Annotated in this window: 53 protein-coding genes and 1 pseudogene (1 of these 54 only partly in view); 15 read left to right on the top strand and 39 right to left on the bottom strand. The window is 66.6% G+C overall.

Annotation, left to right across the window (positions count from 1 at the left end; translation table 11 throughout):
* The 18 genes and pseudogenes from VL129_RS16525 to rpsB all read right to left on the bottom strand — a co-directional run.
* Positions 1–134, bottom strand: a pseudogene (locus VL129_RS16525) (transposase); the annotation flags it as partial.
* An 83-nt stretch (positions 135–217) separates the two neighbouring features.
* Positions 218–589 (bottom strand): hypothetical protein, encoded by a 372-nt coding sequence (locus VL129_RS16530; RefSeq protein WP_325414659.1) that lies wholly within the window; start codon positions 587–589, stop codon positions 218–220.
* 694 nt (positions 590–1,283) lie between these two features.
* Positions 1,284–2,537: an XAC2610-related protein gene (locus VL129_RS16535; protein ID WP_325414661.1), complete on the bottom strand. Its 1,254-nt coding sequence runs from the start codon at positions 2,535–2,537 to the stop codon at positions 1,284–1,286.
* Positions 2,538–2,561: 24 nt separating this feature from the next.
* A complete protein-coding gene (rnhB, locus tag VL129_RS16540; RefSeq protein ID WP_325414663.1) occupies positions 2,562–3,185 on the bottom strand; it encodes a ribonuclease HII in 624 nt (207 codons plus the stop codon).
* A gap of 2 nt (positions 3,186–3,187) precedes the next feature.
* Positions 3,188–4,321, bottom strand: a complete 1,134-nt coding sequence (gene lpxB / locus VL129_RS16545) for a lipid-A-disaccharide synthase (protein ID WP_325414665.1) — start codon at positions 4,319–4,321, stop codon at positions 3,188–3,190.
* 4 nt (positions 4,322–4,325) lie between these two features.
* Positions 4,326–5,102, bottom strand: coding sequence for an acyl-ACP--UDP-N-acetylglucosamine O-acyltransferase (gene lpxA, locus VL129_RS16550; RefSeq protein ID WP_325414667.1), 777 nt, complete (start codon positions 5,100–5,102; stop codon positions 4,326–4,328).
* Positions 5,099–5,539 carry a 3-hydroxyacyl-ACP dehydratase FabZ gene (gene fabZ, locus VL129_RS16555; protein ID WP_027589212.1) on the bottom strand — a complete coding sequence of 147 codons (441 nt, stop codon included), beginning with the start codon at positions 5,537–5,539 and terminating at the stop codon, positions 5,099–5,101. The genes lpxA and fabZ overlap by 4 nt, the downstream gene beginning before the upstream one ends.
* A gap of 43 nt (positions 5,540–5,582) precedes the next feature.
* Complete coding sequence (gene lpxD, locus VL129_RS16560) at positions 5,583–6,641, bottom strand: UDP-3-O-(3-hydroxymyristoyl)glucosamine N-acyltransferase (protein WP_325414670.1); 1,059 nt, start codon at positions 6,639–6,641, stop codon at positions 5,583–5,585.
* Positions 6,642–6,644: 3 nt separating this feature from the next.
* The gene (locus VL129_RS16565; RefSeq protein ID WP_325414672.1) at positions 6,645–7,148 is read right to left on the bottom strand and encodes an OmpH/Skp family outer membrane protein; all 504 of its coding nucleotides are present in this window, start codon (positions 7,146–7,148) and stop codon (positions 6,645–6,647) included.
* 23 nt (positions 7,149–7,171) lie between these two features.
* The gene (gene bamA, locus VL129_RS16570; RefSeq protein WP_325414674.1) at positions 7,172–9,532 is read right to left on the bottom strand and encodes an outer membrane protein assembly factor BamA; all 2,361 of its coding nucleotides are present in this window, start codon (positions 9,530–9,532) and stop codon (positions 7,172–7,174) included.
* 53 nt (positions 9,533–9,585) lie between these two features.
* Complete coding sequence (rseP, locus tag VL129_RS16575; protein ID WP_325414676.1) at positions 9,586–10,938, bottom strand: sigma E protease regulator RseP; 1,353 nt, start codon at positions 10,936–10,938, stop codon at positions 9,586–9,588.
* A gap of 66 nt (positions 10,939–11,004) precedes the next feature.
* A complete protein-coding gene (gene ispC / locus VL129_RS16580) occupies positions 11,005–12,192 on the bottom strand; it encodes a 1-deoxy-D-xylulose-5-phosphate reductoisomerase (protein WP_325414678.1) in 1,188 nt (395 codons plus the stop codon).
* Positions 12,189–13,004: a phosphatidate cytidylyltransferase gene (locus VL129_RS16585; RefSeq protein WP_325414680.1), complete on the bottom strand. Its 816-nt coding sequence runs from the start codon at positions 13,002–13,004 to the stop codon at positions 12,189–12,191. The genes ispC and VL129_RS16585 overlap by 4 nt, the downstream gene beginning before the upstream one ends.
* Complete coding sequence (gene uppS, locus VL129_RS16590) at positions 12,998–13,753, bottom strand: polyprenyl diphosphate synthase (RefSeq protein ID WP_325414682.1); 756 nt, start codon at positions 13,751–13,753, stop codon at positions 12,998–13,000. Before uppS ends, VL129_RS16585 begins: the two co-directional genes overlap by 7 nt.
* Positions 13,754–13,770: 17 nt before the next feature.
* The gene (gene frr / locus VL129_RS16595) at positions 13,771–14,328 is read right to left on the bottom strand and encodes a ribosome recycling factor (RefSeq protein WP_325414684.1); all 558 of its coding nucleotides are present in this window, start codon (positions 14,326–14,328) and stop codon (positions 13,771–13,773) included.
* Positions 14,325–15,065, bottom strand: coding sequence for a UMP kinase (pyrH, locus tag VL129_RS16600; protein ID WP_325414686.1), 741 nt, complete (start codon positions 15,063–15,065; stop codon positions 14,325–14,327). Before pyrH ends, frr begins: the two co-directional genes overlap by 4 nt.
* A 174-nt stretch (positions 15,066–15,239) precedes the next feature.
* Complete coding sequence (gene tsf / locus VL129_RS16605) at positions 15,240–16,109, bottom strand: translation elongation factor Ts (protein WP_325414688.1); 870 nt, start codon at positions 16,107–16,109, stop codon at positions 15,240–15,242.
* 128 nt (positions 16,110–16,237) lie between these two features.
* Complete coding sequence (gene rpsB, locus VL129_RS16610) at positions 16,238–16,975, bottom strand: 30S ribosomal protein S2 (RefSeq protein WP_325414690.1); 738 nt, start codon at positions 16,973–16,975, stop codon at positions 16,238–16,240.
* Positions 16,976–17,269: 294 nt separating this feature from the next.
* Here rpsB and map point away from each other — a divergent pair, with 294 nt between their 5' ends.
* The 7 genes from map (at position 17,270) to VL129_RS16645 (ending at position 25,257) form a co-directional block, all read left to right on the top strand.
* A complete protein-coding gene (gene map, locus VL129_RS16615) occupies positions 17,270–18,052 on the top strand; it encodes a type I methionyl aminopeptidase (RefSeq protein ID WP_325414691.1) in 783 nt (260 codons plus the stop codon).
* A gap of 43 nt (positions 18,053–18,095) precedes the next feature.
* Positions 18,096–20,798 (top strand): [protein-PII] uridylyltransferase, encoded by a 2,703-nt coding sequence (locus tag VL129_RS16620; protein ID WP_325414693.1) that lies wholly within the window; start codon positions 18,096–18,098, stop codon positions 20,796–20,798.
* 8 nt (positions 20,799–20,806) lie between these two features.
* On the top strand, positions 20,807–22,000 hold the full coding sequence (gene dapC, locus VL129_RS16625) for a succinyldiaminopimelate transaminase (RefSeq protein ID WP_325414695.1): 1,194 nt from the start codon (positions 20,807–20,809) through the stop codon (positions 21,998–22,000).
* Between the two features lie 176 nt (positions 22,001–22,176).
* Positions 22,177–22,524 (top strand): ArsC family reductase, encoded by a 348-nt coding sequence (locus VL129_RS16630; RefSeq protein WP_325414696.1) that lies wholly within the window; start codon positions 22,177–22,179, stop codon positions 22,522–22,524.
* A 36-nt stretch (positions 22,525–22,560) separates the two neighbouring features.
* On the top strand, positions 22,561–23,595 hold the full coding sequence (gene dapD, locus VL129_RS16635) for a 2,3,4,5-tetrahydropyridine-2,6-dicarboxylate N-succinyltransferase (protein WP_325414698.1): 1,035 nt from the start codon (positions 22,561–22,563) through the stop codon (positions 23,593–23,595).
* A 52-nt stretch (positions 23,596–23,647) separates the two neighbouring features.
* Positions 23,648–24,853 (top strand): aminotransferase class V-fold PLP-dependent enzyme, encoded by a 1,206-nt coding sequence (locus tag VL129_RS16640; protein WP_325414700.1) that lies wholly within the window; start codon positions 23,648–23,650, stop codon positions 24,851–24,853.
* On the top strand, positions 24,850–25,257 hold the full coding sequence (locus tag VL129_RS16645; protein WP_325414702.1) for a SufE family protein: 408 nt from the start codon (positions 24,850–24,852) through the stop codon (positions 25,255–25,257). The genes VL129_RS16640 and VL129_RS16645 overlap by 4 nt, the downstream gene beginning before the upstream one ends.
* 189 nt (positions 25,258–25,446) lie before the next feature.
* On the opposite strand, the gene tcdA is transcribed toward VL129_RS16645, so the two are convergent.
* On the bottom strand, positions 25,447–26,247 hold the full coding sequence (gene tcdA, locus VL129_RS16650; RefSeq protein WP_325414704.1) for a tRNA cyclic N6-threonylcarbamoyladenosine(37) synthase TcdA: 801 nt from the start codon (positions 26,245–26,247) through the stop codon (positions 25,447–25,449).
* 264 nt (positions 26,248–26,511) lie between these two features.
* Here tcdA and VL129_RS16655 point away from each other — a divergent pair, with 264 nt between their 5' ends.
* From VL129_RS16655 to VL129_RS16670, 4 genes are all read left to right on the top strand, one after another.
* Positions 26,512–29,106 (top strand): glycosyltransferase, encoded by a 2,595-nt coding sequence (locus tag VL129_RS16655; RefSeq protein WP_325414706.1) that lies wholly within the window; start codon positions 26,512–26,514, stop codon positions 29,104–29,106.
* Positions 29,107–29,169: 63 nt separating this feature from the next.
* Positions 29,170–30,312 (top strand): succinyl-diaminopimelate desuccinylase, encoded by a 1,143-nt coding sequence (gene dapE, locus VL129_RS16660; protein WP_325414708.1) that lies wholly within the window; start codon positions 29,170–29,172, stop codon positions 30,310–30,312.
* A 2-nt stretch (positions 30,313–30,314) separates the two neighbouring features.
* Entirely contained in the window at positions 30,315–31,118 is an 804-nt protein-coding gene (locus tag VL129_RS16665) for a putative RNA methyltransferase (RefSeq protein ID WP_325414710.1), read from the top strand.
* A gap of 160 nt (positions 31,119–31,278) precedes the next feature.
* Positions 31,279–31,650: a hypothetical protein gene (locus VL129_RS16670; protein WP_325414712.1), complete on the top strand. Its 372-nt coding sequence runs from the start codon at positions 31,279–31,281 to the stop codon at positions 31,648–31,650.
* 113 nt (positions 31,651–31,763) lie between these two features.
* Here the strand turns inward: VL129_RS16670 and VL129_RS16675 are convergent, their stop codons facing one another.
* From VL129_RS16675 to VL129_RS16695, 5 genes are all read right to left on the bottom strand, one after another.
* A complete protein-coding gene (locus tag VL129_RS16675) occupies positions 31,764–31,973 on the bottom strand; it encodes a cold-shock protein (protein ID WP_325414714.1) in 210 nt (69 codons plus the stop codon).
* Between the two features lie 200 nt (positions 31,974–32,173).
* On the bottom strand, positions 32,174–33,052 hold the full coding sequence (locus VL129_RS16680) for a DUF4340 domain-containing protein (protein WP_325414716.1): 879 nt from the start codon (positions 33,050–33,052) through the stop codon (positions 32,174–32,176).
* Entirely contained in the window at positions 33,052–34,866 is a 1,815-nt protein-coding gene (locus VL129_RS16685) for a GldG family protein (RefSeq protein WP_325414718.1), read from the bottom strand. Before VL129_RS16685 ends, VL129_RS16680 begins: the two co-directional genes overlap by 1 nt.
* A 3-nt stretch (positions 34,867–34,869) precedes the next feature.
* The gene (locus tag VL129_RS16690; protein ID WP_325414720.1) at positions 34,870–35,604 is read right to left on the bottom strand and encodes an ABC transporter permease; all 735 of its coding nucleotides are present in this window, start codon (positions 35,602–35,604) and stop codon (positions 34,870–34,872) included.
* Complete coding sequence (locus VL129_RS16695) at positions 35,601–36,524, bottom strand: ABC transporter ATP-binding protein (RefSeq protein ID WP_325414722.1); 924 nt, start codon at positions 36,522–36,524, stop codon at positions 35,601–35,603. Before VL129_RS16695 ends, VL129_RS16690 begins: the two co-directional genes overlap by 4 nt.
* A 189-nt stretch (positions 36,525–36,713) precedes the next feature.
* Here VL129_RS16695 and plsB point away from each other — a divergent pair, with 189 nt between their 5' ends.
* Entirely contained in the window at positions 36,714–39,206 is a 2,493-nt protein-coding gene (gene plsB, locus VL129_RS16700; RefSeq protein WP_325414724.1) for a glycerol-3-phosphate 1-O-acyltransferase PlsB, read from the top strand.
* A 68-nt stretch (positions 39,207–39,274) separates the two neighbouring features.
* Here plsB and VL129_RS16705 read toward each other — a convergent pair whose 3' ends face one another.
* The 5 genes from VL129_RS16705 to VL129_RS16725 form a co-directional block, all read right to left on the bottom strand.
* Positions 39,275–39,856 (bottom strand): DUF488 domain-containing protein, encoded by a 582-nt coding sequence (locus VL129_RS16705; RefSeq protein WP_325414726.1) that lies wholly within the window; start codon positions 39,854–39,856, stop codon positions 39,275–39,277.
* Positions 39,856–40,071, bottom strand: a complete 216-nt coding sequence (locus VL129_RS16710; RefSeq protein ID WP_325414728.1) for a hypervirulence associated TUDOR domain-containing protein — start codon at positions 40,069–40,071, stop codon at positions 39,856–39,858. Before VL129_RS16710 ends, VL129_RS16705 begins: the two co-directional genes overlap by 1 nt.
* A 132-nt stretch (positions 40,072–40,203) precedes the next feature.
* A complete protein-coding gene (locus VL129_RS16715) occupies positions 40,204–41,043 on the bottom strand; it encodes a DMT family transporter (protein WP_325414730.1) in 840 nt (279 codons plus the stop codon).
* 247 nt (positions 41,044–41,290) lie between these two features.
* Positions 41,291–44,368 carry an efflux RND transporter permease subunit gene (locus VL129_RS16720; protein ID WP_325414732.1) on the bottom strand — a complete coding sequence of 1,026 codons (3,078 nt, stop codon included), beginning with the start codon at positions 44,366–44,368 and terminating at the stop codon, positions 41,291–41,293.
* 6 nt (positions 44,369–44,374) lie between these two features.
* On the bottom strand, positions 44,375–45,478 hold the full coding sequence (locus VL129_RS16725) for an efflux RND transporter periplasmic adaptor subunit (protein WP_325414734.1): 1,104 nt from the start codon (positions 45,476–45,478) through the stop codon (positions 44,375–44,377).
* Positions 45,479–45,561: 83 nt separating this feature from the next.
* Here VL129_RS16725 and VL129_RS16730 point away from each other — a divergent pair, with 83 nt between their 5' ends.
* Positions 45,562–46,188 (top strand): TetR/AcrR family transcriptional regulator, encoded by a 627-nt coding sequence (locus tag VL129_RS16730; RefSeq protein ID WP_325414736.1) that lies wholly within the window; start codon positions 45,562–45,564, stop codon positions 46,186–46,188.
* Between the two features lie 94 nt (positions 46,189–46,282).
* Positions 46,283–47,023 carry an SDR family NAD(P)-dependent oxidoreductase gene (locus VL129_RS16735; protein ID WP_325414738.1) on the top strand — a complete coding sequence of 247 codons (741 nt, stop codon included), beginning with the start codon at positions 46,283–46,285 and terminating at the stop codon, positions 47,021–47,023.
* A 141-nt stretch (positions 47,024–47,164) separates the two neighbouring features.
* Here VL129_RS16735 and VL129_RS16740 read toward each other — a convergent pair whose 3' ends face one another.
* The 8 genes from VL129_RS16740 to ppc form a co-directional block, all read right to left on the bottom strand.
* Positions 47,165–47,929, bottom strand: a complete 765-nt coding sequence (locus VL129_RS16740; protein WP_325414740.1) for a class I SAM-dependent methyltransferase — start codon at positions 47,927–47,929, stop codon at positions 47,165–47,167.
* Between the two features lie 46 nt (positions 47,930–47,975).
* Entirely contained in the window at positions 47,976–48,668 is a 693-nt protein-coding gene (locus tag VL129_RS16745; RefSeq protein ID WP_325414851.1) for an extensin-like domain-containing protein, read from the bottom strand.
* Positions 48,665–49,498 carry an isocitrate lyase/PEP mutase family protein gene (locus VL129_RS16750; RefSeq protein WP_325414742.1) on the bottom strand — a complete coding sequence of 278 codons (834 nt, stop codon included), beginning with the start codon at positions 49,496–49,498 and terminating at the stop codon, positions 48,665–48,667. The genes VL129_RS16745 and VL129_RS16750 overlap by 4 nt, the downstream gene beginning before the upstream one ends.
* A 23-nt stretch (positions 49,499–49,521) precedes the next feature.
* Positions 49,522–50,382: a DUF72 domain-containing protein gene (locus VL129_RS16755; protein ID WP_325414744.1), complete on the bottom strand. Its 861-nt coding sequence runs from the start codon at positions 50,380–50,382 to the stop codon at positions 49,522–49,524.
* A 48-nt stretch (positions 50,383–50,430) separates the two neighbouring features.
* Positions 50,431–50,643, bottom strand: coding sequence for a hypothetical protein (locus tag VL129_RS16760; RefSeq protein ID WP_325414746.1), 213 nt, complete (start codon positions 50,641–50,643; stop codon positions 50,431–50,433).
* Positions 50,644–50,861: 218 nt separating this feature from the next.
* The gene (gene tsaB / locus VL129_RS16765; RefSeq protein ID WP_325414748.1) at positions 50,862–51,536 is read right to left on the bottom strand and encodes a tRNA (adenosine(37)-N6)-threonylcarbamoyltransferase complex dimerization subunit type 1 TsaB; all 675 of its coding nucleotides are present in this window, start codon (positions 51,534–51,536) and stop codon (positions 50,862–50,864) included.
* Positions 51,537–51,649: 113 nt separating this feature from the next.
* Complete coding sequence (gene adk, locus VL129_RS16770) at positions 51,650–52,297, bottom strand: adenylate kinase (RefSeq protein WP_325414750.1); 648 nt, start codon at positions 52,295–52,297, stop codon at positions 51,650–51,652.
* Between the two features lie 156 nt (positions 52,298–52,453).
* Positions 52,454–55,090, bottom strand: coding sequence for a phosphoenolpyruvate carboxylase (gene ppc, locus VL129_RS16775; protein WP_325414752.1), 2,637 nt, complete (start codon positions 55,088–55,090; stop codon positions 52,454–52,456).
* A 121-nt stretch (positions 55,091–55,211) separates the two neighbouring features.
* Between ppc and VL129_RS16780 the strand changes: the two genes are divergently transcribed.
* On the top strand, positions 55,212–55,550 hold the full coding sequence (locus VL129_RS16780; RefSeq protein WP_325414754.1) for a pilin assembly protein: 339 nt from the start codon (positions 55,212–55,214) through the stop codon (positions 55,548–55,550).
* 6 nt (positions 55,551–55,556) lie between these two features.
* Here the strand turns inward: VL129_RS16780 and VL129_RS16785 are convergent, their stop codons facing one another.
* Both VL129_RS16785 and VL129_RS16790 read right to left on the bottom strand, forming a co-directional pair.
* Positions 55,557–55,883, bottom strand: coding sequence for a PA3694 family proteiin (locus VL129_RS16785; protein WP_325414756.1), 327 nt, complete (start codon positions 55,881–55,883; stop codon positions 55,557–55,559).
* 362 nt (positions 55,884–56,245) lie between these two features.
* A protein-coding gene (locus VL129_RS16790) for a flavohemoglobin expression-modulating QEGLA motif protein (protein ID WP_325414758.1) crosses the window boundary here: on the bottom strand, positions 56,246–56,247 show a 2-nt sliver of it. The gene runs 1,288 nt beyond the window's last position; only 2 of the gene's 1,290 nt are visible here; the start codon falls outside the window, past its right edge; its stop codon straddles the right edge of the window (only 2 of its three bases are visible, at positions 56,246–56,247).

A 56,247-nucleotide genomic window follows, 5' to 3' on the forward strand; every position in this document is an offset into this window, starting at 1 on the left:
TCCTTGAGCTCGCGAAGATCCGCCAGGTAGCGCTGATAGTCCGCGTCGGCCGCGAAGACAACCTGCCGGTTGTGGCCGCGCTGGACCACATGGTGTGGGTAGTTGGGCAACACGATACGTCCCATCCTGGGCATGACTCATTCTCCATCCGTGGAGAAGTCAGCCTAGACGGGAAAATAAATCTGTCCCCTTTTTGCCTCCAAATCTGCCCCCCTTTTTACTCACGCTCATTATTTTCATCCTCGCAACGCTGAGGCGCCTCACTGTAAAGATCCTCTTTGCTAACACCCTCATACCATTGCCCCTTGCAGCTAGATCTAAGCCTGGCGATAGAAAAAGCCAACAACAAAAGTATAGTCAGACTTATAAGAATGCTACCTCCACCCAAAATAATAGCCAGCTTCTTCCCAAGCTCAACTTGATTTTCTGAAGGATTCCCACCCACGACTCGACTTAAGTCACCCGAGTACCAAAGCACAAAAAAACCAACAAAAGATGCAACTACATTCCTTAAAGACCCTTTCAGCGAAGAAAGATCAAAAAAACCACCTTCCTTAAACTCATCAACATCCCAAAATTTCTTTCCCAAAATCAAACCCTCAAATTCAATCCAGTATTAATCGCACCCATAGGAAAAAGGGAAAAGGGAAAAAGGGGAAAAGGGGAAAAGGGGACAAGGGGACAAGGGGACAAGGGGACAAGGGGACAAGGGGACAAGGGGACAAGGGGACAGATTTATTTTTCCTGTTCGGCGTGTCGAGCGCAAAAATAAATCTGTCCCCTTTTTTCTTGCAGAAAGAAACTCCCCATCACAAGCAAGCTTTATTTTCCCCTGTTCAATTAGCCACGCCAATAGCCGAAAGAACATATCCGACTGCTCATAAAAACCATACCCAGAGCTAGAGAGCTGAACCCTCATATGCTGCCACAACGCAGCCATCGAAAGCCCAAAGGAACTTTCTAGCAAAAAATAATATAAATCATCTTCTCTCATTTAAATTTAATCCTACCTTTCAACCATTACTTACAATGAGAATCATAAAAAGAAGGCAGATCTAACTAAAATTTCAAAAAAACAAAAAAATGGGACAGCCTTATTTTTCTGTTCTGCTGTTCGGCGCATCGAGCGCAAAAATAAATCTGTCCCCTTTTCGATACTTTTCGGAACGGTTTGGTCGAGCGCTGGGGCCGCAAGGGTCCGGTTAAAGGAGCAGACCGATTTAACTCCCCCGCTGCACGTTGGCGGCGTCCAGCGACCGCTGAGCGAATCGGCGGGCTTTGCCCTACTGCAAGTCCTGTTCCCCACACAGCTCAGGATTCTCACTCAACACTTCGCGTCGAATGCGCCCGCCGTCGAAGAATGGCACCTCGGGGCAGAGGCGTACGCCTGCCGCGGTCTCCGTTGCCTTCCAGGCTATCTCTTCGGTTCGCAGGAGGACTGGCCTCTCTCCGGGCGGGCCTGGCTGCCAGATGTCGATATAGGTGCGCTCCAGGAAGGACAAGTCATCAAGGTCGCAGCTTTGCGGATCTATCTGGCGTAGCGCCAAGCGGCCATCGGCGGTCTGTTCGACCCGGCTGGCGAATTCGATGAAACCGTCGCGGTAACTGGGCGCGACGTAGCAAATGCGCCTTTCGCCGCCATCAAGCAACGGCAGGAAGTAGCTGCTCCGCGACTCGACCGCTTCAACATCGCTCCCCTTCCAGCGATAGACCGAGACACCGTGCTCGCAGCAACTGGCTCGCCAGAAGGCATGGATGACTTGGTGAAGCGGATCGAACTCCGCCGAGGCGATTTCCTGCAAGCGCGCCGGCGCATCGACGAAACGACCCGTGTCGGCGTCGTACAGCCAGGTCTGGTGTGGAATATTGGGGCCGGCGGGCAGGAACAGGGCGAGCGTCAGGTCCGGCCAGCCATCGAAGTTCGCATCGATCAGCTCTGGCGTGAACACACCGCAGGGTCCCACGGATTCCGTTTCCAGGGTCTGGAACAGCGCGCCATCCTTGTACAGGCGGATGGCCGATACCAGCGGCGAGTTGTGACAAGCATCACCCGCTTTGGGCCGCGCATTCGCGAGCATCCGTATTTGGTAGGGGAAGTGCGCATCATGTTCGCGCTGGGCCTGGCTCGGGCGCAGAACCAGCGGGTATGCCCGCTGGCCGTTGGGCGAGGTCCAGATGCCCGTGAGGGCGTCAACCTCGAGCGAGTCGATTTGCCAGACACCCGTTTGGGCCGCTCCACCCTCACGATCCTGCTCGATGAGGTCAGCCCCATCGCCGCGCACGCGCCCCTCCAACACCAGCTGACTGCGTGTCGCGGATGTGCAGGGTTGATAGCAGTAGCTGCCTGACAGGTCGTCGGCCGTGCGCCTCAGGAAGACTTCCACCTGCTTGCTGCCCAGCGTACCGATCCAGGTGCGATTCCAGACGGGAAACTCCACCAGAGTGGTGGGCGCCTGCCCCGCGCCGACCGGCATCGCCGGCAGACAGCTCAGGGCCAGGATGAACCGCAAGCTACGAAGGGCATGGAATCTACGCATTCAACCTCCTTGTCGGGGTTACCGCTATTCGACCAGGCCGGTACTCAGGCTACTGGCCGCGATCGCCACCCGCACCGGCGCAAAACTCCGCCGATGAATCGGCGTAGCCCCCAGCCGCTGCAGCGCTTCGAGGTGCGCCGGGGTGGGATAGCCCTTGTGGCCGGCCAGACCATAGCCGGGGTAGATCAGGTCCAGCGCCTGCATTTCCCGGTCGCGACTGACCTTGGCGAGGATGGAGGCGGCGGCGATGGCCGGGACCTGGGCGTCACCACCAATCACCGGGGCGCTGGGCACGGCGAGCTTCGGGCAGCGGTTGCCGTCGATCAGGGCGAGCTTCGGGGTGACGCTCAGCCCCTCCACGGCGCGCTGCATGGCCAGCATGGTGGCGTGCAGGATGTTGAGCCGGTCGATTTCGTCCACTTCGGCGCGGGCGATACACCAGGTCAGGGCCTTTTCCTGAATCTCGTCGAACAGCGCCTCGCGGCGCGCTTCGGTGAGCTTCTTGGAGTCGTTGAGGCCGCGGATCGGGCGGGCCGGATCGAGGATCACCGCGGCGGTGACCACCGGGCCGCAGAGCGGGCCGCGGCCGACTTCGTCGACACCGGCGACCAGCTCCTCGACCAGTTCGAAATCCAGCCCCAGTTGCATGCTCAGCGCTGCCCTACCAGTTCCAGCACCGCGTCGGCGGCACGCGCCGAGGCGTCGCGGCGCAGCGTGCGGTGGATCTGGTCGAAGCCGTCGGTCTGCGCGTGACCATCGACGATCAGCGGCGCCAGCGTCTGCGCCAGGGCGTCCGGGGTAGCCGCATCCTGGATCAGCTCGGGCACCAGCAGGCGCTGGGCCAACAGGTTGGGCAGCGACACGTAAGGGCTCTTCACCAGCCGCTTGAGAATCCGGTAGGTCAGTGGCGCCACCTTGTAGGCGACCACCATCGGCCGTTTGTACAGCAGCGCTTCCAGGGTGGCGGTGCCCGACGCGATCAGCACCGCGTCGCAGGCGGCCAGCGCCCGATGCGACTGGCCGTCGAGCAGGGTCAGCGCCAGGTTGCGGCCGGCCAGCATCTGTTCGAGCTGGGCGCGACGTTCGGCGTTGGCACAGGGCATTACGAAGTGCAGCTCCGGACGCAGGGCGCGCAGGCGCTCAGCGGCATCCAGGAACAGGCTGCCCAGCTTCGCCACTTCGCCGCCACGACTGCCCGGCAGCAGGGCCACCACGGCGCCCTCCTCCGCCAGCCCCAGCTCGCGACGCGCCTGGGCGCGGTCGGCCTGCAGGGGAATGTCGTCGGCCAGCGGGTGGCCGACGAAACACACCGGTACCTGATGCTCGGTATAGAACTGCGCCTCGAACGGGAACAGGGTCAGCATCAGGTCGCAGGCGTCGCGGATCTTGAATACGCGCTTCTGCCGCCAGGCCCACACCGAGGGGCTGACATAGTGAACGGTCTTGATGCCAGCCTGACGCAACTTGAGCTCGACACCCAGGTTGAAGTCCGGGGCGTCGATGCCGATGAACACGTCGGGTTGCGCGGCGATCAGGTCGGCGATCAGTCGCTTGCGGCGGCGCAGCAGCTCGGGCAGGCGGCCGAGCACCTCGACCAGACCCATGACCGCCAGGCGCTCCATGGGGAACATGGAGACCAGGCCTTCGGCCTCCATGCGCGGGCCGCCGACGCCGATGAATTCCACCTCCGGATGGCGTGCCTTGAGGGCACGCATCAGACCGGAGCCGAGGATGTCGCCGGACGCTTCGCCGGCGACCAGTGCGACGCGCAAGGGAGCCGCCATGGCGTCAGCGGGTGATGCCGCGCGTCGAGGCGCGGATCGAGTCACGGAACAGGGCCACTTCGGGGAACTGGCTGGCTGTTTCCTCAAGCTCGGCCATGGCCTGCTCGATGGTCAGGCCCTGGCGGTAGACGATCTTGTAGGCGCGGCGCAGGGCCTGGATCGCCTCGGCGGAGAAACCGCGCCGGCGCATGCCCTCGAAGTTCATGCTGCGCGCCTCCGCCGGGTTGCCGAACACGGTGACGAAGGCCGGCACGTCCTTGCCGATGGCGGTGCCCATGCCGGAGAAGCTGTGGGCGCCGATGCGCACGTGCTGGTGCACCAGGGTGTAGCCGGACAGGATCGCCCAGTCGTCCATCAGCACGTGACCGGCCAGCGCGGTGTTGTTCACCAGGATGCAGTGGTTGCCGATCATGCAGTCGTGGCCCACGTGGGCGTAGGCCATGATCAGGTTGTGGCTGCCGATGGTGGTTTCAGAACGGTCCTGCACGGTGCCCCGGTGCAGGGTCACGCCTTCGCGGATGACGTTGTCGTCACCGATCACCAGACGGGTGGGCTCGCCCTTGTACTTGAGGTCGGGGGTGTCTTCGCCGATCGAGGAGAACTGGAAGATCTGGTTGTTGCGACCGATGCGGGTCGGCCCCTTGACGATCACATGCGGGCCGATGACGGTACCTTCACCGATCTCCACATCCGGGCCGATGATCGACCAGGGACCGACGCTGACGTTGTCGGCCAGACGGGCACCGGGGTCGATGATCGCGCGCGGGTCAATCGAACTCATAGTTTGCGTTCCGCACAGATAATTTCGGCCGAGCAGACCGGCTTGTCGTCCACGCTCGCCTCGCAGGCGAACTTCCAGATGCCGCGCTTGGCACTGAGGAAGCGCGCCTGCAGGGTCAGTTTGTCGCCCGGCACGACCGGCTGACGGAAGCGCAGGTTGTCGGAACCGACGAAATAGTACAGCGTGCCGTCCGCGGGCGTGGCATCCAGCATACGGAAGCCCAGCAGGCCGGCGGCCTGGGCCATGGCTTCGATGATCAGCACGCCCGGCATGATCGGATGCTGCGGGAAGTGCCCGTTGAAGAACGGCTCGTTGATCGTGACGTTCTTGTAGGCACGAATGGTCTTGCCTTCCAGATCGATGGCTTCGACCCGGTCCACCAGCAGGAACGGGTAGCGGTGCGGCAGCAGTTCACGTATTTCGTTGATGTCCATCATGTTCAGGAAGCCTTGATACTGAGGAAGAATGCGGTTGAAACCTTCAGGCTTCAGATGAGGCATCCCCGTCCGGGGTCACGGCCGCCAGACGTTTTTCAAGTTGTTGCAGGCGACGGGCCATTTCGTCGAGCTGACGGATGCGCGCCGCGCTCTTGCGCCACTCGGCCGCCGGCTGCATCGCCGTGCCGGAGGAATAGGAGCCCGGTTCGGTGATCGAACGGGTCACCATGGTCATGCCGGTGACGAACACGTTGTCGCAGACTTCGATGTGCCCGACCATGCCGACGCCGCCCGCGATCATGCAGTGACGACCGATCTTGGTGCTGCCGGAAATGCCCACGCAGCCCGCCATGGCGGTGTGATCGCCGATCTGCACGTTGTGCGCGATCATGATTTGGTTGTCGAGTTTGACGCCGTTGCCGATCAGGGTATCGGCCAGGGCGCCGCGATCTATAGTGGTGTTGGCGCCAATTTCCACGTCGTCGCCGATGGTCACACCACCGATCTGGGCGATCTTCTGCCAGACGCCTTTCTGGTTGGCGAAACCGAAGCCTTCACCGCCGATCACCGCGCCGGACTGGATCACCACGCGTTTGCCGATGGTGACGTCGTGATAGAGGGTGACCCGCGGCGCCAGCCAGCCACCCTCGCCCACCGAGGAACGCGCCCCGATCACGCAATGGGCACCGATGGTCACGTTGGCGCCGATTGTTGCGCCGCTCTCGATCACCGCGCCGGGACCGATGCTGGCAGACGGATCGATTTGGGCATCCTCAGCCACCACGGCGGAAGGATGGATGCCCGCGCCGGCGACCGGCTTGCGGTCGAACAGGTGCGAAAGGCCCGCGTAGGCCAGATAGGGATCGGGCACCACCAGTGCATCACCCGCATAACCCTCTGCGTCGGCGGCCTTGAGCATCACGGCGCCGGCGTGGGTCTGGTCCAGGTACTTGCGGTACTGGGGGTTGGCCAGAAAGGTCAGCTGCTCGGGGCCGGCATCCTGCAAGGTGGCCAGTCCGGAGATCCGCTTGTCGGCGGCGCCACGCAGGGTGGCACCCAGTCGTTCGGCCAGTTCGCCGAGAGTGAATGCTAGAGACTTCATACTTCAGCGCAGTTGGTTCATCCGTTCGATCACCTGGCGGGTGATGTCGTATTGCGGTTTGACGTCGATGACGGCGGCGCGATCCAGGACCAGATCGTAATCGCCCTTCTTGAGCACGTCGGCAACCGCCTGGTCCAGCTTGGGCTTGAGCTGGTGCAGGGTTTCCTGATCGGCGCGGCCCTTGGCTTCGTTCAGCTCGCGGGACTGGGCCTGGAAATCACGGGCTTTCTGGCGGAATTCCAGCTCCAGGCGCTCGCGCTCGGCGGTGGACAGCTTGTCGCCTTCCTTGGTCAGGCGATCCTGCAGACGCTTGGCGTCGCTTTCCAGGGTCTTCAGCTTGTTGAGGTCGGGGCCGTACTTTTTCTCGGCTTCCGTGGCATAGCGCTTGGCGGCATCGGACTCGAGCAGCGCCATCTGGTAGTTCAGGACGGCAATCTTCATTTCGGCGAAAGCCGGGGCGGCCACCAGGGCGGTAGCCAGGAGAACCAGCTGGGTCAGTTTACGCACGGTGTACTCCAGGGTTGGTTGAATCAGAAGGTTTGGCCAAGGGAGAACTGGAAGACCTGGGTATCGGAATTTTCCGGTTCCTTGATCGGCTTGGCCAGGCTGAAGCTGAGCGGGCCCAGCGCGGTGATCCAGGTCAGGCTGACCCCGGCGGAGCTGGCCATGTTGCTGAAGTCGATGTCGCAGCTCGGATCGTTGCGGCCTTTCTGCGCGGCGCTGCAGTTGGTGTCGAACACGTTGCCGGCATCCAGGAACAGGGTGGTGCGCAGCGAGCGCTGGTCCTTGACGAACGGCAACGGGAACAGCAGCTCGACACCGCCCTGGATCAGCACGTTACCGCCGAAGGGCAGCGGGTCAGTATCCGGGTCGGCAATGGTGCCCGGATTGTTGCCGGTGCTGGGCGTACTGCGCGGACCCAGGCTGCTGTCCTCGAAGCCACGCACCGAGTTGAAGCCGCCGGCGTAGTAATGCTCGTAGAACGGCAGCCCATCGCTGTCGCCGTAACCATCGCCATAGCCGAGCTGGGTATGGAAACGCAGCGCGTACTTGTCATCCAACGGGGCGAAGATCTGCCCGCGATAGTCGATCTTGTAGAACGACAGATCGCTGCCCGGCAGGGTCGCTTCCACATAGAGGCTCTGGGAATAGCCTCGGGTGGCGAGAACCCCCCGGTTCAGCGCGGACTGCGTCCAGCCGATATTGGCCTTGTAGTTGGTGTAGCTGTCGCCTTCGACGTTGATGAAATCGAAGATCTCGTCAACCGTGTAATAACCGGTCTGGATCTCGTCCTGCTGCGCCGACAGGCCGTAGCTGAGCCGCGAGTATTCACTGATCGGGTAACCGAAAGTCAGGCCCAGGCCCAGGCTGTTCACCGAGTAGCTGGAGATGCTGTAGTCCAGCTCGTCATAGTCGGTGCTGCGGTAGAAGGCGTTGTAGCCGAGGCTGACGCCGTCGGGCGTCCAGTACGGGTCCAGGAAGCTGAAGTTGTAGCGCTCCTGGTATTCGCTGCGGGTCAGGCCGAGGCTGACCCGGTTGCCGGTGCCGAGGAAGTTGTTCTGGCTGATGGAGCCGCCGAGGATCAGGCCGGAGTTCTGGGCGAAGCCGATGCTCGCCATGATCGAGCCGGAAGGCTGCTCCTCGACCGTGTAGTTCACGTCGATCTGGTCATCGGTGCCCGGAACCGCCGGGGTCTCGACGTTGACTTCCTTGAAGAAGCCCAGGCGTTCGAGGCGCGTCTTGGACTGATCGATCAGGTAGGTGGAGGCCCAGCCGCCCTCCATCTGGCGCATCTCGCGGCGCAGCACCTCGTCCTCGGTCTTGGTGTTGCCGCGGAAGTTGATGCGATTGACGTAGGCGCGCTTGCCAGGATCGACCACGAAGGTGACGGTGACCGAGTTGTCGTCGCTGTGGGTCTCCGGCACGCCGTTGACGTTGGCGAAGGTGTAACCCTCGTTGCCCAGGCGGCGGGTCAGCAGCTCGGAGGTGGTGGTCATTACCCGGCGCGAGAACACCTGGCCCGGCTTGACCAGCAGCAGCGCGCGAATTTCCTCCTCGGGCACCTTGAGGTCGCCCGAGAGGCGCACGTCACGCACGGTGAACTTATCGCCCTCGTCGATATTGACGGTGATGTAGACGTTCTTCTTGTCCGGCGTGATGGACACCTGGGTCGAGACGATATCCATGTTGATATAGCCGCGGTCCAGGTAGAACGAGCGCAGGCGCTCCAGGTCGCCGGAGAGCTTTTCGCGGGCGTACTTGTCGTCGTTCTTGAAGAACGAGGCCCAGTGGCTGGCCTTCAGCTCGAACAGGTCGGTGACTTCCTCGTCGGAGAAGACGCTGTTGCCGACCACGTTGATGTGCTGAATGCTGGCGACGCTGCCCTCGTTGACTTCGATCTTCAGCGCCACACGGTTGCGCGGCTGCGGCTCGACCTTGGCGATGATCTCGGCGGAATAGCGGCCCTGGGCGACATACTGGCGCTGCAGCTCGTTGCGAACCCCTTCGAGGGTCGCCGGCTGGAAAATCTCACCTTCGGCCAACCCGGACTGCTGCAGGCCGCGCAGCAGGTCTTCAGTCTGGATGGCCTTGTTGCCTTCGATCTCGATGCTGGAGATCGACGGCCGCTCGACCAGATCGATGACCAGCGCATTGCCGTCGCGACCCAGGCGGATGTCCTGGAAGAAGCCAGTGCGGAACAGGGCGCGGGACGCATCCACCAGACGGCGCTCGTCCACCGTCTCGCCGACATTGAGCGGCAGCGCGGCGAACACGCTGCCGGCGGATACTCGCTGCAGGCCGTTGACACGAATGTCATTGACTACGAAGGACTCCGCATGGGCCTCGGCGATCAGGAGGGCGGCAATCGCCGCAGGAAGCAGGCGTTTCATGAAGTCCTTTTTTAAAACTGATTATGTGACTGCTGAACGTCGGAAACTGCGGCTTACAGCCGCCCCAGATCATTGAACAAGGCCAGCAACATGACCCCGATGATCAGCGTGATGCCGATCTGCATCCCCCAGGCCTGGACCTTCTCCGGCAGCGGCTTGCCCCTTGCCCATTCATAGAGATAGAAGAGCAGATGGCCGCCATCCAGCACGGGAATCGGCAACAGGTTGAGAATGCCCAGACTGATGCTCAAATAGGCAAGGAAATTCAGGAAATCCGCCAGCCCGGACTGGGCCGAAGTGCCGGCCACTTTAGCAATGGTGATCGGGCCGCTCAAGTTTTTTACCGAGAGCTCTCCGAACAGCATCTTGCCCAGTGAATCGAGGGTCAGCGCACTCATCGACCAGGTGCGCTGCACGCCCTGCCACACCGCATCGAGGGGACCATAGCGGATCTCGCGAAGCATTTCCGCAGGCCAGTCCACACCGCTCACGCCGGCGCCCAGGTAGCCCTGCCGAGCCTCGCCGTCGCCACGCCCGACCAGCCGCACCGGGAGCGACAGTTGCTGCCCCTCGCGCTCGATGTCCAGCACCACTTGCTGATCCGCCCGGGCGCGTACCCGCTCCACCAGGTCCTGCCAGTCGCGCAGGGCGACGCCGTCCAGGCTCAGCAGGCGATCGCCGCTGCGCAAGCCGGCGGCCTGCGCGGGCCCGCTGGGATCAATGTGCGCCAGCACGGCCGGCACGGCGGGACGCCAGGGCTGCAGGCCGAGCGACTGGATCGGATCCGGCTCATCGGCACCGCGCAACCAGGCGTTGAGGGTGATCTGGTAGTCGCTTTCGACCGTGCTGTCCGGCTCGCTGACGCGCACCTGCAGCGTGCCGGTTTCGCCCAGGCGGCGGACCAGCTGCAGGTTGACCGCGCCCCAGCCGTTCACCACCTTGCCGTCCACCGCGAGGATTTCCTGCCCAGGCTGCAGCCCGGCCTCGGCGGCCGGCGTGCCCGGCAGCACCTGGCCAATCACCGGACGCACCTGCTGGGTGCCGAGCATGGCGATCAGCCAGAAGAACAGCAGGGCCAGTAGGAAGTTGGCAATCGGCCCGGCGGAAACGATGGCGAAGCGCTGGCGGACGGACTTGCGATTGAAGGTCTGGCCGAGCAGCTCGGCAGGCACCTCGCCCTCGCGCTCGTCGAGCATCTTCACGTAGCCGCCCAACGGAATGGCCGCCACCACGAATTCGGTGCCGTGCCGGTCGTGCCAGCGCAGCAGCGGCGTGCCGAAGCCCACCGAGAAGCGCAACACCTTGACGCCACAGCGCCGCGCAACCCAGAAGTGGCCGAACTCGTGGAAGGTCACCAGGACACCCAATGCAATCAGGGTACCCACGATCATGTATACAGCGCTCATCGTAATCCTCCGCAGCGAGTCCCTGCCTCAACGACTTCCGGTACTGCCGACACCGCGACTGACAGGCTAGCAGCCATGTTGCCGCAGCCACTCCCCTGCCCGCTCGCGTGCCAGATGATCGGCATGCAGAACTGCCCGGAGGTCTTCGACCGCCACGACCGGCTCGGCGTTCAATACGCTTTCTATAAGGTGCGCAATATCGGTGAACCGGATGCGCCGCTCGAGAAACGCGGCGACCGCCACTTCATTGGCCGCGTTCAGCATGGCCGGGGCGCTGCCGCCGACCTGGGCGGCCTCGCGGGCCAGACGCAGACAGGGGAAACGCTGCTCGTCGGGCGCCTGGAAGTCCAGTCGTGCGATCTTAAACAGGTCCAGCGGCGCCACGCCGGTGTCGATGCGCTCCGGCCAGGCCAGGGCATGGCCGATGGGCGTACGCATGTCCGGATTGCCCAGCTGGGCCAGCACGGAACCATCCACGTAATCGACCAGCGAATGGATCACGCTCTGCGGGTGAACCACCACTTCCACCTGCTCGGGGCGCGCATCGAACAGCCAGCAGGCCTCGATCAGCTCGAGACCCTTGTTCATCATGCTCGCCGAGTCCACCGAGATCTTGCGCCCCATCGACCAGTTGGGATGGGCGCAGGCCTGTTCGGGCGTGACATCGACCAGCGCGGCGGCGGGCATCTCACGGAACGGGCCGCCGGAGGCGGTGAGCAGGATGCGCCGCACGCCGACCGCGGACAGGCCGCGCGCGTAGTCGCCGGGCAGGCCCTGGAAAATGGCGTTGTGTTCGCTGTCGATGGGCAGCAGCACCGCGCCATGCTCGCGCACCGCCTGCATGAACAGGGCGCCGGACATCACCAGCGCTTCCTTGTTGGCCAGCAGCACGCGCTTGCTGGCCCGCACGGCAGCCAGCGTCGGACTCAGGCCGGCGGCGCCGACGATAGCGGCCATCACCGCATCCACCTCGGGGTGGCCGGCGACCTCGCACAGGCCTTCCTCACCGGCCAGCACGCGGGTCTCCAGCCCCGCCGCCTGCAGGCGCTCCTGAAGATGCCGCGCGGACGGCTCGTCAGCCACCACGGCAAAGCGTGGCTTGTGCTTCAGACACAGGGTTTCCAGCTCGACCAGACGCGAATGCCCGGTCAGCGCGAAGACGCGATAACGCTCGGGATGCCGCGCCACCACATCCAGGGTGCTGAGACCGATGGAGCCGGTGGCGCCCAGCACGGTGATCCATTGGAGTTTCACAGGGCTCCCCAGCCGGCGGCCCAGAGCAGCACGGCGAAAACCGGCACGGCGGCGGTCAGGCTGTCGATGCGATCCAGCACCCCGCCATGCCCGGGCAGCAGGTTGCTGCTGTCCTTCACGCCAGCCTGGCGCTTGAACATGCTTTCGGTCAGATCACCGACCACCGAGATCAGTACCACCACGGTGGCGCCCAGCAAGGCCAGCAACAGCTCAGCGGGCAGCCAGTCGCGATACAGGCCGACGCCCAGCGTCACCAGCAGGCTGGCCAGCAGCCCACCCACCAGTCCTTCCCAGCTCTTGCCGGGGCTGACCTTCGGCGCCAGCTTGCGCTTGCCGAACGCGCGGCCGGAAAAATAGGCGCCAATGTCCGCCACCCAGACCAGCACCATCACCGCCACGATCAGCCAATTGCCCAGCGGCCAGTGCTTGAGCAGCAACAGCCCCTGGAAGGCCGGCAGCAGGATCAGCAGGCCGATCAGCAGTCGCACCGGCTGGGCGCGCCAGGCGTCGGCGCTGGCCGGATAGCGCAGCACCGCCCAGATGGCGAACCCCCACCAGAGCACCCCCAGGGCAAGCACCGGCACGGCCAGCTGCGGAAAGCGGTACAGCCAGCCCAGCAGGATGACCACAACCAGCGCATAGGCCACGCGCAGCTTCTGGGTCTGCAGGCCAGCCAGACGCGCCCATTCCCAGGCGCCCAGGGTGATGACGGCGCCAATGAACAGGGCGAACCACTGTCCATCCAGCAGGAAGAAGCCCGCCAGCGCGACCGGCAGCAGGATCAGGGCGGTGATAATGCGTTGTTTCAACATCCGCGAGGGTCCCCAGCCACCTGGTCTCCGGTCTTGCCGAAACGGCGCTGCCGGGTGGCGAAATTGGCCAGCGCCTTGCGCATGGCCTCGTGTTTGAAATCCGGCCAGTAGAGGTCGGAGAAGTACAGCTCGCTGTAGGCCAGTTGCCAGAGCAGGAAGTTGCTGATGCGATGTTCGCCGCCGGTACGGATGCACAGGTCGGGCAGCGGCTGGCCGGCAGTGGACAGACAACCCTCCAGCATCGACGCATCAATCTGCTCGACTTGCAGCTGGCCGGCCTGCACCCGCTCGGCCAGCTGACGCGCGGCCTGGGTGATGTCCCACTGGCCGCCGTAGTTGGCGGCCACCTGCAGCAGGAAGCGGCCTTCGCTGGTCAGCGCCTCGGCCTCGGCCATGGCGGCCTGCAGTTCCGGGTGGAAGCGCGAACGGTCACCGATGATGCGCAGGCGAATGCCGTTCTGGCTGAGCTTGCGTGCCTCGCGACGCAGGGCGCCGAGAAACAGCTCCATCAGCGCACCGACCTCCTCGGCCGGACGCTGCCAGTTCTCGCTGGAGAAGGCGAACAGCGTCAGCACTTCCACGCCGGATTCGACGCACACCTCGATCACCGCGCGCACCGCGTCGACGCCGGCCTTGTGACCGGCGACGCCGGGCAGCAAGCGTTTCTTGGCCCAGCGATTGTTCCCATCCATGATGATCGCCACATGCCGCGGTACCGCCGGCAGGGCTTCCTGTTTCTGCTTGCTCATGCTGGTTCCCGCAGGCCTCAAACGGCCATCAGGTCGGTTTCCTTGGCTTCCAGAGCCTTTTCGACTTCGGCGACGAACTTGTCGGTGAGCTTCTGCACCTCGTCAGCGGCGCGACGTTCCTCGTCCTCGCTGATTTCCTTTTCCTTGACCAGGTCCTTGAGCTGGGCCAGCGCGTCGCGGCGGATGTTGCGGATCGCCACGCGGGCGTGTTCGGCCTCGCCGCGGGCCTGCTTGGTGAAGCCCTTGCGGGTTTCCTCGGTCAGCGCTGGCATCGGCACGCGGATGGTGGTGCCGGCGGTGGCCGGATTCAGGCCCAGGTCGGAGGTCATGATGGCCTTCTCGACGGCCTGGATCATGCCCTTGTCGAACACGGTCAGCGCCAGAGTACGGGAGTCCTCGACGGTGACGTTGGCGATCTGGCGCAGCGGGGTGTCGCTGCCGTAGTAGGACACCATGATGCCGTCCAGGATGCTGGGGTGGGCACGACCGGTACGGATCTTGGCGAACGCGGTCTTGAGAGACTCCACGCTCTTTTCCATGCGGGTCTGTGTGTCCTGCTTGATCTCGTTGATCATACGTTCGACTCCTCGATCAGGGTTCCTTCGGCGCCGCCCAGAACAATGTTCAGCAGGGCGCCAGGCTTGTTCATGTTGAAGACGCGCAGCGGCATCTTGTGGTCGCGGACCAGGCAGATGGCGGTCAGGTCCATGACTTCGAGCTTGCGATCCAGTACGCCATCATAGGTCAGGCGTTCGAACTTCTCGGCATTCGGATCCTTGAACGGATCGGCTGTGTAGACGCCGTCCACCTTGGTGGCCTTGAGCACCACGTCAGCGTCGATCTCGATGGCGCGCAGGCAGGCCGCCGAGTCGGTGGTGAAGAAGGGGTTGCCGGTGCCGGCGGAGAAGATCACCACTTCGCCACTCTTCAGGTGACGCATGGCCTTGCGGCGGTCGTAGTGGTCGGTGACGCCGACCATGGAAATGGCCGACATGACCAGCGCGGGAATGTTCGAGCGTTCCAGGGCGTCGCGCATGGCCAGCGAGTTCATTACGGTGGCCAGCATGCCCATGTGGTCGCCAGTGACGCGGTCCATGCCCGCCGCCGACAGCGCGGCGCCGCGGAACAGGTTGCCGCCGCCGATCACCAGGCCGACCTGGACGCCGATACCGACCAGCTGGCCGACCTCCAGCGCCATACGATCGAGCACCTTGGGGTCGATGCCGAATTCCTCGGACCCCATCAGGGCTTCGCCGCTGAGTTTGAGTAGGATGCGTTTATAGCGAGGTTGACCACTCACCTGCTGTGCCATTGCGTATCTCTCCTGCGGCGTTCTGCTGTTCTTGCGAGGTTCGGCCTCGCGAATGGGTTGCCCTCGGGCCACCCGTACCGGAGTTCTCCGGCGGTAACGGTTTCCTTTCCCCCTCTTTGACGAAAAGGCCGCACGCGCGAGCGGGCAGCCTCTTCGGGGGAACGACCGTCCGGCTTACTGCTTGGAAGCGGCAACCTGGGCGGCAACTTCGGCGGCGAAGTCGACTTCGGCCTTCTCGATGCCTTCACCCACTTCGTAACGGACGAAGGAGACGATCTCGGCACCGGCTTTCTTGGCCAGCGCGCCGACCTTGATTTCCGGGTCCTTGACGAAGGGCTGCTCGACCAGGCTGGCTTCGGCCAGGAACTTGCTGATGCGGCCCTTGACCATGTTCTCGACGATGTTTTCCGGCTTGCCGGCGATCTTGTCGGCGTTCAGCTGCAGGAAGATTTCCTTTTCCTTGGCGATCAGCTCGTCGGAGATGTCGGTCGGGTTCAGCACGGCCGGGTTGCTGGCGGCCACGTGCATGGCGATGTCGCGAGCCAGCTCGGCGTTGCCGCCCTTCAGGCAGACCAGCACACCGATGCGGTGACCGTGCAGGTAGGCACCCACCACGTCGCCTTCCACGCGGGTCAGACGGCGGATGTTGACGTTCTCGCCGCACTTGGCAACCAGGGCCTGGCGGGCTTCTTCACGGTCGGCGACCAGCGGAGCGACGTCGGTGTAACCGGCGGCGAAGGCCTTGTCCAGGCTCTCGGCGACGAAGCCCTTGAAGTCGGCCTGCAGGGCCAGGAAGTCGGTCTGGGAGTTCACTTCCATGATGACAGCGGTCTTGTTGTCATCGGAGACCTTGGCGGCGATGGCGCCTTCGGCGGCAATGTTGCCGGCCTTCTTGGCAGCCTTGATGGCGCCGGAAGCGCGCATGTCGTCGATGGCCTTCTCGATGTCGCCTTCGGCGGCAACCAGGGCCTTCTTGCACTCCATCATGCCTTGGCCGGTGCGCTCGCGCAGTTCTTTGACGAGGGCTGCAGTAATCTCTGCCATGTTCGAGATCCTCTGGAAAGGGGTTGATTCGGTTACTCGCCCGCCAAGCGGGCCAGTCGATTCGGGAGTGGCGAAAAAGGGGGCCTAGCCCCCTTTTTCGCTTGACGCATCACGCCGGAGCGGCGTTATCAGCCAGCGGCGGCTTCGGAGGCAGCTTCTTCGACGAATTCGTCGCCAGCGCCACCATTCTGCTTGCCACGCAGCACGGCGTCGGCCATCGAGCCCAGGTACAGCTGGACAGCGCGGATGGCGTCGTCGTTACCGGGGATGATGTAGTCCACGCCTTCCGGGCTGCTGTTGGTATCGACAACGCCGATGACCGGGATGCCCAGCTTGTTGGCTTCGCTGATGGCGATGCGCTCGTGGTCGACGTCGATCACGAACAGCGCGTCCGGCAGGCCGCCCATTTCCTTGATGCCGCCCAGGCTGCGCTCGAGCTTCTCGAGGTCACGGGTGCGCATCAGGGCTTCCTTCTTGGTCAGCTTCTCGAAGGTGCCGTCCTGGGACTGGCCTTCGAGCTCGCGCAGACGCTTGATGGAGGCGCGGATGGTCTTGTAGTTGGTGAGCATGCCGCCCAGCCAGCGGTGGTCGACATAGGGCATGCCGCAACGGGTGGCTTCTTCGGCGACGATCTTGCCGGCGGAGCGCTTGGTGCCCACGAACAGGATCTTGTTCTTGCCGACAGCCAGCTTTTCAACGAAGGTCAGCGCCTCGTTGAACATCGGCAGGGTCTTTTCCAGGTTGACGATGTGAATCTTGTTGCGCGCGCCGAAGATGTACTTGCCCATCTTCGGGTTCCAGTAACGGGTCTGGTGGCCGAAGTGCACACCGGCCTTCAGCATATCGCGCATGGTGACTTGGGACATGATCGTTCCTCTATAAGTCGGGTTAGGCCTCCACGCATCCCGATCTCCAACCCTTTCGGGCACCCAGGAAACCGTGTCGACGCGTGTGCGGATTTGATCGCCGGACGGGACCACCCCGTCGAGCGGCGCGTTTTATAGCATAACGGGGCGCCGGAAAGCTAGGACGACCACCGTCCGCTGACACATTTTCCCGGCCGGCACGGCCGCGCCATCCGCCCGGCGGCAATCGCTTTGGTTTATCATTCCGCTCCCTTGTATCGCAGAGCGCGCCGCCGAGCGCCGTAAGAGATCTCCATGACCGTGTCCATCAAGACCCCGGAAGAAATCGAGAAGATGCGCGTGGCCGGCCGCCTGGCCGCCGAAGTGCTGGAAATGATCGAGCCCCACGTCCAGGCCGGGGTCACCACCGAGGAGCTGGATCGCATCTGCCACGACTACATCGTCAACGTCCAGCAGGCCATCCCCGCCCCCCTCAACTACCACGGCTATCCGAAGTCGATCTGCACCTCGATCAACCACGTGGTGTGCCACGGCATCCCGAACGACAAGCCGCTGAAGAACGGCGACATCATCAATATCGACATCACCGTCATCAAGGACGGCTACCACGGCGACACCAGCAAGATGTTCCTGGTCGGCAGCGTGCCCGAATGGGCCGAACGCCTGTGCCGCATCACCCAGGAATGCCTGTATAAAGGCATCGAAATGGTGCGTCCCGGCACCCGCCTGGGCGATATCGGCGAAGTGATCCAGAAGCACGCCGAGAGTCATGGCTTCTCCATCGTGCGCGAATACTGCGGGCACGGTATTGGTGCGGTGTTCCACGAGGAGCCCCAGGTGCTGCACTACGGCAAGGCAGGCACCGGCATGGAACTCAAGGAAGGCATGACCTTCACCATCGAACCGATGCTCAACCAGGGGCGCCCGGAAACCCGCACCCTGGGCGATGGCTGGACCGCCATCACCAAGGATCGCAAGCTGTCCGCCCAGTGGGAGCACACCCTGCTGGTCACCGCGACCGGCTACGAGATCCTCACCCTGCGCAAGGATGACACCATCGCTCACCGCTCGGCCTGAATCCTGCTATAGCAGGCCGCCCTCCAGCAGCAAGGCCGTAGTCATGCGCACGATCGACACCGAATTGTTCGACCCTGGCCAGTTCCAGGCGGAACTGAGCCTCAAGGCCAGCCCCATCGCAGCCTTCAAGAAGGCCATCGGCCGGGCCCGCGAAGTGCTCGACCGGCGTTTCCTGGCCGGGCAGGACATCCGCCGACTGGTCCGTGACCGCGCCTGGTTCGTCGACCAGATCCTGCAGGCGGCCTGGCAACGCTTCGACTGGAGCACCGACGCGGACATCGCCCTGCTCGCCGTGGGCGGCTACGGCCGCGGCGAGCTGCATCCCTATTCGGACATCGACCTGCTGATCCTGCTGGACAATGCCGACCACGAGCTGTTTCGCGCGCCCATCGAAGGCTTCCTTACCCTGCTCTGGGATATCGGCCTGGACGTCGGCCAGAGCGTGCGCTCGGTGGCCGAGTGCGCCGAGGAGGCGCGCGCCGACCTGACGGTGATCACCAACCTGATGGAAAGCCGCACCATCGCCGGCCCGGAGCGGCTGCGCGAGCGCATGCAGGCGGTCACCAGTCCGCAGTGCATGTGGCCGAGCGAGGAGTTCTTTGTCGCCAAGCGCCGCGAGCAGCGCACCCGCCACGCCAAGTACAACGACACCGAGTACAACCTGGAGCCCAACGTGAAGGGCTCGCCGGGTGGTCTGCGCGACATCCAGACCATCCTGTGGATGGCCCGCCGGCACTTCGGCACCCTGAACATGCAGGCCATGGTGGCGCAGGGTTTCCTGCTGGAAAGCGAGCAGGCGATCCTCACCAGTGCCCAGGAGTTCCTCTGGAAGGTGCGCTACGCGCTGCACATGCTGGCCGGCCGCGCCGAGGACCGCCTGCTGTTCGATCATCAGCGGCGCATCGCCGGCCTGCTCGGCTACAGCAACAGCGACGCCAAGACCGCCGTCGAGCGCTTCATGCAGAAGTACTACCGGGTGGTCATGGGCGTAGCGGAACTCAACGACCTGATCAAGCAGCACTTCGAGGAAGTCATCCTCGCCCATGATGGCGACGAACCGCCGCAACCGGTCAACAACCGTTTCCAGATCCGCAACGGCTACCTGGAAGTGACCCACGACAAGGTCTTCGAGCGCACGCCGTTCGCCATCCTGGAAATCTTCGTGCTGCTGGCCCAGCACCCGGGCACCAAGGGCGTGCGCGCCGACACCATCCGCCAGCTGCGCGATCACCGCTACCTGATCGACGATGAGTTCCGCGCCGACATCCGCAACACCAGCCTGTTCATCGAGCTGTTCCGCAGCAGCCAGGGCATCCACCGCAACCTGCGGCGCATGAACCGCTACGGCATCCTCGGCCGCTACCTGCCGGAGTTCGGCCAGATCGTCGGACAGATGCAGCACGACCTGTTCCACATCTATACGGTCGACGCGCACACCCTCAACCTGATCAAGCACCTGCGCAAGTTCAAGTGGCCGGAGCTGGCGGAGAAGTTTCCGCTGGCCAGCCGGCTGATCGACCAGTTGCCCAAGCCGGAGCTGATCTACCTGGCCGGCCTCTACCACGACATCGGCAAGGGCCGTGGCGGCGACCACTCGGAACTCGGCGCGCAGTTCGCCGCAGCCTTCTGCGCGCGGCATCAGTTGCCGCCGTGGGACAGCCGACTGATCGTCTGGCTGGTCAGCAACCACCTGGCGATGTCCACCACCGCGCAGCGCAAGGACCTCTCCGACCCGCAGGTGATCAACGACTTTGCCCAGCTGGTCGGAGACAGCACGCGCCTGGACTACCTCTACGTGCTCACCGTGGCGGACATCAACGCCACCAACCCGACCCTGTGGAACTCCTGGCGGGCCAGCCTGCTGCGCCAGCTGTACGACGCCACCCTGCGCGCCCTGAATCGCGGGCTGGCCAACCCGCTGGATCGCGAGGAGCAGATCTGCCAGACGCAGAGCGCCGCGCTCGACCTGCTGGCCGCCGCCGGCATCGACCCGGACGCGGCGGAACAGCTGTGGAGCCAGCTGGGCGACGACTATTTCCTGCGCCACGGCGCCGACGACATCGCCTGGCATACCCAGGCGATTCTCGACCACCCACCGGGCGGCGAACCCCTGGTGCTGATCCGCCAGACCGCGCAGCGCGAGCGGGAAGGTGCCAGCCAGATCTTCATCTACGCCCCCGACCAGCACGATTTCTTCGCGGTGACCGTGGCCGCCATGGACCAGCTCAACCTGGACATCCATGACGCGCGCATCATCACCTCGACCAGCCAGTTCACCCTGGACACCTACATCGTGCTGGATGCCGACGACGGCCGGGTGATCGACACCCCCGAGCGCATCGAAGAGATCCGCCGCGGCCTGATCGACGCACTGAAGAGTCCCAATGACTACCCGGCGATCATCCAGCGCCGCGTGCCGCGCCAGCTCAAGCACTTCGCCTTCGCGCCGCAGGTGACCATCCACAACGACGCGCAGCGCGCGGTCACCGTGCTGGAACTGATCGCCCCGGACCGCCCCGGCCTGCTGGCGCGCATCGGCAAGATCTTCCTGGATTTCGACCTGTCGCTGCAGAACGCCAAGATCACCACGCTCGGCGAGCGGGTCGAGGACGTGTTCTTCCTCACCGACGCCCACAACCAGCCCCTCTCCGACCCCGAGCTGTGCGCGCGCCTGCAACAGGCCATCGTCGAACAGCTTGCGGTGGAAGGCAGCCCCGCCATCGACATGAACCACCTCAGCATCTGACCACACCCATGAATCCAGCCCTGTCCCTGCTGCACCCCTACCCCTTCGAGAAACTGCGCGCGCTGATGGCCGGCGCGCAGCCACCGGCCGACCGGGCGCACATCGCCCTGTCCATCGGCGAACCCAAGCACGCCGCGCCGACCTTTGTCGCCGAGACCCTGGCCGCGCACATTGACCAGCTGTCGGTGTATCCGGCCACCCTGGGCTCGCCCGCCCTGCGCGAAGCCATCGTCGCCTGGTGCCAGCGGCGCTTCGGCGTACCGGACGGCTGGCTGGACGCCGCCCGCCACGCACTGCCGGTCAGCGGCACCCGCGAGGCGCTGTTCTCCTTCGTGCAGGCGGTGTTCAACCGCGAACAGGGCGGCCTGGTGGTCAGTCCCAACCCGTTCTATCAGATCTACGAAGGCGCGGCCCTGCTGGCCGGCGCCACGCCCCACTACCTGCCGTGCCTGGCCGACAACGGCTTCGCGCCGGATTACGACGCGGTACCGGCCGAGGTCTGGCAGCGCACGCAGATCCTGTTCATCTGCTCGCCGGGCAACCCCACCGGCGCGCTGCTGCCGCTAGCGACGCTGAAGAAGCTGATCGCCCTGGCGGACGAGCACGACTTCGTGATCGCCGCCGACGAGTGCTACAGCGAACTGTACTTCGACGAGGACAACCCGCCGCCCGGCCTGCTCAGCGCCTGCGTCGAGCTGGGCCGCAGCGACTTCAAACGCTGCGTGGTGTTCCACAGCCTGTCCAAGCGCTCCAACCTGCCAGGCCTGCGCTCCGGCTTCGTGGCCGGCGACGCCGAGATCCTCAAGGGCTACCTGCTCTACCGCACCTACCACGGCTGCGCGCTGCCCGGCCATGTGCAACGGGCTAGCGAGGCGGCCTGGAAGGACGAGGCGCATGTGCGCGCCAACCGCGAGCTGTACCGACAGAAGTTCGATGCAGTGCTGGACATCCTCGCGCCGGCGCTCGACGTGCAGCGCCCGGATGGCAGCTTCTACCTGTGGGCGAAAACCCCGGGCGACGATGCCAGCTTCGCCCGCGACCTGTTCGCCCGCGAGCACGTCACCGTGCTGCCCGGCTCGTTCCTGTCCCGCGAAGTGGACGGCGTCAACCCCGGTGCGGGCCGCGTGCGCATGGCGCTGGTGGCCTCGCTGGAGGAATGCGTCGAGGCCGCCGAGCGAATTCGCCGCTTCCTGTCCGCGTAGGGCGGGCGCCCGGCCGCCCAAGCAGGTAGGGCGGCCAAGGCAGAGCGTTGACCACCCTGCGCCCATGCGGATGCGCACCGCCCGAGTTGTTCCACGACGCGTAAACAACGGACGGCGGAGCGTGGCATAATTCGCTGCCTCGGACGCCACGACGCGCCATCAGGATAAGTAAATCAATGACTTACACCCTCTTCGGCATCAAGGCCTGTGACACCATGAAGAAGGCCCGCACCTGGCTCGACGAACAGGGCATCCCCTACGCCTTTCATGATTACAAGACCGCCGGCATCGATCGCGCGCACCTGCAGCGCTGGTGCGCCGAACATGGCTGGCAGACCGTGCTGAACCGCGCCGGCACCACCTTTCGCAAGCTCGACGACAGCCAGAAGGCCGACCTGGACGAAGCCAGGGCCATCGAGCTGATGCTGGCCCAACCCTCGATGATCAAGCGCCCGGTGCTCGAGCTCGGTGATCGCACGCTGGTCGGCTTCAAACCCGAGCTCTACAACGCCGCATTGACCTGACCCATTCCGATCTGAAGACCATAAGGAAAACCGCCCATGACCACCTCCCTGTTCAGCCTGGCCTTCGGGGTCGGAACCCAGAATCGTCAGGGCGCCTGGCTGGAAATCTTCTACCCCCAGCCGCTGCTCAAGCCGTCCGCCGAGCTGCTGGCCGCCGTGCTGCCGCTGCTGGACTACGCCGGCGGCAACCAGGCCATTGCCATCAACAAGGACAAGGCCGCTGATCTTTCCGTCGCCCTGAAAGGCATCGATGCCGCCCAGTCCGCCCTGCTGGTGCGCCTGGCCGAAAGCCAGAAGCCGCTGGTGGTCACCCTGCTGGCGGACGACGCCGCGCTGACCTCCACCCCCGAGGCGTACCTGAAGCTGCACTTGCTGTCGCACCGCCTGGTCAAGCCGCACGGCCTGAACCTCACCGGCATCTTCCCGCTGCTGCCCAACGTGGCCTGGACCAGCGAAGGCGCCATCGACCTCGCCGAGCTGGCCGAATGCCAGCTCGAAGCGCGCCTCAAGGGCCGCCTGCTGGAAGTCTTCTCGGTGGACAAGTTCCCGAAGATGACCGACTACGTGGTGCCGAGCGGCGTGCGCATCGCCGACAGCGCGCGCATCCGCCTGGGCGCCCACATCGGTGAAGGCACCACGGTGATGCACGAAGGCTTCGTCAACTTCAACGCCGGCACCGCCGGCCCGGGCATGGTCGAAGGGCGCATTTCCGCCGGCGTGTTCGTCGGCAAGGGCTCCGACCTGGGCGGCGGCTGCTCCACCATGGGCACCCTGTCCGGTGGCGGCAACATCGTCATCAGCGTCGGCGAAGGCTGCCTGATCGGCGCCAACGCCGGCATCGGCATCCCGCTGGGCGACCGCAACACCGTGGAGTCCGGCCTGTACATCACCGCCGGCACCAAGGTGGCGCTGCTCGACGACCAGAACGCACTGGTCAAGGTGGTCAAGGCACGCGAGCTGGCCGGCCAGCCGGACCTGCTGTTCCGCCGCAATTCCCAGACTGGCGCGGTCGAATGCAAGACCAACAAGAGTGCCATCGAGCTCAACGAAGCGCTGCACGCGCACAACTGACCGTCACGCCAGGCCGCGAGCGCAACGCGGCTCGCGGCCCGAGGTGGTTCGTATGGTTCTGCATTCCCCCTGGCGCGCCGATTTTCCGGCCCTGTCGCTGTTCGAAGCCCAGGGCCAGATCTATCTGGACAGCGCCGCCACCGCGCAGAAGCCGCAGGCGCTGATCGACGCGCTGACCGGCTACTACACCAGCGGCGTGGCCAATGTGCATCGCGCCCAGCACCCGCCGGCCGAGCGGGTCACCCGCCTGTACGAAGCCGCCCGGCAACGGGTGGCGCACTGGCTGAACGCGGCCAGCCCCAGCCAGATCGTCTTCACGCGCGGCACCACCGAGGCGCTCAACCTGCTGGCCTACGGCCTGGAGCCGCTGATTTCCCTGGGCGATGAAATCGTCATCAGCGCCCTGGAGCACCACGCCAACCTGCTGCCCTGGCAGCAACTGGCGCAGCGCTGCCAGGCCCGGCTGGTGATCCTGCCACTGGATGCCCGGGGCGAGATCGAACTGGACGCCGCCGCCCGCCTGATCGGCCCGCGCACGCGCATCCTGGCGGTCAGCCAGCTATCCAACGTGCTGGGCCGCTGGCAACCCGTGGACGCGCTGGTGCGCCTGGCCCGCGCCCAGGGCGCGATCACCGTGGTCGACGGCGCCCAGGCCAGCGTGCACGGCCGCCACGACTTGCAGGCGCTGGGCTGCGACTTCTATGCCTTCTCCGCCCACAAGCTCTACGGACCGGACGGTGTCGGCGTGCTCTACGGGCGCGCCGATTGCCTGAATCAACTGCGTCACTGGCAGTTCGGCGGCGAGATGGTGCGCCGGGCGGACTTCCACAGCGCCGACTTCCATGCCGCGCCCATGGGCCTGGAAGCCGGCACGCCCCCGATCGCCGGGGTCATCGGCCTCGGCGCCACGCTGGATTACCTGTCCGGCCTGAACGCCCAGGCGGTGCGCGAGCATGAGCAGGCGCTGCTGGAACAGCTGGTAGCCGGCCTGTCGGTGCGCGAGGGCGTGCGCCTGCTCGGCGAACCCCAGGCGGCGCTGGCCAGCTTCGTGGTGGACGACGTGCACCACTCCGATCTGGCCCAGCTGCTCGGCGAACAGGGCATCGCCGTGCGTGGCGGCAACCACTGCGCCATGCCGCTGATGCAACGCCTCGGCGTGCCGGGCGCGATCCGCGTGTCGCTGGGGCTGTACAACGATGGCGAGGACCTGAGCCGGTTCTTCACCGCCCTGGATCAGGCGCTGGAGATCCTGCGATGAGCCTGTCGCCCGCCGCCCGGGAGGCGCTGGACGCCTTCGCCGCCTGTCCCGGCTGGGAACAGCGCGCCCGCCTGCTGATGCAGTGGGGCGAACGCCTGGCGCCACTCGACGACGCGCTGCGCGTGCCAGCCCATCAGGTGCAGGGCTGCGAAAGCAATGTCTGGCTGCTGGCCGAACGGCACGCGGATCGCTGGCGTTTCACGGCGTACAGCGACGCGCGGCTGCTGCGCGGTCTGCTGGCGGTGTTGCTGGCGCGAGTCGATGGTCTCAGCGGCGCGGAGCTAGCACAGCTCGACGTAGCAGATTGGTTTGGCCAGCTGGGCCTGTCCAGGCACCTGTCGCCATCACGCAGCAACGGCATGAACGCCGTGTTGCAGCGGATGCGGGAGCTGGTGTCCCCGTAGGGCGGCCACCGTTGTCCTTGGCCGCCGCGCTACCTGCACATGGCGGCCAGAAATGCGCTGACCGCCCGACAAGAGGTGACGACAGGACTGTGGGGCCGGGTTTATCCCGGCCAAAGGCCGGCATCCGCCGGCCCAGGGATGCCACACCCCCGTCGGCCGGCATAAAGCCGGCCCCACAAGGTGTTCCCCTTACCCACGCTCCGCCGGCCGGCGTGCGCCGGCCACCAGCTTCTCCACCGCCTTGGCGGCGGCGGCCATGCCGAAGCTGGCGGTGACCATCATCACCGCGCCGAAGCCGCCGGCGCAGTCCAGCTTCACGCCTTCGCCCACGAAGCTCTTGCTCTGGCATACCCCGCCGTCCGGCTTGGGATAGCGCAGCTGTTCGCTGGAGAACACGCAGGGCACGCTGTAGGTGCGGCCCGCAGTGCGCGAAAAACCGTAGTCGCGACGCAGCAGCGAACGCACCTTGGCGGCCAGCGGGTCGTTGAAGGTCTTGTTCAGGTCGGCGATCTGGATCTGCGTCGGATCAACCTGCCCACCCGCCCCGCCGGTGGTGACGATGCCGATCTTGCGCCGCTTGCACCAGGCGATCAGCGCGGTCTTGGCCGGCACGCTGTCGATGCAGTCGATGACAAAATCCAGCTGCTCGGTGACGTACTCGGCCATCGTCTCGCGGGTAACGAAGTCGGCCACGGCATGCACCTGGCAGGCCGGATTGATGGCGCGGATGCGCGCGGCCATCACCTCGACCTTGGGCTTACCGACGGTGCCGTCCAGCGCGTGCAACTGGCGGTTGGTGTTGGTGACGCAGACATCGTCCAGGTCGAACAGCGAGATCTCGCCCACGCCGCTGCGCGCCAGGGCCTCGGCCGCCCAGGAACCGACCCCGCCGATGCCCACCACCGCCACATGCGCCGCCCGTAGGCGGTCCAGGCCGTCACGGCCATACAGGCGGGCGATGCCGCCGAAACGCTGATCTTCGCTACTCATTGCCGTACCTCACGAACGGGCCGGCATTATCCGCGCCTTCGGCGGAGTAATGAAGTGCGCCCACTGCGCGAAAGCTGTGGGGCCGGCTTTACGCCGGCCGGCGGAGTGTCCGTCTGGCTCCGTGTGCATGGCATACCCAGTCGGCCGGGATGAACCCGGCCCCACACAAGGAACCTGACCTCGCAGCGGGTCCCGTGGACAACGAACTTACGCCGTGCCCCAACAGCCCAATGCTCATCCGCACCCGGCCACGGAGGCCCACGCATGACCGTTCCCGCCAGACCGCTGCTGACCCTGGTCATCGTGATCGCCATCGCCGCGTTGTCCATCGGCGCCTGGGCGCTGGTCAACCGTCCCATGGCCGCGCCCAACTGGCCCGAGCAGGTGGGCGGCTATTCCTTTTCGCCGTTCCGCCCCGGCCAGGACCCGCGCGACAACCGCTACCCCAGCGACGAGGACATCCGTGGCGACCTGCAACTGGTCAGCATCCAGACCAACAACATCCGCACCTATTCCGTGGAAGGCAGCCAGGCTGACATTCCGCGCCTGGCCGAGGAGTTCGGCCTGCGCGTGACGCTCGGGGTGTGGATCAGTCCGGATATCGAGCGCAACGAACGGGAGATCGCCCGGGCCATCGAGCTGGCCAACCAGTCGCGCAGCGTGGTGCGCGTACTGGTCGGCAACGAAGCTTTGTACCGGGGCGAAATCGAGCCCGAGGCGCTGATCGCCTACATCCGCCGCGTGCGCGAGGCGGTCAAGGTGCCGGTCTCCACCTCCGAGCAGTGGCACATCTGGCAAGAATTCCCGGAACTGGCCCGCGAGGTGGACCTGATCGCCGCGCACATCCTGCCCTACTGGGAGTTCATCCCGCGCCAGAACGCCACCGCCTTCCTGCTGGCGCGCGTGCAGGACCTGAAAAAACAGTTTCCCGGCAAGCCGCTGCTGCTCTCCGAAGTGGGTTGGCCGAGCAATGGTCGCGCGCGCGGCCCGGCGGAGGCCAGCCCGGCGGATCAGGCCATCTACCTGCGTACCCTGGTCAACGCCCTGAATGTGCGCGGCTACAACTACTTCATCATCGAAGCCTTCGATCAGCCGTGGAAGATGGATGACGAAGGTTCGGTGGGCGCCTACTGGGGCGTGTGGAATCTGGAGCGCCAGCCCAAGTTCGCCTTCAGCGGCCCGGTGATCGCCATCCCGCAGTGGCGGCTGCTGGCCATCGGCTCGGCTGTGCTCGCCGTGCTGGCGCTGATCCTGCTGCTCATTGACGGCAGCAACCTGCGCACCCATGGCCGGGCGTTCCTCGCCGTGGTGGCCTTTGCCTTCGGTTCGCTGCTGGTATGGATGGCCTACGACTACAGCCTGCAATACGCCACCTGGTTCACCCTGGCGGTGGGCGCGCTGCTCGGCGTGGGCGCCCTGGGCGTGTTCATCGTGCTGCTCACCGAGGCCCACGAGCTGGCCGAAACCGTCTGGCTGAGCCGCCGCCGGCGCCCCTTCCCGCCGGTGACCCGGGATGATGCCTACCGGCCGAAGGTGTCCGTGCACGTGCCCTGCTACAACGAGCCGCCTGACATGCTCAAGCGCACCCTGGATGCGCTGTCCCGCCTCGACTATCCGGATTTCGAGGTACTGGTGATCGACAACAACACCCGGGATCCCGCCGTGTGGCAGCCGGTGCAGGCCCACTGCGAGCGGCTCGGCCCGCGCTTTCGCTTCTTCCATGTGGCGCCGCTGGAGGGCTTCAAGGGCGGCGCGCTGAACTGGGTGCTGCCGCACACCGCACCGGATGCCGAGGTGATCGCGGTGATCGATGCCGACTACTGCGTGTCGCCGAACTGGCTGCGGCACATGGTGCCGCACTTCGCCGACCCGAAGATCGCCGTGGTGCAGTCGCCACAGGATTTTCGCGACGGCGAGGAAAGCGCCTTCAAGCGCCTGTGCTACGCGGAGTACAAGGGCTTCTTCCATATCGGCATGGTGACCCGCAACGAGCGCGACGCCATCATCCAGCACGGCACCATGACCATGACGCGGCGCAGCGTACTCGACGAGCTGGGCTGGGCCGACTGGTGCATCACCGAGGATGCCGAGCTGGGCCTGCGCGTCTTCGAGCAGGGCTGGTCGGCCGGCTATTCCGAACAGAGCTTCGGCCGGGGGCTGATGCCGGACACCTTCAGCGACTTCAAGAAGCAGCGCTTCCGCTGGGCCTATGGCGCCATCCAGATCATGAAGCACCACGCCCGCTGCCTGCTGCTCGGCAAGGACTGCCAGCTGACGCCCGGCCAGCGCTACCACTTCCTCGCCGGCTGGCTGCCATGGATCGCCGACGGGCTGAACATCTTCTTCACCGTGGGCGCGCTGCTGTGGTCGGCGGCGATGATCATCGTGCCGCAGCGCGTCGATCCGCCGCTGCTGATCTTCGCCCTGCCGCCCCTGGCGCTGTTCGTCTTCAAGGTGGGCAAGATGCTCTACCTGTACCGCCGCGCCGTCGGCGTGGGCCTCATCGATGCGCTGTACGCGGCGGTGGCCGGGCTGGCGCTGTCCTACACCATCGCCAAGGCGGTGCTGTTCGGCTTCGTCACCCGCAGCATTCCCTTCTTCCGCACCCCCAAGCTGGCCAGCCGCTCCGGCCTGTTCAAGGCGCTGGCCGAGGCGCGCGAGGAGGTGTTCGTCATGCTGCTGCTGTGGGGCGCGGCGGCGGGCCTGCTGCTCACCGAGGACAACCCGGGCGGCGACCTGTACTTCTGGGTGCTGGTGCTGCTGGTGCAGTCGCTGCCCTACCTGGCGGCGCTGATCATGGCCCTGCTCTCCTCGCTGCCGGCCCGCGAGCGGGCGGAAACACTGGCCACCGAGGGCTGACGGCAACGCGGAGCTTTCCTTTAAGATACGCGCCCCGACTTTCCGACCCGCCGTGGAGCCCTCATGCGCACCCTGTCCCCTACCCTGGAGCTCGCCTGCGAGCTGATTCGCCGTCCCTCGGTCACGCCGCTGGACGAAGGCTGCCAGGAACTGATGATGCGACGCCTGGCGGCCTGTGGCTTCAGCGTGGAACCGATGCGTATCGCCGAGGTGGACAACTTCTGGGCGCGGCGCGGCGGCGAAGGCCCGGTGCTGTGCTTCGCCGGCCACACCGATGTGGTGCCCACCGGCCCGGAAGCCAAATGGCAGCTCAGCCCGTTCGAGGCGCAGATCGACGCCGACGGCATGCTGCGCGGCCGGGGCGCGGCCGATATGAAAGGCAGCCTGGCGTCGATGATCATCGCCGTCGAGCGCTTCGTGGCCGACCATCCGAACCACACCGGCGCCATCAGTTTCCTGATCACCAGCGACGAGGAAGGCCCGGCCGAGCATGGCACCAAGGCCGTGGTGGAGCGCCTGCGCGCGCGTGGCGAGCGCCTGGACTGGTGCATTGTCGGCGAGCCCTCGAGCACCGAGCGCCTCGGTGACGTGGTGAAGAACGGCCGGCGCGGCTCGCTGGGCGCCGTGCTGACGGTGCGCGGCAAGCAGGGCCACGTGGCCTATCCGCACCTGGCGAAGAATCCGATCCATCTGGCCGCCCCGGCGCTGGCCGAGCTGGCCGCCGAGCACTGGGACGACGGCAACGCCTTCTTCCCGCCGACCAGCTTCCAGATCTCCAACATCAACGGCGGCACCGGCGCCACCAACGTGATTCCCGGCGAGCTGCAGGTGGTGTTCAACTTCCGCTTCAGCACCGAATCCACCGAGGAGGGCCTCAAGCAGCGCGTGGCGGCGATCCTCGACCGGCACGGTCTGGACTGGAGCATCGACTGGTCGTTGTCCGGCCTGCCGTTCCTCACCCAGCCGGGCGAACTGCTGGACGCGGTGGCGGCGAGCATCCGTGACATCACCGGCCACGACACCACCCCGTCCACCAGCGGCGGCACCTCGGACGGGCGCTTCATCGCCACCCTGGGCACCCAGGTGGTCGAGCTGGGGCCGGTCAACGCCACCATCCACCAGGTGGACGAGCGCGTGCTGGCCAGCGATCTGGATCTGCTCACCGAGGTCTACTACCAGACCCTGGTGAAACTGCTGGCGGTCTGACCATGCTGACCTGTCCGCTCTGCCAGGGCGCGCTGCACAGCGTCGACAACGGCGTGGCCTGCCCGGCCGGCCACCGTTTCGACCGTGCCCGCCAGGGCTACCTGAACCTGCTGCCAGTGCAGCACAAGAACAGCCGCGACCCGGGCGACAACCAGGCCATGGTCGAGGCACGCCGACGCTTCCTGGACGGCGGCCACTACGCGCCGCTGGCCCGGCGCCTGGCGGAACTGGCGGCCGGCTACGCGCCGCGCCGCTGGTTGGATATCGGCTGCGGCGAGGGCTACTACACCGGGCAGATTGCGGAAAAACTGCCCGAGGCCGACGGCTACGCGCTGGACATCTCCCGCGAGGCGGTCAAGCGTGCCTGCCGGCGCGCGCCGCAATTGACCTGGATGGTCGCCAGCATGGCCCGCGTGCCACTGGCCGATGCCAGCTGCGATCTGCTGGCCAGCGTGTTCAGTCCGCTGGACTGGCTGGAAGCCCGGCGCCTGCTGGCACCCGGCGGCGGCCTGCTGCGCATGGGGCCGACCCAGGAGCACCTGCTGGAGCTGCGCGCGCGCCTGTACGACGAGGTGCGGCCCTACGACGACGCCAAGCACCTGACGCAGATTCCGGACGGCATGGCCCTGGCGCACAGCGAAACCCTGACCTATGCGTTGCACCTGGAGCACGCCCAGGACCGCGCCGACCTGCTGGCCATGACGCCCCACGGCTGGCGCGCCACCGCCGAACGCCGCGCCGCCGTGGTGGATGCGCCGCTGGAGGTGACGGTGTCGATTCGCTATGACTGGATCACAAGGGTGTAAAGCAACATCCGAAACCTGTAGGAGCGGCTTCAGCCGCGATAGCCTGCTCGCCCCCATCGCGGTTGAAGCCGCTCCTACAGTTCCGGGTCAGTCCGGTACAGATTCCATCGCAACAGGATAAACTCCGTCCACTTTCCGCCCGTCATCAGGAATGCCCTTCATGCGCCAACCGGACATCGAGATCTATCTCAGGGACGCCGACCATCAGGCCGTGGTCGCCTGGCTGGAACAGGCCATCGGCCCCTGCACGCCCTGGCAACGCAAGGGGCAGACCTTCAAGTGCCTGAGTGGCGACGTCGAGGTGACCTGGCTGCCGCAGGCGGTGGGCAAGTGGCACAGCCTGTACCTGGAAAGCGACGCGACGCCCTGGGCGGACGATCTGGCCTGCGCGCAGGCGGCCCATGCCGCGCTGGGCGTGGAAGTGCGCTGCTCGCCGGGGAGCTGGGACGAGAAACAGGGCGAGGAAGACGCCGACCGCTGGCTGCGGGTCAGCGACGAGGGTGTCACGGAGATTGCCTGGCGCACGGGCTGAGACGGATCGCGACGGTACAACGCCGCCCCGCAGGGCGGTCAGCGCCTTACTGGCCACCTTGCCCCGCGCCTCACCGGAATGAAAAAGCCCGCCATTCGGCGGGCTTTTTTGAGTCAGAGCGCGGCGACGTCTTCGGCCTGCAGGCCCTTCTGGCCCTGGATCACGGCGAACTCGACCTGCTGCCCTTCGTTCAGGGAACGGTGCCCTTCGCCGCGAATGGCGCGGTAATGGACGAACACATCGGCGCCGCCCTCGCGCTGAATGAATCCGTAGCCCTTGGCGTCATTGAACCACTTGACGGTGCCTACTTCACGATTAGCCATCTTTACCACATCTCCAACTGAGCAATTTTTATTAGAAGTGGCGCCCTCGAATCCATCGAGGGGCCTGTGCGCCCGTGAGGCCGGCGAGACTCAGCTCCCCCTGAGAAGGCTCCCTCGCCGAACCGGACGCGGGGGCAGTATTCAAGAAACCGCCAGCCCTGAAAAGAGCTTTTCCGCCAAATGATGGCCTAATGCCTTAACTAGGGAAGCGCCCGGCCGGCCACGTGGTAGGCCGCCAGTTCCCGCTCCAACAGGGAAACTTGCCAGTATTCAAGTCGATACAACCAACCGGCACGTCCCGCCTGCTGGTCGGCGGGCAGGCCGGCGCCGGGGGCGAGCGTCAGCCAGTGAAAGCTCCTGTGACGATAAACCGCACCCTCGACCCTTGCACCGCCCTGGGTGCGCAGCGTGAAGCGCAGCCGGGGACGCTTGCTGAAGGCCAACTGGTCGGCGGGCACCACCTCGCTGAAACGCAGGTCGGCGAACACCGCGAGCAACTCCTCCAGCGCCTGCGCTGCCGGCGCCTCGCCACCGGGCAACTGTTCCAGGCGCATCGGCGCATCGCCATGCCGGAAGAACACCAGCTGCGATCCGTTGGCCTTGTGCAGCTGCAGTTCGCGCAGCTCGGCGAGCGGCACGGCAAGCAGCCGGCGGTCCAGCCAGTTCAGTTCCTGCAGCGGCAACGGCAACGGCCCGTCCACGCGCCAGGGCCGGGCCTCGTCGCCCAGGTACAGCAGGCGCCCTTCGGGGTTCGGCTCGCTGACCAGGTACAGCCGCTGCGGCGCGGCCTGGTCGCGGCGCAGGGTGATGCGGATATCGCGCGGCACCGTTGCGGCGGCGACGTGCTCCAGCGGCTGCGCAGTGGCCAACGCGGCCAGAAAGGACCGCACCAGGGTCTGGTCGGCCGGGTAGCCGGCCTTGTCGATTAGCACCCAGAGCGGTCCCTGGCGGGCCAGACGCACCGGCGGCTGGCCATCGCGGCGCAGCTCCAGCCCGTCGAGCTGCTCTAGCTCCTCGGTCCAGGGCGCGGCGTCCGCCGCCAGCGGCAGCAGCAGAACGAGCGCCAGCCAGGCTTTCATCAGGCCCGCCGCCGGCGCCAGAACCACAGGCCCAGCGCGCCGAGCGTCAGCAGCAGCGGCACCAGGGCGATGTTGACGAACTTCAGCGTCCGTCCCAGCGCCTCGATGTCGGCATTGAGCCGATAGTTCACCTCGCGCAGTTCCTTGCGAATACGCAGCTTCTCGTCGAGGAAGCGGCGCACCGCCGACTCCTGTTCGGCGTTCAGCTCGTCATCCGCGCCGCGCTGCAGTTGCGCCAGTTGGCGCTCGGTGTCCGCCAGCCGCTGCTGCAGCCGCTGCTCCTGCTCCAGGAAGCGGGTTTCCGCCTGCCGTTGCAGCGCCTGCACCACCTCGAACGGACGCTGGTAACGGCCCCGCGAGCGCACGCTGATCAGCGCCGGCGAGCCGGCCAGGTTGTCCAGCGCATTGATGACGAAACCGGCGTTGTCAGCGAACGGCTGCGGCACACGCTGACCGAAGAACTGCTGCACCTGCACCCACAGGTGATCGCTGAGCAGATCGGTGTCGGCGACCAGGATCAGGTCGATGCGCTCGGCTGCCTTCAACCCATCCTGGCGGCCCTCGATGCCGTCCGGATAGGCAGAGCGCGCCGGTCCGTCGATGCGCGCGGCCAGCACCTTGCGCTGGCCATCCGGGCGCAGGTCACGCAGCAGCTCCTCGGGATTGCCGAGCATGCCCAGGCGTTTGGCGTCCACCGGCATGCTCAGCGGCGAGCTGCGCAGCAGCGGCGTGAAGCGGGTGGTGGCCTCCGCCAGCGGTTCGAGCAGACCGGCGCTGGCCAGGTTGAGCACTTCCAGATCGGCGCTGACCACGTCGTCCTGGTCGAGCGCCTCGGCCGGCAGGCTCACCCAGGCCGGATGGCGCACCGCGCGACCGCCACCCATGCCGACGCTCATGCCGTAACCGGCATCGGCCAGCACCTGATCGGGCAACAGGCGCACGCCCCAGGCGGCCAGCAGTGGATCGAGACGGGAGGCGCGCTCGATGTCCTCGCCGGGGAAGCCGCTGCCGGTATCGGCCTCACTGTAGGGATCGACGAAGGCCAGCAGCTTGCCACCGCGCAGCACGAACTGGTCGATGGCATACAGTGTCTGCTGCGGCAGCTGCTTGGGATGCACCAGCATCAGCACCGAGACATGCGCCGGAATCTCCTCGGTGGCGCTGTCCAGGCGTTCGAGGCGAAACAGCTGGCGAATCTCCTCCATGACCATCCAGGGCGCGGTGGGCTGGCGGGCCAGCATGTCGAAGCCGCCATTGAGCGGCAGCCCGGACAGCACGCCGACCACCGGCAGCTCACGCTGCACCAGGCCGTTGATCAGCCGGCTGATCTCGTATTCGAGAAACTCTTCGCGATCCAGCGCGAAGAACGGGATGACCTGCCGATCGCCCCGCGCATTGCTGGCCACCAGCCCGAAATACACCTGCTCGCCGCCGGCGTTCAGCGGCACCGCCTGCAGGCCGGCCTCGGCGGCCTGGTCCTCCTGTTCGGAGAAGGCCTCGGGATCGATCAGCTGCAGGTTCAGCTTGCCATCGGCGGCGCGCACGTAGGTGCGCAGCAGCTCCTCGACGCGCCGCGCCTGGTTGCGCAACGCCGGCAGCTCGCCGGTGGCCTGGTCGGAAAAGAACAGGCGCAGGGTCAGCGGCTCGTCGAGCGAGTCGAGGATCTGCCGGGTGCCCGGCGACAGGGTGTAGAGCTTCTGCTCGGTCAGATCCAGGCGCGCGCCGCTCAGCAGTGCGCCGGACAGTCCGTTGAAGAGCAGGAAGGCCACGGCGATGAGCAGCAGCCCGAGTCCGGAATACAGGATGCGTTTCATGGGTCAGTCCGCCTTCTTCAGATCGATCACCACCGCCGTGGCGGCCAGCCAGGCGGCGATGAAGCTGAGGAAATACAGCAGGTCGCGCAGGTCGATCACGCCCTTGCTGATTGCGTCGAAGCGCACCAGGAAGCTCAGCGAGGCCACCGCGTCGACCAGCCCCTGCGGCGCCCAGGCGCTGAACAGGTCGAGCACCATCGGAAAGCCGCTGACGATGAACAGGAAGCAGACGCTGACCGCAAGGATGAAGGCGATCACCTGATTGCGCGCCAGCGCCGACATGCAGCCGCCCACCGCCAGGTAGCTACCGGCCAGCAGCCAGCTGCCCAGGTAGCCGGTGAGGATGGCGCCGTTATCCGGCTCGCCCAGGTAGTTGACGGTCAGCACCATCGGGAAGGTCAGCAGCAGCGCCAGCCCGGCGAACACCCAGGCGGCGAGGAACTTGCCGGCCACCGCCTCGGCGCGGCGGATCGGCAGGGTCATCAGCAGCTCGATGGTGCCGGACTTGCGCTCCTCGGCCCACAGGCGCATGGCGACGGCCGGCACCAGGAACAGGTACAGCCACGGGTGGAAGCCGAAGAACACACCCAGGTCGGCCTGGTTGCGCTCGTAGAAGCCCCCCAGGTAGAAGGTGAACACCCCGGACAGCACCAGGAAGATCACCAGGAACACGTAGGCCAGCGGCGTGGCGAAGTAGCTCGCCAACTCGCGGCGGAAGATCACCGACAACTGCCTCATGCCGCTTCTCCCCGGGTCAGGTTGCGGAACACCTCGTCCAGCCGGCCGCGCTCGACGTCCAGCTCGCGCACCGTCCAGCCGCGCTGGCGGATCAGTTCGCTGACCTGCGGGTAGATCACCTGCCCCGGCTCGGCCAGCAGCGTCAGGCTGTGCTCGTGGGCGTTGCGCTCGACGCCCGCCACGCCGGGCAGGGCGCGCAACGCCTCGGCGTCCAGTGCCGCGTCGCTGACCAGCGTCACCGCCTGGTGGTAACGGGAGCGGCGCTCCAGCTCCAGCGGCGTGCCATCCGCCACCAGCCGGCCGTTGGCGATGACCACCGCGCGGGAGCACAGGGCGCCGACCTCTTCGAGGATGTGGGTGGAAATGATGACGATCTTGTCCGCGGCCAGCCCGCGGATCAGCTCGCGCACCTGGTGCTTCTGATTGGGGTCCAGGCCATCGGTGGGCTCGTCGAGGATCAGCACCTGCGGATCGTGCAGGATCGCCTGGGCCAGGCCGACGCGGCGCTTGAAGCCCTTGGACAGAGTGTCGATGGTCTGCCCCAGCACCTCGCCCAGTTCCAGCTGTTCGACCACGCGGGCCACGCGGCGGCGTTTTTCCTCGCCCCGATTGCCGCGCACCTCGGCGATGAAGTTCAGGAACGCACCGACGCGCATGTCCTCGTAACAGGGCGCGCCTTCGGGCAGGTAGCCGATCAGCCGCTGGGCCTGACGGGCGTGGGTGCGGATGTCGAAGCCCTGGATCAGGGCGGTGCCCGAGCTGGGCGCCAGGAAGCCGGTAAGCATCTTCATGGTGGTGGACTTGCCGGCGCCGTTCGGTCCGAGGAAGCCCAGCACTTCGCCGGGGTGGATGCTCAGCGACAGGTCGTCGACCGCCGTGTGGCGGGCGAATCGTTTGGTCAGGTTGCGCAGTTCGATCATGGCCTTGTTATCCGTGCCTGCAAACGCCGGCGGACTATAGAAGCAGCCCGGCGGCACTGGCAAGACGCCAGCGGCCAGCGCACAAGGCGTTCAAGGCCATGTGTTGCCGCGTTTTGCGCTTTTCCACCGCCCTGCCATGGGGCACACTAGCGCCTCCCGAGCAATTGCTCGTTTGACTCGAACGCTCGTATGACCCGCTTCCCCTTTAGCCGCCTGCTAGTCGGCAGCCTGCGCCGCCTGCTGTATCTGTGGGTGCGCTCCGAGACCATCGGCCAATCCGCCATGTCGCTGGATCTCGATCGCAGCAAACCGGTTTTCTATGTGTTGCAGACGCCATCCCTGAGCGACCTGATGGTGGTCGAGCAGGAATGTCTGAAAAACGCCCTGCCCCGTCCGCTGGCCCAGGTGTCCATGGAAGGTCATCAGGAACCGGAAGCCTGCTTCTTCCTCGACGCGCCGTCGCGCTGGCTCGGCCGACGCAGCAAGCCGGTGATCGCACCGACGCTGACCCGCCTGGTCACTCTGGTCAGCCAGAACGCCCTGGCCGAGGCGCAGATCGTGCCGGTCAGCGTTTACTGGGGTCAGTCACCGGCCCGGGAAACCAGCCCGTGGAAGCTGCTGTTCGCCGACAGCTGGGCGGTCACCGGGCGGCTACGCAAGCTGCTGACCATCCTGTTCCTCGGCCGCAAGACCCGCGTGCAGTTCTCCACGCCCATCCAGCTGCGTGAACTGGTCAGCCAGGGCAAGGGCGCCGAGCGCACCCAGCGCATGGCCCACCGCATCCTGCGCGTGCATTTCCGTACCCAGAAGGCCGCGGTCATCGGCCCGGACGTCTCGCACCGGCGCAACCTGGTCAAGGGACTGGTGCATGCCCCGCTGGTACGCGAAGCGATTGCCGCCGAGGCCGAACGCGACGGCCTCAGCCTGGAGAAGGCCGAAGCCCGTGCGCTGCGCTACGGCAACGAGATCGCCTCGGACTACGCCTACACGGCGATCCGCTTCCTGGAACTGGTGCTGACCTGGTTCTGGAACAAGATCTACGACGGCGTGCAGGTCAACAACGTGGAAGGCGTGAAGACCATCGCCCACGGCCACGAGATCATCTATGTGCCTTGCCACCGCAGCCACATCGACTACCTGCTGCTGTCCTACCTGCTGTTCAGGAACGGCCTGAGCACGCCGCACATCGCCGCCGGCATCAACCTCAATATGCCGGTGATCGGCGGCCTGCTGCGCCGCGGCGGCGCCTTCTTCATGCGCCGCACCTTCAAGGGCAACCCGCTGTACACGGCGGTGTTCAACGAATACCTGCACACCCTGTTCAACCGCGGTTTCCCGGTGGAGTACTTCGTCGAGGGCGGCCGCTCGCGCACCGGGCGCACCCTGCAACCGAAGACCGGCATGCTGGCCATCACCCTGCGCAGCTTCCTACGCTCGAACCGCCTGCCGATCGCCTTCGTTCCGGTGTACATCGGCTACGAGCGCGTGCTGGAGGGGCGCACCTACCTGGGTGAGCTGCGTGGCGCGGCGAAGAAGAAGGAATCCGTCGGCGACCTGTTCCGCGTGCTCGGCGCGCTGCGCCAGCGCTTCGGCCAGGTCTCGGTGAACTTCGGCGAGCCGATCCGGCTGGCCAGCTTCCTCGACCGGCAACAACCGGACTGGCGGCAGAACAGCGGTGGACCGGACTACCGTCCCGAGTGGCTGAACGCCGTGACCAACCGCCTGGGCACCGAGGTGGCGCGTCATATCAACGAGGCGGCGGCGATCAACCCGGTCAACCTGGTGGCCATGGTCATGCTCTCCACCAGCAAGCTGGCCATTGACCGCGCCGGCCTGGCCAGCGTGCTGGAGGCCTACCAGACGCTGCTGCGCCGGGTGCCCTACTCACCGCACACCACCGTGCCGCAAGGCAACGGCGAGACGCTGATCCAGCATGTGCTGGACATGGAGCTGATCGACAGCCAGCGCGATTCGCTGGGCGAGATCATCTACCTGAACGAACAGCACGCGGTGCTGATGACCTACTACCGCAACAACGTGTTGCACATCTTCGCCCTGCCCGCCCTGCTGGCCAGCTTCTTCCAGAACAGCGGGCGCATCAGTCGCGAGCAGATCCTGCGCTACACCCGCGCGCAGTATCCGTATCTGCAGGCGGAGCTGTTCATCCGTTTCGACGCCGAAGAGCTGGAAGCGGCCGTCGACCAGTGGCTGGACGCGTTCGTCGACATGCAGCTGCTGCGCCGCGAGGACGACGTGTTCATCCGCCCGGCGCCAAGTTCCGGGCAGTTCGTGCTGCTCACCCTGCTGTCGCGCTCCATCGTGCAGACCCTGCAGCGCTTCTACATGACCATCGCGTTGATCCTCGACCACCCGCAGCAGTCGCTGACGGCCGAGGAACTGGAAAGCCTGTGCTCGGTGATGGCCCAGCGCCTGTCGATCCTGCATGGCCTAAATGCGCCGGAGTTCTTCGACAAGACGCTGTTCCGCCACTTCATCGCCACGCTGCTGGAACAGGGCGTGCTGCGCACCGACGCCGAAGGCAAGCTCAGCCACCATCCCAAGCTGGGCGAACTGGTGGAAAGCGTGGCCAAGCGCATGCTGCCGGCTGAAGTGCGCCTGTCGATTCGCCAGGTCACCCTGGATCGGCAGCGCAGTCCGCAGCCGGACAATGTCGAGCCATAACCCAACCTCCCCTCTCCCTCGATGGGAGAGGGGTCAGGGGGAGAGGGTGGACAGGCACCGAGCCCCCTTCACAGCGGTAACTTCCCCTGCTCGCCCCGCCGCCGCGCCGCCTCGTTGAGCAGGTGACCCTCGCCCTCGCGGTAGCTCAAGCGGCCTTCGTGCAGCCGGGCCGGCGCGGTGTACGGGTGTTCGATGGGCGGCTTGTCGTCGAGGATATGCAGCACCTGGAAACCCCGTAGCTGCAGCACATCCGCGACCAGCGAACGGTGGCAGCGCCACCAGAGCACCTCGGCGCACATCAGGACGGTGCGCTTGCGCGCCACCAGCGCCAGCAGGCGTGCCAGACCGGCGGCGAACTCATCACTGGCCAGGTGATCCGCGTAGCCGCGAAACGCGCTGTTGCGCCAGGCATCGTTGGGCGAGTCCGCCAGCGGCCGGCGCCGGCCGCCCAGCTCGCCGAACCACTGATACTCGATGCCGCGCTCGGCCAAGCGCTGCGCCAGCGCCTCGGCACCGAACTGCGGCCAGCGCCGCGAGCCGGGAAAGCGCCGCACATCGGCCAGCGCTTCGATGCCGTGCCGTTCCAGCAGGGCCAGAAAGCGCTCCACCGGCAGGTTGGAATGACCGATGGTCCACACGCGGGCCGGCATCAGTCGTCGAGCCGGGTCAGCGCAGCTTCCTTGTGCATGGCGATGTGCTCGGTCTTGTCGCTCTGGATCTCGTACTGCGGACTGTCCGCGCTGGCATGGCGGGGATGGCCCTTGTACTCGGTGTCGCGGGTATGCACGCGGGTGATCCGCCCGCTCACCCGGCCGGCTTCGGAGTTCCAGCTGACGTGGTCGCCGATCTTGAATCGGGGTGGCATGGCTCTCTCCTCCCATTGGCTGCTCGGTGGGAAATCGCTGCGCGAGGGGGCTCTCGCTCTGGTGCCGACGGGTTGGGGGCCAACGTGAACGTTGCCCACCCTACGACCCGCCATCCGCCTCGAAGTTGAGCCTCAGCGCTTGGCGGCCCGGGCGCGCAGCACCAGCGCCACGCCGCCCAGCACCGCCACGGAGACCAGCGCCAGGCGCGGCGTGAAGGGTTCGGTGAGCAGCAGGCTGCCGCCCAGCGCGGCGAGAATCGGCACGCTGAGCTGCACGGTGCCGGCCTGTACGGCGGTCAGCCCGCGCAGCGCGCTGTACCAGATGGCGTAGCAGATGCCCGAAGCCAGGGCGCCGGACAGCACGGCATAGAACAGACCCATGGCCTCCCAGCGCGCATCGGCCAGCAGCACGCCGCTGAGCAGCAGCGCCAGCGGCGTGGCGCGCAGGAAATTGCCGGCGGTGGCCGCCAGCGGATCGCCCGCCGCCTGCCCGCGCAGCGAATACAGCGCCCAGGCCAGGCCGGAGCCCAGCATCAGCAGCGCCGCCAGCGGATCGGGCGAGGTGGCGCCGGGCAACAGCAGCACCAGCAGACCGCCGATCACCAGCACCAGCCCCGCCGTCTGCCAGCGGCCGAGACGCTCGCCGCGCCGCCAGGCGGCCGCCAGCATGCCGAGCTGCACGGCGCCGAACAGCAGCAACGCGCCAGTGGCGGTATCCAGCTGCACATAGGCGAAGGAGAAGGCGGCGGCGTAGACGAACAGCGCCAGCGCCGATCGCCAGTTGCCCTCGGGACGCCGCCGGCCGGCGCTGACCAGCAGCCAGAGCACCAGCGCGCCGGAGAGCAGGCGCACGCTGGTGAAGGTGGCGGCATCCAGCGCGCCGCTCTTCAGCGCCACCCGACAGAGCAGGGAATTGCCGGCGAAACCGAGCATGGCCAGCAGGGTGAGCAGCAGGATACGGGGCGCGGGCATGAGGACTCCTGTCGTTGGGCAGTCATGGTACATGGCCATCGCGCGTTTTGCGTTGGAGGGGCGGCGGGCACGCAACTTTGCAGGGCCGGCTTTACGCCGGCCAGCGGCGTGCCGGTTGCGCCCGGCGCAGGGTCTTAGCCGCGTCGGCCGGGATAAACCCGGCCCCACAGAGTGTTCGCCCAGAGCACCCTTGTGGGGCCGGCCTTACACCGGCCGTCGTTCCCACAAAGGGCCGGCGGCGCCGCGCTTAGCGAACCGGCGCGTCCTCGCCCTTGCGCACCCGGAACCAGGCCGCATACAGCGCCGGCAGGAACAGCAGGGTCAGCACGGTGGCGACGATCAGCCCCCCCATGATGGCCACGGCCATCGGCCCGAAGAACACGCTGCGCGACAGCGGGATCATCGCCAGCACCGCCGCCAGGGCGGTGAGCACGATGGGCCGGAAGCGGCGCACGGTAGCCTCGATGATGGCGCTCCAGCGGTCATGGCCGGCGGCGATGTCCTGCTCGATCTGGTCGATGAGGATCACCGAGTTGCGCATGATCATCCCCGACAGCGCGATGGTGCCGAGCATGGCCACGAAGCCGAACGGCTGCTGGAACACCAGCAGGAACAGGGTGACGCCGATCAGCCCGAGCGGCGCGGTGAGGAACACCATCACCGAGCGCGAGAAGCTGCGCAGCTGCAGCATCAGCAGGCTCAGCACCACCACCACGAACAGCGGCAGCCCGGCGTTCACCGACTTCTGGCCGCGCGCGGAATCCTCCACGGTGCCGCCGATTTCCAGCAGGTAGCCGTCGGGCAGACTGGCGCGCACCTCGTCCAGCGCCGGACGAATCTGGCCGATCAGCGTGGCCGGCTGCTCCTCGCCGTAGATGTCGGCGCGCACGGTCACCGTCGGCAGGCGGTTGCGGTGCCAGATGACGCCTTCCTCGAAGCCGTATTCGAGGGTCGCCACCTGGGACAACGGCACGCTCTGTCCGCTGTCGGTGGGCACCGCCAGGCTGGGCAGCAGGCTCAGCAGGCCGCGATCCTCCTCGCTGCCCCGCACCAGGATCTCGATCAGTTCGTTGCCCTCGCGGTACTGGCTGACCCGGCTGCCGGACAGCGAGGCCTGCAGGAAGCGCGACAGCTCGGCGGTGTTCACGCCCAGTGCGCGGGCGCGCTCCTGGTCGAGGTCCAGGTGAATGACCTTGCTGGGCTCCTCCCAGTCCAGGTGCACATTGGCCAAGTGGGGGTTGGCGCGTACCCGGGCGGCGACCTCGCGGGCCAGCCGGCGTACCTCGTCGATGTGCTCGCCACTGACGCGGTACTGGATCGGGTAGCCCACCGGCGGGCCGTTCTCCAGACGCGAGACCCGGCTGCGCAGGCTCGGGAACTGCTCCGCCAGGGTCTCGATCAGCCAGGCGCGCACTGACTCGCGTGACTCGATGCTGTCGGTCAGCACCACGAACTGGGCGAAGCTGGTGGCGGGCAGTTGCTGGTCCAGCGGCAGGTAGAAGCGCGGCGAGCCACTGCCCACGTAGGCGGTGTAGTTGTCGATTCCCGGCTGCGCGGCCAGCAGGGTTTCCAGCCGAGCCACTTCCGCTTCGGTGGCGCGCAGCGAGGCGCCCTCGGCCAGCTTGATGTCGACCATCAGCTCCAGGCGCGCCGAGGCCGGGAAAAACTGCTGCGGCACCAGGCGGAACAGCGCCAGCGCGGCGAAGAAGGCCAGCAGGGTCAGCAGCATCACCGTCTTGCGGCGGCGCACGCACCAGCCGACCACCCGGCGCACCCGTGCGTAGAACGGCGTGGCATAGGGATCGTGGGCCTGGCCGCCGAACTTGGCGGCGTGCAGCGAAGCCAGATCGGGCAGCAGGCGATGGCCCAGCCAGGGCACGAACATCACGGCGGCGATCCAGGACACCAGCAGGGCGATGGTCACCACCTCGAAGATCGAGCGGGTGTACTCGCCGGTGCTCGATTGCGCGGTGGCGATCGGCAGGAAGCCGGCGGCGGTGATCAGCGTGCCGGTGAGCATCGGGAAGGCCGTGCTGGTCCAGGCGAAGCTGGCCGCCTTGAGGCGGTCGTAGCCCTGCTCCATCTTGATGGCCATCATCTCCACCGCGATGATCGCGTCGTCCACCAGCAGGCCCAGCGCCAGCACCAGCGCGCCCAGGGAAATCTTGTGCAGGCCGATGTCCAGGTAGTACATGCAGGCGAAGGTCATCGCCAGCACCAGCGGGATGGACAGCGCCACCACCAGGCCGGTGCGCAGGCCCAGCGAGAAGAAGCTCACCAGCAGCACGATGATCACTGCCTCGGCGAGCACCTTGACGAACTCGCCCACCCCGGTGCGCACCGCCGCCGGCTGGTCGGACACCTTGCGCAGCTGCATGCCGGCCGGCAGGTTGGCCTGCAGGCGGGCGAATTCGCCCTCCAGCGCCTCGCCGAGTACCAGGATGTTGCCGCCGCCGCGCATGGACACCGCCAGGCCGATGGCATCCTCACCCATGAAGCGCATGCGCGGCGCCGGCGGATCGCTGAAGCCGCGATGCACCTCGGCCACGTCGCCGAGGCGGAAGGTGCGGTCACCGACGCGGATCGGGAAGTCGCGGATCTGCTCGACGCTTTCGAAACGCCCGCTGACCCGCAGCTGGATGCGCTCGCTGGCGGTCTCGAAGAAGCCGGCGGCGGCCACCGCGTTCTGCGCCTCCAGCGCCTGCTGCACGGCGATCAGCGGCAGGCCGAGGGTGGCCAGCTTGGTGTTGGACAGCTCGATCCAGATCTTCTCGTCCTGCAGGCCGATCAGCTCGACCTTGCCGACATGCTTGACGCGCTGCAGCTGCAGCTGGATGCGGTCGGCATAGTCCTTGAGCACCGCATAGTCGAAGCCGTCGCCGGTCAGCGCGTAGATGTTGCCGAAGGTGGTGCCGAACTCGTCATTGAAGAACGGGCCGATGGTGCCCGGCGGCAGGGTGTGGCGGATATCGCCGATCTTCTTGCGCACCTGGTACCAGAGATCGGGGATCTCGCTGGAGCGCAGGGCATCGCGGGCGATGAACGTTACCTGCGACTCGCCCGGCCGCGAGAAGGACACGATGCGCTCGTAGGCACCGGTTTCCATCAGCTTCTTCTCGATGCGTTCGGTGACCTGACGCGAGACTTCCTCAGCGCTGGCGCCCGGCCACTGGGTCTGGATGACCATCGCCTTGAAGGTGAACGGCGGGTCCTCGCTCTGGCCGAGCTTGGTGTAGGAGACGGCACCGACGATGCCGAGCAGGATCATCAGGTACAGGACGATCGAGCGGTTCTGCAACGCCCAGGCGGAGAGGTTGAAGTTCATGGCGAGTTACTCCGCGCGGGTCAGCTGGACCGGTCGGTTGTCGCGGTCCACCGGGCGCACCTTCTGGCCCTCGCGCAGCACCTGCACCCCGGCGGCCACCACCCACTCCTCCGCACGCAGGCCTTCGAGCACCGGCACGCGGACCTCGCCATAGGGCCCGACGCGCACCAGGCGGCGCTGCAGGGTCTGAGTGGCCGGGTCGACCACCCACACGAACGGCTCGCCACCCTCGGCGGACAGCGCCGAGAGCGGCACCGCCAGCGGCACGCTGTCGGCATGGCTGATCAGCACCCGGGCGCTCTGCCCGAGTTCGGCGGGCACGCCGTTTTCCTGGAAGGCCACACGCGCGGCGAAGGTGCGCGACTGGGGATCGGCGGCCGGGGCCAGTTCGCGGATCTGGCCGGTGAAACGGCGACCCGGCTGCGACCAGAGCTCCACCGCCACTTCCTGGCCGATACGGAAACGTTCCAGCGCCTGCTCCGGCAGGCTGATGGCCACTTCGCGTTCGCCATCGGCGGCCAGGGTGAATACCGTCTGCCCGGCGGCCACCACCTGGCCCACTTCGATGCGGCGGCTGGCGATCACGCCGTCTTGCGGGGCGCGCAGCACGGCGTAGGTGGCCTGGTTGCGCGCCACGTCGTACTGGGCGCGCACCTGCTGAAACTGGGCTTCGGCGGAACGATAGGTGTTGTCCGCGCTATCGAAGTGCGAACGGCTGACCAGCTGGCGCTCCAGCAGGGTCTGATAGCGGTCGCGCTCGGCGCGCGCCAGGTTCAGGTTGGCCTCGGCGGCGGCCATCTGTGCACGCACCGCCTCCAGCTGCAGGCGCACGTCCTGGGGATCCAGTTCGGCCAGCGGCTGGTCCTTCTTCACGCGCTCGCCGACTTCCACCAGACGTTTGGCCACCTTGCCGGCGATGCGAAAGGCCAGCTCGGGCTCGAAGCGCGCGCGCACCTCGCCGGGAAAGGCTTCCAGCAGCGCGGCAGCCGGCTGGGGCTGCACCACCATGGCCGGACGCGGCGGCGCTTCGACCTCCTGGTCGTTGCCGCAGGCAGCGAGCAGCGCAATCAGGGAAAAAGGCAGGGCGAGAGACAGGACATGACGGAGCATCGTGGATCCTTTCACGCATGGCGTTGGATTTGTTGTGCCGCGCATAGTAGAAATACTGAACTTCCCAGTCCAGTAACTTCCGCATGACCTCATCGACTCCCGGGCCAGGGCGCCCCAAAGACCCCGCCAAGCACCTGGCCATTCTCGAAGCCGCCAAGGCGCTGTTCCTGCGCCATGGCTACGAAGGCAGCAGCATGGAAGCCATCGCCCGCGAGGCCGGAGTGTCCAAGCTCACCGTGTACAGCCACTTCAGCGACAAGGACACGCTGTTCCTGGAGGCGGTGAAGGCCAAGTGCGAGGAACAGCTGCCGCAGCTGTTTCGCGACACCTATCAGGGCGAGCCGATCGAGACCTGCCTGCTGGTCATCGGTCGCGCCTTCCACAGCCTGATCAACAGCGAGGAATCCCTGGCCCTGCACCGCCTGATGTTCACCCTGGCCAGGCCCAATCCCCGGCTGGTCCAGCTGTTCTACGCCGCCAGCGCCCTGCGTGTGCTCGGCGAGCTGGAACGCCTGCTGCGCCAGGCCGACCAGGCCGGTCAGCTGCGCGTCGCCAATCCGCGCTCGGCCGCCGAACACTTCTGCGCCCTGCTCAAGGGCGGCCACCACTTCCGCCTGCTGATCGGCTGCGCCGAAGCGCAGAGCGCCGCCGAGGCCGAACACCATGTGCAGGAAGTGGTGGAGTTGTTTGTGCGGGCTTATCGGATCTGAGCCGCCCAGGAATCACTTCCATTGAGCTGGGTCGGTGCAGCGTGCGCGGCAAATCGTTAGCCTGCTCGGAGTTATCAGCACAGGAATTCACCCCATGACCCGTCTCAAGCAAAAAGTTGCCCTGATCACCGGCGCCGCCAGCGGCATTGGCCGCGCCACGGCCGAGCGCTTCGCCGTCGAGGGCGCGCGCGTAGTGATTGCCGATGTCCAGGACACACTGGGCCAGCAGGCAGCCGAGGCCATCACCGCCAAAGGCGGCGTGGCCGTCTACAAGCATCTGGACGTGGCCAGCGAAGGCGACTGGCAGCGGGTGGTGGCCGAAACGGTGGCCGAATTCGGCCGTCTGGATGTGCTGGTCAACAACGCCGGCATCGGCGACACCGGCCTGATCGAGGACACCGACCTGGCCACCTACGACCGCGTCATCGCCATCACCCAGACCTCGGTGTTCCTCGCCCACAAGGCGGCTTCCGCGGCGCTCAAGGCCAGCGGCAACGGCTCGGTGATCAACGTCAGTTCGATGTTCGGCATTGTTGGCGGCTTCGGCGCCTCGCCGGCCTACCACGCCGCCAAGGGCGCGGTGCGCCTGCTGACCAAGAGCACCGCGCTGGCCTGGGCCAAGCAAGGCGTGCGGGTCAACTCGGTACACCCGGGCTTCGTCGATACGCCGATCCTCGGCGAGACCGACCGCCAGATGCTCGCCGAAGTCACCCCCATGGGCCGCGTCGCCGCGCCGGAAGAGCTGGCCGGGGTGATGGTGTTCCTGGCCTCGGACGACGCGTCCTTCGTCACCGGTGCCGAGTTCGTGGTGGACGGCGGGTATACCGCGCGCTAAGGCGCGCCTCCGCACCTTGTGGGGCCGGCTTTACGCCGGCCAGCGGAGCCGAATGCCCCATCAGCGGTTTCGCCCCCCATCGGCCGGGGTAAACCCGGCCCCACAGGGACAAGGTTTTGCTTGTCCACCGCGTTGGCCGCCCTACCCCAGCTTCTTCAGCGCATAGATGTCGTAGCGGCTGGATTTGCCTTCCAGGCTGTAGCCTGGCTTCGGCCCGTCGATGATCGGCGCCTTGCGCGGGCGCTTGACCACCACGCGGTGGCTGGCCAGCGCCAGGGCGGCTTCCAGCAGCGCCGGCGCGTCCATGTCGTCGCCGACCAGCGGGCGGAACAGACGCATCTCCTTCTTCACCAGGGCGCTCTTGTCGCGGTGCGGGAACATCGGGTCCAGGTAGATGACCTGGGGCGGCTGGTCCGTCCACTGGCGCATCAGCTCGATGGCGTTGCCGGTCAGCAAGCGCATGCGCGCCATGATGTCGGCGACATCCGGCGCCCGCGCGGCACGCGCCAGGCCGTCTTCCAGCAGTGCGGCGATCACCGGCTGACGCTCGATCAGTTGCACCTCGCAACCCAGCGTGGCCAGCACGAACGCATCGCGCCCCAGCCCAGCGGTGGCATCCAGGACGCGCGGGCGAATGCCGGCCTGCACGCCGACCGCCTTGGCGATCATCTGCCCGCTGCCACCGCCGTACAGCCGCCGGTGCGCCGCCGCACCCTCGACGAAATCCACGCGCACCGGTCCCGGCGCACCGGGACCCAGTTCAGCCAGCTGCAGTCCCGCCTCGCCCAGCTGCAGGGCGAACGAGGCTTCCTGGTTCATCGGCAGGTTCAGCCGCGCGGCCCACTGGCGGGCCGCCTCGTCGAAGCGGGGCTCCAGGGCCTGGACACACAACAGGGATTCGGACATGGCATCGGCGAACTGAAAAAAGGCCGGGCATTGTGCCAGAGCAGGTTCAGCGGCACACGCCGAAGCCCCCGACCTGCAGATGGAAATGATCATGGTGCGCGGCGTCGTACTCGGGCCCCAGCACACCCTGGAAATGCTCGCAGGCCGCGTCCCGCACCGCGCGCAGGAAGCGCGCCTCGGCTCCAGCGCTCTGCCAGTGTCCGGACAGGCTGATGCTGCGGCCATCCGCCAGGCGGAAGGCGCCGACATCCAGGGCATTGGCGCTGGCGTGACGGCTCCAGCGCCGGCCGCCACCGATCCTGCGGCAGGCGAAACTGCCGAAGTGATCGACGCTCGTCACCGGCTGGCCGAGGATCTCCCTGGCCAGCGGCTGCAAGCCGTGGTGTTCGAACAGCGCATAGGACACCGCCAGCGAACAGGTAGCCAGGAAGCTGTCATTCAAGGCTGCCTCGCCGGCCTTTACCCGCACGACGTTGCGCAACGGGCAATCGGTGCCGAGCCGGCTGTCCGGCTGGCTGACATAGTCCAATTGCGAGCTGGCCAGCACCTGCGCGCAGAGCGCCGGATCGCGGCGCAACCGCCAGAGCCGCCAGCCGCTCAGCCAGTCGGGCGGCGCGCGCACATCCAGGGGCGTGCGCGGATCCCAGCGCGGCGGCAGTTCCAGCCAGCCACGCTGCACGGCCAGCGCCAGCCCCAGCGCCACGACCAGGAGCGCCAGCCACAGCCAGCGCACTCTCAGCTCCGGAACAGGTCGTTCAGGCGCTCGAAGGACATGGCCTGGCGCACTGCCTGGACGCTGCCACGGCGAGCCAGCTCGCTGGCGGCGTGGTAGAAGGCGCCGTAGGCGACCCGCGCCAGGCTGGAGCCGAGGCTGACCCTGCGCACGCCCAGCTCGAACAGGCCTTCCAGCGACATCTGCAGGCCGGGAATGCCGACTAGCACGTTGACCGGCTTGGGCGCCACGGCGCGCACCACGGCGAGAATCTGGTCGCGCTGGGTCACCCCCGGCGCGTAGAGCACGTCGGCGCCGGCCTCGGCATAGGCCTTCAGGCGCCGCAGGGTGTCGTCGATATCGGCACGCCCGTGCATGAAGTTTTCCGTGCGCGCGCAGAGCATGAAGGGGAAACCCAGGGCGCGGGCCGCCTCGGCGGCGGCATGTACCCGCTCGGCAGACTGTTCCAGTGGCAGGATCGGCGCCTGCGGATCGCCACTGGCATCCTCGATGGACGCGCCTACCAGCCCGACCCGCGCCGCCTCCTCGATGGTGCGCCGGCAGTCCTCGGCCGTCACACCGTAGCCATTTTCCAGGTCGGCAGTCACCGGCAGACCACTGGCCTGAACAATGGCGGCGGCATTGGCCAGGGCCTGCTCGCGGCTGACCTCGCCCATGCCATCCCGGTGCCCCAGCGAGAAGGCCAGCCCGGCACTGGTGGTGGCCAGGGCCTCGAAGCCCAGCCCGGCCAGCAGGCGAGCCGAGCCGGCGTCCCAGGGGTTGGGCAGCACCAGCAGGTGCGTACCGAAATGCAGATCGCGAAACACCTCGGCCCGTTGCGCTTGAGTCATCGCCATGGTCTTCCCCCGTCTAGTCGGCACTAGAACAGACCCAGCTGTTCCTCCGTCGGTTCGTCGGCAATGGTCGGCAACGCAGGCAGGCCGGGCAGTCGCTGGCACAGTCCGGCATGGAAACGCCGCGCCTGTTGCGGGGCCAGCAGGTTGTCCGGGGTGTGCAGGAACACGTAGGGCCGCCGCCCTTCCTCGATCCAGCCCGCCACTTTGTCGAGCCAGGGCTCCAGATAGGTCTGGTTGGCGTCCAGATCCGGGCCGCCGATGAAGCGCACCTGCGGATGGGCGGTGAACGCCGCCGGACGCACCGGCACACGCGGCTTCTTGGCCTGGGCGTGCAGCACGGCAGGATCGGAGGAGGTGCAGGCGAACAGCGCACGGGAATCCAGACAGATGCGCTCCACGCCACGTTCGTGCAGCAGCCGGTTGAGCTGGCGCTCTTCCTCGCCCTTGGCAAAGAAGGCGCGGTGGCGCACTTCCACGGCCACGGCGCGTCCCTGCAGGGCATCCAGCCAGTCGCTCAGCTCATGCAGGCGTTGCGGGCCGAAGGCGGCGGAAAGCTGCAGCCAGAGCGGACTGAGCCGCTCGCCGAGCGGCGCCAGCAGGTTCAGGAATTCACGGGTGGCGCCCAGGCGCTCGCGCAGATCGCCCTCGTGGCTGATGTCACGCGGCAGCTTGGCGCAGAAGCGAAAGCCCTGCGGCATGTGCTCGCTCCAGCGGCGCACGGTGTCGGCGGATGGCCAGGCATAGAAGGTGGTGTTGCCTTCCACGGCGTTGAAGACGCGGCAATAGTCGGCGAGGAAGTCGGCCGGCCGCGCCGACCGCGCATACAGCGAACCGCGCCAGCCCGTCTCGTTCCAGGACGGGCAGCCTAGGTAGTAGGGCAGCATGGAATTCCCCGAAATGACTCGGGGCGGGATTGTAGAGGAGCCGAGGGATCAGGCGTACAGGTCGATGTAATGCCGTACCGGCGCTTCATCCAGCAGCGCGGCGATGCGACTGTAGCTGGACAGGGCCTCCAGCACCTGGCCGCCGGGCGCAGCCAGGGGTGACAGGGTACGCAGCGTGCCGGGAGTACGCGCCATGCGTTCGAACTCCGCTTCGCTCGGCACCAGCGCCGTGCCCTCGATCAGCGCGGGCAGGCGGTCCATGTCGCCATCTTCGTCGACCGGGCGCGCACGGCCGGCACGCCGGGGGCGTGGCTGCTGGGAGAGAGGTTGGAATCGGTCGATACGCATGGCTGAGCCTCACAGGAGCCGCAACTCTATGCAGCGGCCGGCCTCGATGCAACGCGCAGCCCGTGACCCGCCACGCATCCTTGCGGATGAGACCGGCCGTGTCCGCCGCGGGTTCACCGCTTCGTGAGTTTCTAGGCTTTCGGCGTGGCGACCTGATCACGCAGGTAGACCGGCTGGGCCGCGTCGGCCGCCACGGCCTCGCCGCGCGCCCAGGCGAATTCGGCCAGGCGCAGCAGATCCTCGGCGTGCGGCAACAGGCCGGCATCCATGCCCAGCGCCGGGCGCACGGCCAGGCGCTCGGCGTAGCCCCAGCCGGTGCCGGCGCCGAACCAGTCGCCGGCGGCGCCGCGCGGCAGCGTCACCTGTTCGGGCGGCAGTACGGCCTCGACACCGGCCAAACGCATCTCGCCCGCCTCCAGGCGATAACAGCCCCAGTACACCTCGTCCATGCGCGCATCGATGGCCGCCGCCACCTGCTCGACGCCGCGCTCGCGGTAGGCGCGCTGGGCCAGCACCGCCAGGTTGGAGATGGGCAGCACCGGACGCTGCAGGGCGAAGGCCAGGCCCTGCACCACGCCGATGGCGATACGTACCCCGGTGAAGGCGCCCGGGCCGCGCCCGAAGGCGATGGCGTCCACGGCGGACAGTGCGATGCCGGCCTCGCCGAGCAGCTCCTGCACCATGGGCAGCAGACGCTGGGCATGCAGGCGCGGGATCACGTCGTAGCGGCTGAGCAGGCGGCCCTCGTGCAGCAGGGCAACGGAGCAGGCTTCGGTGGCGGTATCCAGGGCCAGCAGGGTGGTCATCGCATCGTCCGGTGGGGAAAAAAGAGGGCCGGCATTATAAGCCGGTCGGCCAGTTGCCTGGCCAGAAACGACGACGGCCCGCAAGCGGGCCGTCGTCGGATGCCGGGAGCCGATCAGCTCAGGGCGGCGAACACCTTGGCGGTGATCTCGTCCACCGAGCCGACGCCCGGAACCAGGCTGTACTTCGGCGTGCCTTCGGCGGCCGACAGCTTCTGGTAGAAATCCACCAGCGGCTTGGTCTGCGAGTGATAGATCGACAGGCGATGACGCACGGTCTCTTCCTTGTCGTCTTCACGCTGGACCAGTTCTTCACCGGTCACATCGTCCTTGCCAGCCACTTTCGGCGGGTTGTACTCGACGTGGTAGGTGCGACCGGAAGCCTGGTGGAAACGGCGGCCTGCCATGCGCTTGACGATCTCCTCGTCTTCCACGGCGATTTCCAGCACGTGGTCGATGGTCACGCCGGCGGCCTTCAGGGCTTCGGCCTGCGGAATGGTGCGCGGGAAGCCGTCGAACAGGAAGCCGTTGGCGCAATCGGACTGGGTGATGCGCTCCTTGATCAGGTCGATGATGATCTCATCGGAAACCAGGCCACCGCTGGCCATCACGTCCTTGACCTTCAGACCCAGCGGGCTGCCGGCCTTGACGGCGGCACGCAGCATGTCGCCGGTGGAGATTTGCGGGATACCGAACTTTTCGGTGATGAAACGGGCCTGGGTACCTTTGCCGGCACCGGGCGCACCCAGCAGAATCACACGCATCGTGGTAATGCTCCTTTTGGTAAACAAGAAGTCTAATAGCCCGTCAGAGGGCCAACCCGTTATAAGGGGCTGGGCAGTGGCGCGACCGAAAATGGTCGATCAAGATACACAGCGCCTATCCCGCGTACAAGCGCCACCCCGGCGCCACTCCTTCCCCTATCCCGTATTGCGCAGCCCGGCGGCGATACCCGCCACGCTGACCAGCAGCGCCTGCTCGACCGGCGGATGCACCTCCGCGCCGGTTTGCCGGGAACGCGCCAAAAGCTCGGCCTGCAGCAGATGCAGCGGATCCAGATAGGTGTTGCGCACACTGATGAACTCGAGGGTCTGCGGGTTGTGTTCGAACACCCGCGACTGACCGGTCAGATTCAGAACAGCTCGCTCCGCCTGCGACAATAGGTCGCGTAGTTCCTGGCCCAGCGGTCGCAGCTCGCCCCTCACCAGACGCTCATCGTAGAGCCGGGCGATCTCGTCATCGGCCTTGGCCAGCACCATTTCCAGCATGTCCAGCCGGGCGCGGAAGAATGGCCAACGTTCGCGCATCGCCTGCAGCAACGGTGCTTCGCCGCGCTGCAGCGCGTTGCGCAGCGCCGTTTCCCAGCCCAGCCAGGCCGGCAGCATCAGCCGCGTCTGGGTCCAGGCGAAGATCCAGGGAATGGCCCGCAGGCTTTCGATGCCGCCCTCGCGGCGCCGCGAGGGCCGACTGCCCAGCGGCAGGCGGGCCAGCTCCTGTTCGGGCGTGGCCTGACGGAAATAATCGAGGAACCCGGGGTGGTCGCGCACCACGCCCCGGTAGGCCGCCAGGGCATCGGCGGACAGGCGCTCCATTTCCTCCCGCCAGGCAGATTCGGGTTCCGGCGGCGGCGCCACGGTCGCCTCCAGCACGGCGGCCAGGTACAGCTTGAGGTTCTGCACGGCGATCTGCGGCAGGCCGAACTTGAAACGGATCATCTCGCCCTGTTCGGTGGTGCGGAAGCGCCCGGCCACCGAGCCCGGCGGCTGGGACAGGATGGCCGCGTGGGCCGGGCCGCCGCCGCGCCCCACGGTGCCGCCGCGACCATGGAAGAGCAGCAGCTCGACGCCCTGCTCCTGGCACAGCGCCACCAACTGTTCCTGGGCCCGATACTGCGCCCAGGCGGCGGCCAGGGTGCCGGCGTCCTTGGCCGAATCCGAGTAACCGATCATCACCTCCTGCGGGCCGGCGAGCCGGGCGCGATAGCTCGGCAGCTCCAGCAGGCGCGCCATCACCGCCCGCGCGCCACGCAGATCCGCGAGGGTTTCGAACAGCGGCACCACGCGCATCGGCCGACGCAGTCCGGCCTCCTTGAGCAGCAGTTGCACCGCCAGCACGTCCGAGGCGGCGCCGGCCATGGAAATGACATAGGAACCCAGGGCCGCAGCCGGCGTCGCCGCGATCAGCCGGCAGGTGGCGAGCACTTCGGCGTTATCCGGCTCCAGGGACTGATCGACCGGCAACAACGGGCGCGGGTTGTCCAGCTCGCGGACCAGGAAGTCCAGGCGCTGCGCTTCGTCCCAGTCCGAGTAATGGCCCAGGCCAAGGAAGCGGGTGATTTCGTCCAGCGCGGCCGCGTGGCGCCCGGCCTCCTGACGAATGTCCAGGCGCACCAGATGCAGGCCGAACACCGCCGCCCGGCGCAGGCAGTCGAGCAGGCGACCATCGGCGATCACCGCCATGCCGCATTCGCACAGCGAGCGGTAGCAGAGCGCCAGCGGCGCATACAGTTCGTGCTGCTCGCGCAACAGGCCTTCCGGCTCCGGCAGCACCTGGCGCAGGCTGGCCTCGGCCCAGTCGCGGGTGATGCGCAGGCGTTCGCGGAGCGGCTTGAGCAGCGTGCGGTACGGCTCGGGATGCTCGCCCACCGCGGCGCGCAGTTCGGCACTGGCGTCCTGCATGGACAGCTCGACCTGCAGCCGGTCGATGTCGCGCAGGTGCAGATCGGCCGCCATCCAGCGCGCCAGCAGCAGCACCTGGCGGCTGACCTCGGCGGTGACGTTCGGATTGCCGTCGCGGTCGCCACCCATCCAGGAGGCGAAGCGCACCGGCACCGCCTCCAGCGGCAGACGCTGGCCACAGTGGGTCAGGAGAGCATCGTCGAGATCGCGCAGCATGTCCGGCACCGCGCGCCACAGGGAATGCTCGATGACCGCGAAGCCCCACTTGGCCTCATCCAGCGGTGTGGGCCGCTGGCGGCGGATTTCCTCGGTGTGCCAAGCCTCGGCGATCAGCCGGCGCAGGCGCAGCCGGCTGGCGGCCCGCTCGCGCTCGGTGAGGTCGTCGTGATCGCTGGCGGCCAGTTCGGCGGCGATGGCGTCGTATTTCTGGATCAGGCTGCGGCGCGCCACTTCGGTGGGATGCGCGGTGAGCACCAGCTCGATATCCAGCCCGGCCAGCCGGCTCGCCAGCTCGGCGGGATCGGCGCCGCCGGCCCGCAGGCGCGGCAGCAGCTCGTCCAGCACGCGGTTCTCGAAGGGTTCCGGCTCGCCGGGCGCCTGGCGCCGCACCTGATGGTGCTGCTCGGCCATGTTGGCCAGGTTGAGGAACTGGTTGAAGGCGCGCGCCACCGGCAGCAGTTCCTCCTCGCGCAGGCCGTCCAGGGTGTCGCCGAGCTGGTCGGCGGCGGCCTGCGAGCCGCGCCGCGCGCCCTTGGCGCCGGTGCGGATGCGTTCGATCTTGTCCAGGAAGTCATCGCCCAGCTGGGCGCGAATGGTCTCGCCGAGCAGTTCACCCAGCAGGTGAACCTCTTCTCGCAGGCGTGCGTCGATTTCCGTCATGGCTGCTCCTCCGGGCGCGATGCATCCAGCCTGAACAGTGCGACAGACAATTACAAGCCGACGCGTCTGGCGTGGGCTGAACTAGCCTTGAATCAGACAACGGATGCGTGGGGGACACGCCATGAAGATTCGCGAACTGATCGGGCACTGGGAGCAGAACGCCCGGGGCCAGCTGACCCGCGAGACCTACGCCCTGCACCTGGATCTGGAGTCGGCGGCGCGCCTGAGCGCGCTGGCCGAGATGTACCCCAAGCGCAGCGTGGAGGTATTGCTGGGCGAGCTGGTGGCAGCCGCCCTGGAGGAACTGGAAACCAGTCTGCCCTACGTCAAGGGCAGCAAGGTGGTGGCGGTCGACGAGCAGGGCGATCCGCTCTACGAGGACATCGGCCCCACACCGCGCTTCCTGGCCCTGTCCCGCCAGTATCTGCAGCGTCTCAACGAGGGGCGGAAGCCCCACTGAGAACGCTTACTCGTTGATGACCTGCGGGGTTTCCTGGCCCATGCAGCGCACCGCTCGCTTGCGGTTGTCGACCAGCACGCCGGTGAGACCCTTCTGCTTGGTGTCGAACAGCACCAGCACGCCATCGATGCACTGGGCGACCTGATCCGCCGGTTTCAAGGACAGCCGATAGTCTTCCCCGGGCACGGTCTTGAGCATGGTGAACTCGGCCAGCAGCAGCGCATCCGTCGGCTTGGCGATGTGCACGTAGCCGTAATAGCTGAGCACCGCGACGGTACCCACCACGGAACCCACGGCGGTGAGGATGTAGGGAATGAGGTTGCGCTCGGCCATGCTCGTATCCGGATTCAGCGAAAAAGGGAGGCAAGCTTATAGGCCCGGGGGCGGAGCGGGAAGCCCGCACCCCCCTGGCCGGCGTAAAGCCGGCCCTACAGGGCTGGTCACTATCCGACAGTTCCGGGATTTAACCCGTGGGGCCGGGTTTATCCCGGCCGGGTGAGGAGCGACGCGGCAGGTGAAGGATTCGGCGCCGCCGGCCGGCGTAAAGCCGGCCCTACAGGGTTGGTCACTATCCGACAGCTCCGGGATCTAACCCGTAGGGCCGGGTTTATCCCGGCCGGATGAGGATCGACGCGGCAGGTGCAGGATGCGGCCCCGTCGGCCGGCGCAAAGCCGGCCCTACAGGGGCCCGCCGTCT

The organism is Pseudomonas sp. (assembly GCF_035497915.1).
Classification (GTDB): Bacteria; Pseudomonadota; Gammaproteobacteria; order Pseudomonadales; family Pseudomonadaceae; genus Serpens.

Excerpts from the sequence above, each read along its gene's own strand:
- VL129_RS16630 (WP_325414696.1), top strand. The coding sequence starts at position 22,177 with ATGACTTACACCCTCTTCGGCATCAAGGCCTGTGACACCATGAAGAAG.
- dapE (WP_325414708.1), top strand. The coding sequence starts at position 29,170 with ATGCGCACCCTGTCCCCTACCCTGGAGCTCGCCTGCGAGCTGATTCGC.
- uppS (WP_325414682.1), bottom strand. The coding sequence starts at position 13,753 with ATGAGCAAGCAGAAACAGGAAGCCCTGCCGGCGGTACCGCGGCATGTG.
- VL129_RS16740 (WP_325414740.1), bottom strand. The coding sequence starts at position 47,929 with ATGTCCGAATCCCTGTTGTGTGTCCAGGCCCTGGAGCCCCGCTTCGAC.
- rpsB (WP_325414690.1), bottom strand. The coding sequence starts at position 16,975 with ATGTCCCAAGTCACCATGCGCGATATGCTGAAGGCCGGTGTGCACTTC.
- VL129_RS16755 (WP_325414744.1), bottom strand. The coding sequence starts at position 50,382 with ATGCTGCCCTACTACCTAGGCTGCCCGTCCTGGAACGAGACGGGCTGG.
- VL129_RS16780 (WP_325414754.1), top strand. The coding sequence starts at position 55,212 with ATGAAGATTCGCGAACTGATCGGGCACTGGGAGCAGAACGCCCGGGGC.
- VL129_RS16710 (WP_325414728.1), bottom strand. The coding sequence starts at position 40,071 with ATGCCACCCCGATTCAAGATCGGCGACCACGTCAGCTGGAACTCCGAA.
- tcdA (WP_325414704.1), bottom strand. The coding sequence starts at position 26,247 with ATGAGTAGCGAAGATCAGCGTTTCGGCGGCATCGCCCGCCTGTATGGC.
- VL129_RS16585 (WP_325414680.1), bottom strand. The coding sequence starts at position 13,004 with ATGTTGAAACAACGCATTATCACCGCCCTGATCCTGCTGCCGGTCGCG.
- adk (WP_325414750.1), bottom strand. The coding sequence starts at position 52,297 with ATGCGTGTGATTCTGCTGGGTGCGCCCGGTGCCGGCAAAGGTACCCAG.
- VL129_RS16535 (WP_325414661.1), bottom strand. The coding sequence starts at position 2,537 with ATGCGTAGATTCCATGCCCTTCGTAGCTTGCGGTTCATCCTGGCCCTG.
- VL129_RS16690 (WP_325414720.1), bottom strand. The coding sequence starts at position 35,604 with ATGAGGCAGTTGTCGGTGATCTTCCGCCGCGAGTTGGCGAGCTACTTC.
- frr (WP_325414684.1), bottom strand. The coding sequence starts at position 14,328 with ATGATCAACGAGATCAAGCAGGACACACAGACCCGCATGGAAAAGAGC.
- lpxA (WP_325414667.1), bottom strand. The coding sequence starts at position 5,102 with ATGAGTTCGATTGACCCGCGCGCGATCATCGACCCCGGTGCCCGTCTG.
- ppc (WP_325414752.1), bottom strand. The coding sequence starts at position 55,090 with ATGACGGAAATCGACGCACGCCTGCGAGAAGAGGTTCACCTGCTGGGT.
- dapD (WP_325414698.1), top strand. The coding sequence starts at position 22,561 with ATGACCACCTCCCTGTTCAGCCTGGCCTTCGGGGTCGGAACCCAGAAT.
- VL129_RS16640 (WP_325414700.1), top strand. The coding sequence starts at position 23,648 with ATGGTTCTGCATTCCCCCTGGCGCGCCGATTTTCCGGCCCTGTCGCTG.
- pyrH (WP_325414686.1), bottom strand. The coding sequence starts at position 15,065 with ATGGCACAGCAGGTGAGTGGTCAACCTCGCTATAAACGCATCCTACTC.
- VL129_RS16675 (WP_325414714.1), bottom strand. The coding sequence starts at position 31,973 with ATGGCTAATCGTGAAGTAGGCACCGTCAAGTGGTTCAATGACGCCAAG.
- VL129_RS16785 (WP_325414756.1), bottom strand. The coding sequence starts at position 55,883 with ATGGCCGAGCGCAACCTCATTCCCTACATCCTCACCGCCGTGGGTTCC.
- bamA (WP_325414674.1), bottom strand. The coding sequence starts at position 9,532 with ATGAAACGCCTGCTTCCTGCGGCGATTGCCGCCCTCCTGATCGCCGAG.
- VL129_RS16620 (WP_325414693.1), top strand. The coding sequence starts at position 18,096 with ATGCGCACGATCGACACCGAATTGTTCGACCCTGGCCAGTTCCAGGCG.
- VL129_RS16695 (WP_325414722.1), bottom strand. The coding sequence starts at position 36,524 with ATGATCGAACTGCGCAACCTGACCAAACGATTCGCCCGCCACACGGCG.
- plsB (WP_325414724.1), top strand. The coding sequence starts at position 36,714 with ATGACCCGCTTCCCCTTTAGCCGCCTGCTAGTCGGCAGCCTGCGCCGC.
- VL129_RS16665 (WP_325414710.1), top strand. The coding sequence starts at position 30,315 with ATGCTGACCTGTCCGCTCTGCCAGGGCGCGCTGCACAGCGTCGACAAC.
- VL129_RS16685 (WP_325414718.1), bottom strand. The coding sequence starts at position 34,866 with ATGAAACGCATCCTGTATTCCGGACTCGGGCTGCTGCTCATCGCCGTG.
- dapC (WP_325414695.1), top strand. The coding sequence starts at position 20,807 with ATGAATCCAGCCCTGTCCCTGCTGCACCCCTACCCCTTCGAGAAACTG.
- VL129_RS16750 (WP_325414742.1), bottom strand. The coding sequence starts at position 49,498 with ATGGCGATGACTCAAGCGCAACGGGCCGAGGTGTTTCGCGATCTGCAT.
- VL129_RS16725 (WP_325414734.1), bottom strand. The coding sequence starts at position 45,478 with ATGCTCCGTCATGTCCTGTCTCTCGCCCTGCCTTTTTCCCTGATTGCG.
- fabZ (WP_027589212.1), bottom strand. The coding sequence starts at position 5,539 with ATGATGGACATCAACGAAATACGTGAACTGCTGCCGCACCGCTACCCG.
- tsf (WP_325414688.1), bottom strand. The coding sequence starts at position 16,109 with ATGGCAGAGATTACTGCAGCCCTCGTCAAAGAACTGCGCGAGCGCACC.
- rseP (WP_325414676.1), bottom strand. The coding sequence starts at position 10,938 with ATGAGCGCTGTATACATGATCGTGGGTACCCTGATTGCATTGGGTGTC.
- VL129_RS16645 (WP_325414702.1), top strand. The coding sequence starts at position 24,850 with ATGAGCCTGTCGCCCGCCGCCCGGGAGGCGCTGGACGCCTTCGCCGCC.
- VL129_RS16720 (WP_325414732.1), bottom strand. The coding sequence starts at position 44,368 with ATGAACTTCAACCTCTCCGCCTGGGCGTTGCAGAACCGCTCGATCGTC.
- lpxD (WP_325414670.1), bottom strand. The coding sequence starts at position 6,641 with ATGAAGTCTCTAGCATTCACTCTCGGCGAACTGGCCGAACGACTGGGT.
- lpxB (WP_325414665.1), bottom strand. The coding sequence starts at position 4,321 with ATGGCGGCTCCCTTGCGCGTCGCACTGGTCGCCGGCGAAGCGTCCGGC.
- VL129_RS16715 (WP_325414730.1), bottom strand. The coding sequence starts at position 41,043 with ATGCCCGCGCCCCGTATCCTGCTGCTCACCCTGCTGGCCATGCTCGGT.
- map (WP_325414691.1), top strand. The coding sequence starts at position 17,270 with ATGACCGTGTCCATCAAGACCCCGGAAGAAATCGAGAAGATGCGCGTG.
- VL129_RS16735 (WP_325414738.1), top strand. The coding sequence starts at position 46,283 with ATGACCCGTCTCAAGCAAAAAGTTGCCCTGATCACCGGCGCCGCCAGC.
- VL129_RS16670 (WP_325414712.1), top strand. The coding sequence starts at position 31,279 with ATGCGCCAACCGGACATCGAGATCTATCTCAGGGACGCCGACCATCAG.
- VL129_RS16730 (WP_325414736.1), top strand. The coding sequence starts at position 45,562 with ATGACCTCATCGACTCCCGGGCCAGGGCGCCCCAAAGACCCCGCCAAG.
- rnhB (WP_325414663.1), bottom strand. The coding sequence starts at position 3,185 with ATGCAACTGGGGCTGGATTTCGAACTGGTCGAGGAGCTGGTCGCCGGT.
- VL129_RS16655 (WP_325414706.1), top strand. The coding sequence starts at position 26,512 with ATGACCGTTCCCGCCAGACCGCTGCTGACCCTGGTCATCGTGATCGCC.
- VL129_RS16705 (WP_325414726.1), bottom strand. The coding sequence starts at position 39,856 with ATGCCGGCCCGCGTGTGGACCATCGGTCATTCCAACCTGCCGGTGGAG.
- tsaB (WP_325414748.1), bottom strand. The coding sequence starts at position 51,536 with ATGACCACCCTGCTGGCCCTGGATACCGCCACCGAAGCCTGCTCCGTT.
- VL129_RS16680 (WP_325414716.1), bottom strand. The coding sequence starts at position 33,052 with ATGAAAGCCTGGCTGGCGCTCGTTCTGCTGCTGCCGCTGGCGGCGGAC.
- VL129_RS16760 (WP_325414746.1), bottom strand. The coding sequence starts at position 50,643 with ATGGACCGCCTGCCCGCGCTGATCGAGGGCACGGCGCTGGTGCCGAGC.